Source organism: Chitinibacter sp. FCG-7 (assembly GCF_040047665.1).
Lineage (GTDB): Bacteria > Pseudomonadota > Gammaproteobacteria > Burkholderiales > Chitinibacteraceae > Chitinibacter > Chitinibacter mangrovi.
On sequence record NZ_CP157355.1, the window covers coordinates 980,418 to 1,038,088 of the forward strand.

Below are 57,671 nucleotides of genomic sequence, written 5' to 3' on the forward strand. Positions count from 1 at the left end.
TGGGTGGCGCAACCAGAGAACCCAAACCGATTTGCACGCAAATATTGACCGAGACCAGCAAGTTGGCAAGCACAACCCCTGCCACGCCACAACGATAGGCAATATAAAACAGGGGCAAGGACATATAAATAAAAGGAAATGGCAGCGTCAGCGGCACCAGACTAGCAATTGCCAGAGCAAAGAGCAGCAAGGCGGGCAGATTGGTTTTCGCTAGCTGCCAGCGCAATCCATGCCAGCCGTGCAGATAGAGCCAGTAGGCCGCTGGCAACATGCTGGTGCCACCGATAATACCCCCTTCAATCCAGTGCATGGCCACGCTGATTAAGGGCAATGTTCCCTGCAAACCAAATACTGTCGCCGAAACCAGCGTGCCAAATGCCACCGGCACCATCACCCCCAGCCAGATCAGCAGGAACATGCCTCGCAAATTGTAAAAATAGCCCGCCTCTTGCTGGCGGATGCGCAACAAATACGCCCCCAGTAGCATCTCGGCCATATTGCCCGGGGCATACAGCAGTGTATTGCTCAAGGGTGAACCTCCAGCCCAGTTAGCCAGCATAATCGCCATCAGCAAGGCTGCCAGTAATAACGGCCAGCGCTTGGGCGGATAGCGGCTCAAACCAGCTGTGCCCACCGCGTTGGCAAACCAGATCACGGCAATGCCTCCACCCAGACCAAACAGCCTGATGGACATGTAGGCCAGCACAAAATAAGCCAGACCAAGAATCAGTCCGGCATGCAGGAAGCTTGACACCCGTTTAGCGTCGAGCATGCCGGCTCCTGAAGTAATAGCGCATGGCAATCAGCACACCGACGCCGAGCAAAATCAAGGCAAACCATTGCACTTGGCGATATATCGGGCTGGCTTGCTCGATCTCGTCCGCACTGAGCCAGCGCTGCAGTATCTCCTCCCTTTTCGCCAATGGCAGTTGCTGCAAAGCCTGATTCAGTCGCAGCCCGATCTCTGGCTGGCTTAGTGGAAAAGCAAAACTGAGCTGATAATCAAAACCGATATGCTGCTCGACTCGCCAATTGCGTTGTTGGCGCTGCTTCGCGATAAAAATCACACTGGCAATATCGGCCACCACACCATCGATTTCGCCGCGTGCCAGCATTTGCATCGCCGTTGGATCATCACTGACCGCCAGCCAGTTGATGCGGGGGTATTGCTCGCGTACAAAGGCCTCAACAGCATAGCCGCGCCCGACGGCGATGCTGGCTCCGCTCAATTGCACCAAGGTCTGGCTGGGGCGATCCTGCCTGCGCACCAGTACGGCAGGGACAGCAACATAAGGGCGGGTAAAACCCAGATATTGGGCGCGTTCGGACGTGGCGCGCAGTGATGAAACCAGATCGACCCCACCCGACTTGGCTTGCGCCAGAATCTCGGCCAGCGGCCGGGGCGGAAGGTTGATGAGTTCCAAATTGGCCAGCGGCCGCAAAGCTTGCAGCATATCGTACGATAAACCCTGCAGCTGGCCGCGCTCGTCTTGAAAAATAAAGGGGCCGTAATCTTTTTCAGGAGCAAAACGAAGGCGCAGCGGCGTGTCTTGGGCCGCTGTGGCTTGGGAAATACTAAAAAGGCAGGCTAGTGCGCCATGCGCAAGCCACTGCCAAAGTCGGAGAAATGGAACGGGCATTTCTCAACTATAGGCAGCAGTTTTTGCTTTTCAAACCAGCTATTTAGCTATTTTTGACAAACAAAGACAGCTTACAGCGGAGCCGGACTATTCACTCGCCTGCGCCAGCTTTGCGGCCAGTAAAGCCTGCTGTTTTGCTTTGGCTTCAGCGCGCCGATCGAGCGCGAGCTTACCGGCAATCAGAAAGCCCAGCCCGATAAATGCGCCGGGCGGCAAAATGGCGAGCAGAAACTGGTAATTGTATTCAGCCGGAATGACATGGATGATCCATGACTTGGCGGCAGGGCCGAAAACCAGATCAATGCCCGAGAGTAAAGTGCCTTTGCCAATCAGCTCGCGCATTGCGCCCAGTACCAGCAGCACACCGGTCAGGCCCAGCCCCATGAAAAAACCATCCAGCGCCGATTGCAGCGGGCCATTTTTGGACGCAAACGCCTCGGCGCGGGCGAGCACAATACAATTGGTGGTAATCAGCGGGATAAAAATACCCAGCACAATATACAGATCGTGCACGTAGGAATTGAACAACAAATCAACCATCGTCACTAGCGCGGCAATGATCAGAATAAAAATTGGCGCACGCAGCTCATTCGGAATGAATTCCCTAATCGCCGCTACCGCAGCGCCAGAAATCAGCATCACCAGACTGGTCGCCAGTCCAAGCGAGACGCCGTTGACAATATTGTTCGACATCACCAGCACCGGGCACAAACCCAGTATCTGCACCAGCCCGGCATTCTGTTTCCAGATGCTGTTGTGAATAATCGTGCGGGTTTCTTCTTGGCTAATGATCGCCATCTTAGGCTCCAAACAGCACTGAATGCTGACTTTCAACATAGAGCAGCGTATTTTTCACTGCCTTGACCACGGCGCGCGCACTAATGGTTGCGCCTGCCATCGAATCAAAATCGCCGCCGTCTTTTTTCACTGCCCAGCGCTCTGGCTGGGGATGTGTGAGCGATTGGCCATCAAAAGCCAGAATCCAGGCCGATTTAGCCACGTCGATATAGTCGCCCAGCCCCGGCGTTTCCTTGTGCGCCACAACGCGAACACCCAGCAGCGAGCCATCTTTGGCCACGCCAACCAGCAGCTTGATCTTGCCCGAGTAGCCATCAGGGGCAATCGTCTCGATAACCACAGCATCAGTCTGGGTGCCTTTTTTGGCCGGGTAAATTTGCGCGCCCTGCTCGGCGTTCAGCCGCTGCTTCGTGGCCGCATCCTGCGCAATGGCATCGGCCAGGATGTCATTGTCAAAGCTGCCCTTGGGCAACACTTGCGCAATCAGCGCCACTTTGGCGACCTTTTCGTTATTGGCAACAATATCCTTGGTCAGCGCATACGTGCCCGCCATCAGCGCGGTGAAAACCACCGCAAACACCAGCAAAGTCAGCGCGCCACGAACGCCATTCTGCATCATGGTTTTCATGGTTTACGTCCCTTTTTTGGCGGGTGCAGCCGTTTTACGGCCAAAGACCGCTGGTTGCGTGTACTGATCGATAAACGGCGCGGCAATATTCATGATGATCACGGCGAAGGCCACGCCATCGGGGTAGCCGCCATAAGTCCTAATCAGCCAGGTGAGCAAGCCGATCAGCGCCGCATAGATCAAACGCCCGCGTGGCGTAGTGGGTGCAGTCACCGGGTCGGTCGCAATAAAAAAAGCCCCGAGTATCGCCGCGCCACTAAACAGGTGGAAAACCGGGCTGATGTAATGCGCCGGGTCCAGCAAATAAAACACGCTTGAGAACGCCGCCAATGCAGCCAGAAAAGCCACTGGCAGCTGCCACTGGATCACCCGCTGTTGCAGCAAAAATAGCCCGCCGAGCAAATAGGCGGCGGCAATCCAGCCCATTTCACTGGGGAAAACGCCAGCCTGGAAAATCGCACCACCCAAAATATCGCTCATCGCATGCGATTGCATCAGTGCGGTTTTTACTGCATCCAACGGCGTGGCCGAGGCTAGGGTATCGAACGCCAACCCTTGTGGCAGTTGACCTGTGAGGATATACCCAAACTGCTGCCAGGTATTCAAATCAACATTCGGCAATGACAGCGGTGCATTCCAGCGCCCCATTTGTGCCGGGAACGACACAATCATCACGGCAAAACCGATCATCGCCGGATTAAACGGATTTTGCCCCAACCCGCCATATAAATGCTTGGCCAAGCCAATCGCAATCACAGTGGCCAGCACAATCATCCACCACGCCGATAACGGCGGCAGCGACAAGGCCAGCAGCCAGGCAGTCACAATCGCCGAGCCATCGGTGATAAACGGTTTGATCGGATAATTGCGCAATTTCAGGCAAGCCGCTTCGGTGGCAATCGCGGTGACAGTCGCCAGCAAAAGCTGCAGCAAAATGCCCGCACCAAAGACATAGCAATACACGGCAATGCCGGGCAGCAAGGCGCCGGCGACTTTCAACATCACCACTTGCAGTGGCGTTGGTTTTATAAAATGCGGCGATGTACGAATCATGCCTTACCCTCGTCTTCGGCTGCTTTCTTCGCCGCCTTTTTAGCGGCGGCTGCGGCCATCGCTTCTCGAATTTTTGCAGCTTTTTCTGGATCAATCGCTGGTTTTTCAGGCGCTGCGCCTGATTCAGCCGCCGCAGTCTCAGCAGCAGGCTCAGGTGCTGTAGCTGGTAAGCCAGCTTCTTTGGCTGCCTTTTTGGCTGCAGCCGCCGCCATTGCCGCACGAATTTTCGCCGCTTTTTCCGGATCAATTGCAGGTTTTTCTGCTTCAGCAGCAGACTCTACCGCCGGAACCTCTATAGCGGGCTCGGGTGTAGGCGCTGGTGCGCCACCTTCTTTAGCTGCTTTTTTAGCCGCAGCCGCTGCCATTGCAGCGCGAATTTTCGCCGCTTTTTCCGGATCAATGGCTGGTTTTTCTACTTCAGCAGCAGGCTCTACTGCCGGAGCCTCTACAGCGGCCTCTGTAGGCGCTGGTGCTCCGCCTTCTTTGGCCGCCTTTTTAGCTGCAGCCGCTGCCATTGCGGCACGAATTTTCGCTGTTTTGTCCGGATCAATCGCCGGCTTTTCAGCTACAGGGGTATTGCCTGCTAAATCAGGTGCAGAATCGCCTTCAGCCGCACCCCCCCCCTCGGTATTTGCAGCAGCGGCTTTTTTGGCGGCCGCAGCTTTTTTGGCCGCTTCGATTTTGGCTGCGCGCTCGGCATCACGCGCAGCGCGTTGCTCGGGGCTTAGTGCTTCAAGCTCGGCTTTTTCAGCGGCGCGTTTTTCCATGCTCTCTTTGATTTTGGCGGCCTTTTCCGGGCTAACAAAATTGGGGATTTTCGAGTCCGAATTTGGTGACGCTGGTGGTGCTGCGGCCGCACCCTCTTCGGCTTTTTTCGCGGCAGCACGCGCCATGGCCGCTTTGATTTTGGCGGCTTTGTCGTCTGCTGCGGCCTGATCGGCCGGGTTAGCGGTCGTTGCTGCAGCGGCAGGTTTGGGGGCCGCTTTTGCGGCTAGTCTGGCGGCTTTTTCTTCTTTTTCGCGCTCTTCACGGAATTGCTTGAATTCGTGGCGTTCGCGCGCCAGATCGGCCGATTTTTTGGCGCGTTCGGCATCCCAAATCTCAGACTTGGCAAAGCGATAGTAATCAACCAGCTGAATGCTCGACGGGCAGACATACGCACACGCGCCGCATTCGATGCAATCAAACAGATTCCACTCCTGCGCCTTACCAAAATTCTTGGCGCGGGCAAACCAGTACAAATCCATCGGTTGCAATTCCTGCGGGCAGGCTACGGCGCATTCGCCACAGCGAATACACGGCATTTCACGCGGTTTTTCAGGGAACTGCTGCTCGTCCATGGCGATAATGCAGTTACCCGCCTTGGTCAGCCCGACCTGGGTCGATGGCAGCGTAAAGCCCATCATCGGGCCGCCATAAATGCAATCGGGGAGGCCTGCGCCAGCGTTTGAATCCAGTCCTACACCGGCAAAAGCGAGCAGATCATTGATCGGCGTGCCGATGAGCGCTTCCACATTGCCCGGTTTGGGCACCGCGCCAGTGAGCGTGACCACGCGCGAAATCACGGGCTCGGCCAATTCGAGTGCAGCGTAAATGGTGTAAACGGTGGCGATATTAAAACACTGCACACCCATATCGGTGGAGCGCACGCCGCTGGGGACTTCCTTATTGGTCAGCAGTTTGATCAACTGCTTGGCGCCGCCTGATGGGTACAGCGTGGGTACCACGACCACTTCGGCGGCAAACCCGCAATTGCTCAGCGCGTCGTTCAGCGCGGCAACGGCTTCTGGTTTATTGTCTTCAACACCGATGAGGACTTCTTTGGCATTGAGCAATTTGCGCACAATCGAAATGCCGGCAACGATTTCAATCGCGCGCTCGCGCATCAGCCTGTCGTCACAGGTGATATAGGGCTCGCACTCGGCGCCATTGATAATCAGCGTATCGAGTGCGTCGCGGCCTGCTAGCTTCAGGTGCGATGGAAACACCGCGCCACCCAGACCAACCACGCCCATATCCTGCAAGTAATCCCGGATGGCTTTGCTATCGCCGCGCTCTAAAGCCGCTTTCCAATCAAAACGCTCGCGTGCAATCCATTCGTCGCGGCCATCGCTTTCAATGGTGATGCACCATTCGGCCAAACCTGAAGGATGCGCCACCTGCTGCGCGTCAATCGCCACCACTTTACCTGAGGTCGACGCATGGACGGCAACGGACACATTGCCATCATCAACGGCAATCGTCTGCCCTTTGAGCACCAGATCACCGACGCTAACGACTGCTTTGGCCGGATTACCGATGCTTTGCTGCAGCGGAATCACCAGCCGTTGCGGCAAGGGGCCGCGCGCAATCGGCGTGTGGTTGGATAAATCTTTCATTTCCGGCGGATGTACGCCGCCGTGGAAAGGGAAAATTTCGCGAATGGTTTCCATAGCTTATGCCCCCGCCTTCACTTGTTTGAGCTGGATTACGGGGTAACGCCACTTCCAGGTATTAACGTTCTCGCCAATGGTGACCAGATCAATACAATCGACCGGGCAAGGCGCCAAGCACAGCTCGCAGCCGGTGCATTCGGATTCGATCACGGTATGCAGATGCTTGGCTGCACCCACAATGGCATCAACCGGGCAAGCCTGAATGCACAAGGTACAGCCAATGCAGATGTCTTCCCGGATCACGGCCACGGCGCGCGGTTTTTCGGCCGCGCCTCCGCCATCGTCAAACGGCACAAAATCTTTACCCAGCAGATCAGCCAGCTTGCGGATACCATCCTCGCCGCCGGGTGGGCACTGATTAATTTCGGCTTCGTCGTTGGCAATGGCCGTGGCATACGGTTTACAGCCCGGAAAACCACACTGGCCGCATTGGGTTTGCGGCAGAATCGCGTCGATTTTGTCGACCAGCGGGTCTTCGTCCACTTTGTATTTGATCGCGGCAAAGCCCAGAATTGCGCCCAGTAGCAGCGCCAAACCAGCCATCACGGCCAGTGCAAGCAAGAAACTCATTTCACCAACCCTGCAAAACCCATAAACGCCAGACTCATCAGGCCAGCAGTAATAAATGCAGCGGGCGTGCCTTTAAACGCCTGCGGAATATCGGCGCCTTCCATCCTTTCGCGCATCGCGGCAAACAGGATCAGAATCAGCGAGAAACCCACCGCCGAGCCAAAACCGAACACCAGCGATTCAAGCAGATTGTGCCGTGCGGTGGAATTAATCAGCGGCACACCCAGCACCGCGCAATTGGTCGTAATCAGCGGCAGATAAATCCCCAAGGCCTGATACAGCACCGGGCTGGATTTATGAATAAACATCTCGGTAAATTGCACAATCGCCGCAATCACCACAATAAAAGCCAGCGTGCGTAGGTATTCCAGATGCCAGGCCAGCAGCAGCTGGTCGATCATCCATGAGGTGCCCGAAGCCAGCGTCAGCACAAAAGCGGTGGCCAGCCCCATGCCGATGGAAGCCTCCAGCTTTTTGGACACGCCCATAAAGGGGCATAGCCCCAGAATCCGCACCAGCACGACGTTATTGACCAATACCGCCCCAACAAGCAGCAGCAGGTAATGACTGAAATCCATACTTTACTCACCAAGGAGATTGATTGCATGCGCCGGGCAAGCACCCTACTACCGCGCACGTAATGGCTTGGCATTGTACCAAGAGCCGGGGCAATTGCACCCGAGCTTAATCAAAAAAACAATATAACATTCAAGCTTCTATCCAATAAATGAATAAAGCTTATTTAGAAAGACGCAAAAGGTATAAATTGTTATCCGTTTGCGCCTTGATCAGCGCGGTACTAGCGGCTGGCTTGCAGGCTGGCAATCGCATCGGCGCAATCGCCGACCAGATGCGGGCCTTCATAAATCAGCCCGCTATACACCTGTACCAGATCGGCACCGGCGCGGATTTTTTCCACCGCATCGTCGCCACACATAATGCCGCCCACGCCAATAATCGGCAGCGCGCCATCGAGCACTTGCGCCAGCTCGCGAATGACCGTCGTTGATTTGGCGCGCACCGGCTCGCCCGACAAACCGCCAGCTTCCTGGCCGTGGCGCAGATTTTCCACGCCGGTACGCGACAAGGTGGTGTTGGTGGCGATCACGCCGTCGATACGGTTTTCAATCAGCAAACGGCCAATCTCTTCGATTTGATGACTATCCAGATCAGGCGCAATTTTCACCGCCACTGGTACATAGCGCCCATGCTGATCGGCCAGCTTTTCCTGCTCGGCTTTTAACTGGGACAACAAATCGCCCAGCTCGTCACCTTGCTGCAGCTGGCGCAGATTTTTGGTGTTCGGGCTGGAGATATTTACCGTCACATAGCTGGCCGCCGAGTACACTTTGCGCAGGCCAATCAGATAATCATCCGCAGCCTTTTCAATAGGGGTATCTGCGTTCTTGCCAATGTTGATACCGAGTACACCGCGATACTGGGCCTGGGTAACATTTTCCAGCAGATTATCCACCCCGCCATTATTAAACCCCATGCGGTTGATAATGCCGCGCGCTTCAGGCAGGCGGAACAGGCGCGGTTTTGGGTTGCCCGGCTGAGGGCGCGGTGTCACCGTACCGATTTCGAGAAAACCAAAACCCAGCTCGGCCAGCACATCAATGTAATCACCGTTTTTATCCAGCCCCGCCGCCAGCCCCACCGGGTTGGCAAACTCGATGCCCATCACGGTCACCGGATTATTCGGCACGGTGGGCGTCAATGAGCGCAAAAAGCCCATGCTATTGAGCAAGCCCAGCCCTTTAAACGCCGCATGGTGCGCGCGCTCGGCTTCCATCATGAATAACAGGGGTTTTGCGAGTTGATATGCCATTACTAAAACCTTGTGAGGAGTGAGGGGTAAGGGGTCAGGTGTGAGATTTCAATCGCTCTGAAGCAAGGGGCACACCTCACCCCTTACTCCTCACACCTTACTTGCAGCGATTCACACAAGCGTCATAGGTATTCTGCATCAGCGTCGCCACCGTCATCAGACCCACACCGCCCGGCACCGGCGTAATCCAGCTGGCACGCTCTTTGGCGGTATCAAATTCAACGTCGCCACACAGCTTGCCGCTGTCCAGACGATTGATACCCACGTCGATCACCACCGCGCCCGGCTTGATCCATTCGCCCTTCACAAAATTCGGGATACCCACACCGGCCACCACCACATCCGCGCCAGCCACTTTGGCCGCCAGATCTTTGGTTTTGCTGTGGCAAACCGTCACCGTCGCACGGGCAAGCAGCAATTCGAGCGCTTGTGGGCGGCCCACGATATTGCTGGCACCAATCACCACTGCATCTTTGCCCACCAGATCAATACCAGTTTTTTCCAGCAAAGTCATTACACCGCGTGGCGTACATGGACGCAGCAAAGGCATCTTCAATGTAAGGCGGCCGATATTGTAGGGATGAAAACCGTCAACGTCCTTGATCGGGTCGATCAGTTCGATCACTTTGTCGGCATCGATATGTTTTGGCAGCGGCAGCTGCACCAGAATGCCGTCTATATCATCATTCTGATTGAGCTCGGCCACCAGTTTCAATACTTCTTCTTCGCTGGTTTCAGCAGGCAGATCGTAAGCCAGTGAAGTAATGCCGGCGTTTTCGCACTGGCGTTTTTTATTACCCACATACACCTGCGAGGCCGGATCAGAGCCAACCAGAATCACCGCCAGCGCGGGCGCACGCTTGCCGGAAGCAACCCGTGCATCAACTTTGGTACGCACTTCACGAACAATTTCCTGGGAAATGGCTTTACCATCAAGAATCTGGGCTGTCATCGGGGATACTCCGGCAATATTGGCAAAAACGTGATTTTCGCATTGATCGACGTTTTTTTGGACGTTTTTTAAATTTTTACCTTATTTTTTCAAAATGGGCTTGACGACCTGCGCGGCCATCCGTATAGTTCGGCCTCTCTAGTCGGGGCGTAGCGCAGCCCGGTAGCGCACCTGGTTTGGGACCAGGTGGTCGTGAGTTCGAATCCCACCGCCCCGACCAGAATTAAACGCAGTAAACTTGAAGTGTTTGCAGAGCTCCCGTAGCTCAACCGGATAGAGCAACGACCTTCTAAGTCGTAGGTTACAGGTTCGATTCCTGTCGGGTGCGCCAAGCAACTCGTAAAAATCAAAGAATTTAAAGTTTTGTGGTGGCTGTAGCTCAGTTGGTAGAGTCCAGGATTGTGATTCCTGTTGTCGTGGGTTCGAGCCCCATCAGCCACCCCACAAAAGTAAAGGCCTCAGCACACGCTGAGGCCTTTTTCATTTTCGCTTCCAATCCTCTACTGCTTAATCAATACGCTTGCCGCTCGTCTCGCGGCCTAGATTTCTCCCGAATTGGTTTTTTGCCCGGCAAAATAAAACTGCCCATTGCGGATGGTGGCTTCGAGCAGGCGGCGGCCGTAGCCTAGCTCGAGACCGGCGCGGCGGTCTTGCTCGCCAATGGCCAGCACCCAGTCGGCGCCTTCGGGCATTTGTCCGGCCAGTGCGGTGAGCTCCAGCCAGTCTTCCAGTGAGTTGGTATAGGTCATCATTTGAGCATCTCCCCTTCAGTAAAGTACACGGACGGCGACTTGGATTGATTCGAGGTGCTGATGTTTACAACTTATATCGGTCTGAATGCGGACAATTGCAGCTTAGTTGAGCGCGGCGCTGGCCGCGCTGCAAATGCAGTATATCGAGCCGGATGTGGCACAAAATGAAGAATTGATGACGCCGGATTACTGATTTTGTACCGATTCAACGCCACGATTGGCCAGCTGGTCGGCGCGCTCATTGCCCGGATTGCCCGCGTGGCCTTTTACCCAGCGCCATTGCACAGTGTGGCGTGCTACCTGCTCATCAAGCGCGCGCCAGAGGTCTTCGTTTTTCACAGGCTGCTTGGCGGCGGTTTTCCAGCCATTTTTTTTCCAGCCATGAATCCAGGTTTCGATGCCGTTTTTGACGTATTGCGAATCGGTATGGATGGTGACTTCGCAGGCGCGGGTTAGCGCTTTGAGCGCCGAAATCACGGCGAGCAATTCCATGCGGTTGTTGGTGGTGTGGGCTTCGCCGCCGAACAGGTCTTTTTCATGCGCGCCATAGCGCATAAAAGCGCCCCAGCCGCCGGGGCCAGGATTACCTTTGCAGGCGCCATCGGTGTAGATTTCTACCATGATCGGGGTTCACTCTTTAATATGGAAAATTGCAGTATTGCTGCGCCAGCAGGCTGCGCACACATGGAGCGCGCATCATACAGCATCCAGACCATACGCCCCACAACTCACGGGTATATTCATGCAGGTATTATGCAGATTGATCTGCAGACATATACCCATCATCACCAATCACAGGATCAGCATTCTATTCAAGCTGAATGCCGCCAAAGCTGCCACAGCAGGCCAGCGTGAAAGAGCGCACCGCAATAATACCCGGCCAGAAATACCACCGGGTCGCTCATCAGTCGTTGCAGCAAGAACGGCGCAGCCAGATAGGCCAGCAGCATGCAGGCGGCAAACATCCGCCAGCGCTGCGGCGATTTGACTTTTTGCACCAGCAAGCCAATCACCAGCGCCAGAGACACCAGGCTCGCCAGCGATAGCAGCGGAAATACAATAAAGCCGGGCAAGCCGTTTTCCTGCACGATAACAAACGTCGCCAGCCAGACTTGCCAGCCAGCAAAATCAGCGGCTTGCTCGAATACACGCATTTGCAAAAAAGGCAGCAATGCAGCCAGAACAAAGCACAGCATCAGCCCCATCAGGCTGGCCAAACGGCCGACAGATAAGGAGATTCGATTCATTTACAGCGATCTTTTTTGGCTTGCAGGCGCATTTTTTCCACCACGGCGGCGGTGCTGCGGTTGGGCAAAATCACCATACTCCAGTCCGGTTCGATGACATTCATGCCGTGCACCCGTTTGACCACATCCAGACAGTAAATTCCGCCACCTGCGGGCCAGAATTTGTCTCCCGCCGAATCCAGAAAGCGGCTTTTATCCAGCCAGCCTTTGCGCTGCAGCGGCGGGCGATAGCAAAGAAACTCGCCGCGCACCAGTTGCAGATCAAGCAAGGCCAGCCAGTCCTTCAGGCGGTGCAGAGCCAGAAAGTGCCCCTGCCAAGGCACATCATTAGCCTTGAGGCGGCGCAAGCCCCACAGGCTCCACGGATTAAAGCCGCTAATCAGCACCCGGCCTTCGGGCATCATCACGCGCTCGGCTTCGCGCAGCACGGCGTGCGGGTCGCGGGCAAAATCCAGCGTATGCGGCAACACCAGCAAATCCAGGCTTTGCTCGGCAAATGGCAAGGCCTCGGCCATGCACTTGAGCTGTACTCCGCCCGATTGCCCGGCGATACAACGCCACGGCATGCGGTTGGCGCGCAGGCAATCGAGCTGCGGCAGCTCGAGCTGCACGGCTTTGTAGCCAAAAATATCCACCGTGGTACGATCAAACCAGCCAGCTTCGTTATCACGCAGATATTGCCCTAGCGGCGTGTTCAGCCACGCGGCAAAATGTTCAACTGCAGTTGTCATAAAGCATCCTGCAAAAATTTTTACGCTTGGGTCTGTTGATGCTCGGCACCGCCGGAAACCGCCGATGGCAAGACCACTGCTTCATTCAATGACCGGGATATTCACACCATGCTCACTATCAGCGCCATACCGATTTACGAAGATAATTATATTTGGGTGCTGGCGCAAAACCGCAAGGCCATTGCGGTCGATCCGGGTGATGCAGCGCCGCTACAAGCCTGGCTGGCGGCTCAATCGTGCGAGCTGGCTGGCGTGCTGATTACCCATCATCACTGGGATCATATTACGGGTTTAGCTGCACTGGTGCAGGCTTATCCGCAGCTCCCCATTTACGGGCCTGTCGATGTGCAGGCGGTCACGCAGCCACTGGCGGGCGGCGAGCAGATTAATGTACTGGATACCCCTTTCGCAGTGATCGCCACCCCGGGGCACACGCTGAACCATTTGTGCTACTACGGCAATGGTGCGCTGTTTGCGGGCGACACGCTGTTTTCCGGTGGTTGCGGACGATTATTCGAGGGCAGCCCGGCGCAAATGTACGCCAGCCTGCAAACCCTGGCCGCTCTGCCGCCCGAGACCCTGCTGTGCTGCACGCATGAATACACCCAAAGCAATTTGCGCTTTGCGCTGGCAGTCGAGCCGGATAATCCACAACTACAACAGCGAGCCGCCGAAGTCGCCGCCCTGCGCGCCGCAGGCCGGATGAGCCTGCCGTCGCGGCTAGACATCGAGCTAGCCAGCAACCCCTATTTGCGTTGCGATCAGCCCGCTGTGATCGCCAGCGCACAAAGGCATGCACCGCAAGCACAGCAGCCAGCCGAGGTTTTTGCTGCACTGCGCCAGTGGAAAGATCATTTTCGCGGTTGAAGCCCTTTTTTCAAGGCATGCCAGCAGCCCCTGGCGCTGCAGCAACCGAGCAGAAACAATTTAAAAATCAAAGCACTGCGTCAGCCATCCATTTAATCCTGCAATTATGTTGCAACGCTGATTGACAGCGCCGGAAAGCCGCCATTACTATCGTCCAATTCAGCAATTGATCAGGAAACGGGCCAATGAAACTTCGCCTGTGCGCCGCACTTCTTTCCCTTGGTTTTGCCCTGCCCGCTTTCGCTCTGGAGTCAGGCAAACTCGATTACCAGCTTCGCAGTCTCACCCCCGCACCTGCACCTGCCATTACAGCCAATACCCAGCTGGCCATTGATCAGTTATTTACCGATCCAGCCCCGCAAGCGCTCGCCGACTCGCTGCCGCAATGGCAAAAACACACACCGCAGCCATTGGCGTCACAGCAAAATTTGTGGGAGCGGGTGCGCAATGGCTTTGCGATCCCTGATATCGAAAGCCCGCTGGTCACCAAATGGGAAAACTACTACGCCAGCCGCCCCGATTACCTGAACCGGATTATCGAGCGCAGCAATCGCTATCTATATCATGTGGTGGGCGAAGTTGAAAAACGCGGCATGCCAATGGAGTTTGCGTTGCTGCCGATGATTGAATCGGCCTACAACCCCAAAGCCGAATCGCACGCCAAAGCCGCCGGGATGTGGCAATTTATTCCAGACACCGGCAAACGCTACGGGCTGGAGCGCACCTGGTGGTATGACGGCCGCCGCGATGTGGTCGCCGCCACCGATGCCGCACTGAGCTATCTGCAGGATATTCACGGCATGTTTGACGACTGGCAGCTGGCGCTGGCCTCGTACAACTGGGGCGAAAATGCGGTTAAACGCGCGCGTGACCGCAATCTGGCTGCCGGCCTGCCTGCGAGTTATATCGATTTGCGCATGCCCGATGAAACACGCAATTACGTACCGAAATTACTCGCCATCCGCAATATCATCGCCGATCCGGCGGCCTATGGCGTCAAACTGCGCGACATCCCCAATCAGCCCTACTTTGCCACCTTGCAACCGGGCAAGCATATGGACGTGAGCGTAGCGGCCAAGCTGGCCGGGATTAGCGTCGAAGAGCTGCTGCGCCTGAACCCCGGCTTTATCCGCCCGGTGATTGCCCATAAGGAAGATCGCAAGCTGGTGCTACCGATCGAGAAAAAAGAAATATTCGAGCGCAATCTGGCCAGCTACCAGCAGCCATTGCTGAACTGGCAGCCTTACGTCACCAAGCAGGGTGAAAGCTTTGAGCAGCTTGCCAGCACGTTTGGCATCGACTCGGCCGAGCTGCGTGACATTAATGATATTGCCGCCAATGATCGCAGCGCGCGCGGTCAAACGATCTTGGTGCCGAAAGTGGCCGGGCTGGATATTTCCGAGCGTCAGACCTTAGCAGCACTGCATAAAAACCGCGAAGCCGAAGCCATTGATACCGGGGAAAAAGATACTCCCAAACCGGTACTGGCCGCAGCCCGATCAGGCGAGAAGCTCGCCGGTCGCGAGCATAAAGTGGCCAGAGGCGACACGCTATTTAATATCGCCAAACGCTACAACCTGAGCGTAGCCGAGCTCAAAGCAATGAATGGCCTGAAAGGCACACAAGTGGCGCTGGGCGATAGCCTGCGCGTTGGCAACGCCAGCGCAACGCCGCGGTCCTACGTGGTCAAACGCGGTGACACCCTCGCCTCGATTGCCAGAAAGCTCAATGTGGATCTGATGGATTTGAAAAAAATGAACCGCAAGCCCATTACCCCGGGCATGACGCTGGTGATGAATTAAACCGGCAAAAGCTCAACAGCGCCGCTAATAGCCAATATTAGCGGCGTTTTTATTTGTCAGGGTATTGCCATGCAGCCCATATAGGGCAATACGTTCAAAGCAATACCCCAAGTTATTCAAAACTAAACAACACGTCGGCGCGGGAGGCAAAGCTATGTTTCGCTGGATATTCATGCTGGTGGGTCTGGCATTTGGCTGGGATGAATGGGATTTGGTCGGCGGGCTCATCCTGGCTGTGCTCGGCTTTGTCTTTGGCCAATGGCTGGACAAACGCAATGTCAGCACAAACACCGCAAACCACAGGCCGGTCAATAGCATTGCCAGCGAGTTGCAACAACTCAAGCGCCGGGTCTCGCAGCTGGAAGCCGAAATGGCGCAGCTCAAAGGCATGCCCAGCCCGGCGGAGCACACAACGAGCGCCACCGCTAGCGAACCCGCACCGATCTCAACCCCGATCGTCGCCGCAGCAGAGACCGCCCCACCACCTCTACCGCACGGTGCGGATATTATCGCGACAAGTGCACCTGCACCTGCGGCTGCGGCGGCTGCTCTCTATCCCGATGCCGATCCTGCAATCAGTACACCGCTGCCTGCAGCTGCTCAAGCAAGGCCAGCTCACCCGCGCCCGCCCCTCATCAATCCAATATCCAATCCCATCTCCGGGCCGGGCGCGCTGGAGCAAGGGCTAGCAGCGCTGAAAAATTGGTTTCTGGGCGGCAATACCGTCGTCAGGCTGGGGATGCTGATTCTGTTTTTTGGCGTGAGCTTTCTGCTTAAATTTGCCGCCGATAACCAGATGCTGCCGATTGAAGTGCGGCTGGCTGGTTTGTCGCTGGGCGCTGCGCTGATATTTACCATCGGCTGGCGCTTGCGCGAATCGCGCCGCAGCTATGCGCTGATTATGCAAGGCGGTGCGCTCGGCCTGCTGTATTTCACCGTTTACGGCGCGATGAAACTCTACCAGTTGCTGCCGACCACGCCAGCTTTTGTGCTGCTGGCCTTGCTGGGGCTGGCCTCGGCCATCCTGGCGATCCGGCAGGATGCCAGCGCGCTGGCGTTGATGGGAATTAGCGGCGGCTTTCTGGCGCCGATACTGACCAGCGACGGCAGCGGCAATCATGTGCTGCTGTTTGCCTATTTTGCGCTGCTAAATGCTGGGATTTTTGCGATTGCCTGGTTCAAGGCTTGGCGCTCGCTCAATCTACTGGGCTTTGTTTTCACCTACGTGATTGCGCTGCTGTGGGGCGTATTCGACTATCGCAGCGAGCACTACGCCAGCACACAGCCTTTTGTGGTAATTTTCTGGCTGTTTTTTGCCGGAATCAGCACGCTGTACGCGATCCGGCGCAGCCATGCTCTGGCTAGCGTCGTCGATGGCACGCTGGTCTTTGGCACGCCCATCGCCACGCTGGCGCTGCAAGCGCAAATTCTGGATGGTGTTGAGTACGGCATGTGTTACAGCGCGCTGGTCGGCGCGGCTTTTTATCTGGGGCTGGCGGCGTGGCTGCACGCCCGGCGCGATGAGAGCCTGCGTTTGTTCACCGAAGCCCAGCTGGCCATCGGCGTACTGCTGGCCACGCTGGCGATTCCGCTGGCTTTTGATGGCAATGTTACCGCTGCGATGTGGGCACTGGAAGGCGCTTGCGTGGTCTGGGTCAGCCTTCGTCAATCGTCACAACAGCGCAAACTGGCGCTGGTATTTGGCCTGCTGCTGCAATTTGGCGCGGGTCTGGCCGTCGTCATGTCCAGCCCGTATTACACGCCGCTGGCTTTCCTCAATGGCGTGTATCTGGCCGATCTGTTGCTGGCGCTGTCGGGGCTGTTCTGCGCCTGGCAATTGCACGAAAAGCAGCCCGACTGGGCCAGCAAACCCATTCTGCAGACAGCGGGCTGGTTGCTGGGTGGCTGGGGGCTGCTGTGGTGGGGCAAGGCCAATCTGGATGAAATCGCACGCTTTCTAAACGGTGACGCCATTCCGAATGCACATTTATTGCTGCTGGTATTCACATCGGCAGTATTCCAGCAATTCTTCCTGCAAGGCTGGTGGCGCAATGCCAAAGTGGTGGCAATTGCGCTCGGGCCGGTACTGCTGCTGATTGCGCTGGAACAGTTTGGCCAGCTGACGCACTACTTTGCCCTGTGGGCCTGGCTGATTGCGCTAGCGGCACTGTTTGCGCTGCTGTACCAGCAAGACGATGCCCCAAGCGGCAGCGAAAGCTGGCAGCACACCATAGCGGCCTGGTTAACCTGGGGTATATTCAGCAAAGAGATTATCTACCTGGCTCAGCAGCATATACATAGCGAGGTATTCGAGCTGGCGGCGTTCGCGCTGCTGCTGAGCGCAGCGGTAATCGCAGTGAAATATCTGCCGTGGCCGATCAAGGCGCACTGGCGCGCTTACTGGGTGTACGGTACGGCACCGATGGCGCTGGTCTTGCTGCTATGGGGATTTTATAGCGCGCTGTCGGGCGGCGCATCCGGCCTGCCCTTGCTCAATGCACTCGATCTGGCGCAACTGGCCGCTTTGGCCGCGCTGGTGTACTGGCTTAAACCTGCGCTGGCCGAGCTGGATATCCGCAGTACGCCGCGCGTGATCTATGCCGTCCTGGGGCTGGCCGTGTTTGTCTGGCTCAACGCCATGCTGCTGCGCACGCTGCACCACCAGGCCGAGGTGGCCTATACGCTGGACGCATTACGCCATTCAACGCTGGTGCAAATGAGCTTGTCGATCTTCTGGACGATTATCGCGCTGGCGCTGATGCTGGCGGCAACGCGATCACGCTTGCGGGTGCTCTGGCTGATTGGTGCGGGCTTGCTGGGGATTGTGATCGGCAAACTGTTTTTGCTGGATTTGTCGAATATCAGCGGCATCGAGCGCATCGGCTCGTTTATGGGCGTAGGCGTTCTGCTGCTACTGATCGGCTACTTTGCCCCGCTACCACCCAATGACGACGCTGAAGCGGCAGGGGATTAAATCCGGCCAGAATGCAGACAAATTCACTCGCGGGCCATGTCAGGATAAAAGCCCATTGATACAAGCAACAAAGCCACCTTGCGGTGGCTTTGTCAGGCTGCTGACAAAGTGGAAAGTCACCATTTTTTAAGTCTCGGCAAAGCCGAGCCTAAAAATAAGGCCGTAAATCTGCAGCCTTGATGTTTTATTCCCACCCCTCCCGTCCCCTCCTTGAGGGGAGCCTCGCTTCGCGAGCGGGGTTTGTCATTACCAACAGCATTGATTGACGTGGGAAAAATCAGCGCGGTGGCGAGGTACGTTTCGGGTTGAGCTGACGATCGACTTCTTTCCAGCGCGCATGATGCTCGCGGATCAGGTGGATGGCGTCTTCAATCGTATCGACGACAATCGGAATCTGCATATCCACCGGGCTGGCCAGCCCCGCCTCGTTACTCACCATATAGTGCTGCGCCCAATCCACCAGCTCGTGCCACATTTCGCCAACCAGAATTAGCGGCGTGTCGTATAGCTTGCGTACTTGCAAGAGCTGCCAGACCATTGATAACTCGAGCAGCGTACCAATCCCGCCCGAAGTCACAATAAACGCGTTCGAGCGCAGGATAAAATGGTGCAGACGCGAGAAAAAGGTCTTGTGCTCGAACACGCGGCCAACAAAATCATTCACATTCTGCTCGAAATCCAGATCAATCCTGATCCCGACCGACGCTTCGGGTTTATTGGGTGCGCCTTGGCTCGCGCCTTCGTTAGCGGCCTGCATCAGACCGGGGCCGCCGCCAGTGACAATATGGCAACCCATGGCAGCCAGCTGCGCAGCCAGTTGCTTGACCGCTTCATAGCGCGGGGTGTTTTCCTCAATCCGGGCCGAGCCGAAAATGGTGACATGATAATCCGGCGTATGCGCCGGGCGCAGGCGGGAAAGATCGTCAACGGCATCCCACAATTTGAGGACCGCCTCGCCAACAATATCGAGCGCCTCTTCGTCGTCAATCACACCGATTGGTTTGTTATAAGCGTTGATCATATAAGCCCCTGTTCTTGTATTGTCGAACTACGACACTATCAGCTTAGGCGCAAATGCGCCTACTTGTAAGTCTCTGTAGCAAAGTTTTGGTTCAACACCACTCCCTCACTCCAACGCAGATGCCGCCTTGCCGCAAAGCCTGCCCGGCTTTGGTTTACAATCGCTTCATCCTTTTGCCGCCGGATCATCATGCCCAAGACCGCCACACCCCTGCCCTTGCAATGCCCCGAGCTGCTGCGCCACAGCGGCCTGATCAATGGGCAATGGCTGCACACGCAGGCCACAATGAGCGTGAATAACCCCGCCAATGGCCAGCTTATCGCCGAAGTGCCACGTATGGATGCCGCGCTATGCCAGCAGGCGATTGCCGCAGCAGAAGCGGCGCTACCGGACTGGCAGGCACGTAGCGGCAAGGCGCGCAGCCAGCTATTGCGGCGCTGGTTCGAGCTGATCATGCAGCATCAGGACGATCTGGCGCTGATCATGAGCAGCGAGCAGGGCAAGCCGCTTGGCGAGGCACGCGGCGAAATCGCCTACGCGGCCAGCTTTATCGAATGGTTTGCCGAAGAAGCCAAGCGCATCTACGGCGATGTCATGCCCCATCCGAATGCAGGCCAGCGCATTCTGACGCTGAAACAGCCTGTGGGCGTTTGCGCAGCGATTACCCCGTGGAATTTCCCCGCTGCCATGATCACCCGCAAAGTGGGCCCGGCGCTGGCCGCGGGCTGCACCATGATTGTGAAACCGGCTTCGCAAACGCCGCTGACCGCGCTGGCGCTGGGCGAGCTGGCCCAGCAGGCCGGCATCCCGGCTGGGGTGATCAATATCATTACCGGCAGCGGGCGCGAGCTGGGTGCGGTGCTGGCACAAAGCCCGCAGGTGCGCAAACTCTCCTTCACCGGCTCCAGCGAAACAGGCCGCGCACTGATGGCCGCTTGCGCGCCGTCGATCAAAAAGCTGTCGCTGGAGTTGGGCGGCAACGCGCCGTTTATGGTGTTTGAAGACGCCGATCTGGACGCGGCGGTGGCAGGCGCGATCGCTAGCAAATTTCGCAACGCCGGGCAAACCTGCGTTTGCGCCAACCGTTTTCTAGTTGCCGATGCAGTGTATGACGATTTCGCCGCACGGCTGGCCACGGCGATCAGCCAGCTTCATGTAGGGTATGGTCTTGAAAGGCAAAGCCAGATTGGCCCACTGATCGATACCCCCGCAGTCGAAAAAGTTGAAGCGCATATTGCCGACGCCTTGCGGCAAGGCGCCAAGCTGCGCTACGGCGGCACGCGGCATGCGCTGGGTGGCACGTTCTTCACGCCGACCCTGCTGACAGAAGTGCCCGCCAGCGCGCTAATCAACCACGAAGAAACCTTTGGCCCGGTGGCCGCGCTAGTGCGCTTTCACAGCGAAGCCGAGGCGCTTGCGCTGGCCAATCACACCGAGTTCGGGCTGGCCGCGTATGTGTATACGCAGGATCTGGCCCGCACTTTCCGCGTCGCCGAAGCCATCGAAGCGGGCATGGTCGGCATCAATACCGGGCTGATCAGCAATGAAGTCGCGCCATTTGGCGGCATCAAACAATCGGGGCTGGGGCGGGAAGGATCAAAATACGGGATAGACGAATATCTGGAAATCAAATATCTCTGCCTGGGCTAAGGGCATCCGGCAGGCAAAAAAAACCGCACCAGAATAGTCCGGTGCGGCAAGAGGATGGAGACGGTAGGCCGGAAGTGATACGCACTCCCCGCCGAAGATCAGTGCGGTGCAGGTGTTGCACTGCGAAAATCGCACTGTAATCGGCGTCCTCCTCTCTGACCATAAGCAATTGTCGCATCAGTAAAATACCTGAAACCACCAGCCCGGTTTATTTAATACCTTTACTCAATATCCTTACTTCTGCTGCTGTACCTGTTGCTGTCTTTGCACGGCCATTTTCAGCGCGTTCAGCTCGGCAGCGGGCAGATCGGGGCTAAACGTTGCGCCACCCATGCCGTCGGCCTTGAAGGCAATCGGCAGGCTCATGGTTTTGCCGCAGGCTTTGCCCACCCAGATTTCCTGCCACTGGCCACGTACCATCATCTGGCGCGTGGGTTTGGGCAGATTGAGCGTCAAATATTCGCCACCCGCTACTGGCTTGCCGATTTTGAAATCAACCGGCGTGATGTCTTCGTTAGTGCATTTGGCCTTGGTCGCCAGCTGCTGAAAGGCTTCGGTGACCACCGGGTCGCGCATCACTTCGCGGCGCAAATTCAGCGGGGCAATGCTGTTGCCAATCTCGCTGGCACGCGCCCAGGCTTCCTTGTTCGCACATTTGCGATACCAATTGGCGCGCTCCTTGCTGCCAAACGCGGTCACCGAGCTGGCAATATCGTTGCACACCGATTCAATCGCCAGATGAAAACCCTGCTGCGCTGATTTATACATCAGCTCGGCAGCGTAACGCTCGTTTTCACGCTCCTTGAGCGAGCGCTTGGCCAGCGCCTGATAACGCGCCTCATCAATCCGGCCGTTGGCCTTGGTCAGCCCCTGCATGGCTTCCTGCTTGAGCAGATTGGACAGCAGTAACTGGGCTTCGGGCTTATTTTGCGCAACCAGCGGATCGATCAGACTGCGGGCAGCGGGGATATTTTTGCTGGTTCCCTTACCTTGCATATACATCTGCGCCAGCAAAATCTGGGTTGAGAGGCTGGCGCTGCCTTTTTTATGCTCGGCGCTGGCGATATTAAAAGCTTGCTGGTAATCGCCTTTTTCGATTGCGGCGTTCAGCTGCACTTCATTGGCCTGTGCGCTTTCCATCGTCACGCTGCCGATGGTTAGCACGGCGGCCAGAATGGTGAGCACTGAAGTCGCTTTGTGCGTTGCGGTAGCAGAAATAGTCATTGGGGTCTCCATCCTCGGGTTACGGTTTTATTGTGCGGCTATCTTACTGTAGTCAGCGCACTTCGCCTACAAAGCCACAACAAAGCCGACTCAGGACAGTCTCCAAACCGTTTGAAAACCGATGCTGCCGCACACTGTTAGCATCGGCCCTCTGCTTTGGGCTGAAACTGGTAAAAATGCGGCTAATGGCCGATGATGGCTATCCAGCAGAATGCAGACTGCCTATCATGCTGACATTGTTGATCGAGACCCCCGTATGAGCGCCACACCTGCCCTATTTCGCAATCGCAACTTTATCCTGCTCTGGCTGGCGTCGATCGTGGGCAATTTTGCGCTCGCCGTGGCCATGCTGGCAGAAACCTGGTTTGTCGTAAAAACGCTGGGCGCCAAGGAGCAGCTGGGGATCGTCATGATTGCCGGATCGGTGCCGCGCATTGCCTTGATGGCTATTGGCGGCGTATTGGCCGACCGGATGCGGCGCAGCCGGATTATTCTGGTTTCGCTGGGCTCGCGGGTACTGATGCTGTTTGCGCTGGTGGGTTTGTTGGCGATTGGCCGGCTTGATATCTGGGCGCTGACCGTATTTGCGTTTCTCTACGGCGCACTGGATGCCTTTTTCTGGCCCGCGCGCGATGCGCTGATTCCGGCTATCGTGCCCGAGCGCGATTTAACGCGCGCCAATTCTGTCATGCTGACTACCAATCAGGTGGGTCTGGTCTTTGGCCCGGTGCTGGGCGGGATTTTACTCGCCACCCTGAGCTACGAAGTGATATTTGGTCTGACCGGCGTGATGCTGGCTTTGGCAACAGCCTGCATCGGTTTTATCAATGAGCCTTTTGTCGCCAAAATCCGCCAGCATGGCAGCACCATGCTCAGCGAGCTGAAAGAAGGCGTGCAATACGCAATCAAAACGCCGGTGCTGCGCGCATTGATGCTGGTCTATGCGGCAGCCAATCTGCTCTTTATGGGCCCGCTGGCGCTGGGCATCCCGATTATTGTGACTGAAAACCTCAACGGCGAACCGGCCACGCTGTCTTATCTGCAAAGCGCCTTTGCCGCGGGCATGGTGATTGGCGGCATCTTGCTGACCATGTATCCGCCAAGCAAAAAACGGCTGCTGATGATTACCGTGATTATTGCGCTGGAAGGCGTCTTGCTGGCCATGCTGGCACACACGCACTGGGTCTGGATTGCCGTCGCCATTCAGGCGCTGATCGGTCTGGGCGTGGCGGGCAATAATGTCCCGATGATGTCGCTGATCCAGCAGTATTCGGACAAAGATAAAATCGGCCGCGTGATGAGCCTGAACAGCATGGCCTCGATGGGGCTGACGCCGCTCTCATATGCGATGGTGACGGGGCTATTATCGCTGCACCTGTCGATGGCCTGGATCATGCCCATTTTCGGCCTGACCATGGCCGCGCTGATGGTGGTGATGACACTGCAAATGGCGGTGATTCGCGAGGTGGATTGATGGGGCTGGATGCGGTCGAGCTGATCGTCATGGTCGAACAGGAATTTGCCATTCGTATTGCCGACCGGGATGCAGCCCGCATTTTGACGGTTGGCGAGCTGTGCGATCACGTCGTACTGTGCTGCATGCAGTCACACGGCCTGGCCGCCCCGAGTGCGACGAATATCGAGCAGCGTATCAGCCGGATACTGGTGCAGCAATTACACATCCACCCAGAACAAATCCACCGTGCAGCGCGCTTTGTCGACGATCTGGGGCTCGATTAACGTCGTTATTCATGAAAAACGCCACAAAACACACCGCAGCAAAATATTGATTTTAAAGACAAATATTTAGAATCATCGTCACCGGTGAATTCCACTGGCATGACAATTCCCAAATCAGCAGCGTGCGCGCATAGTGGCATCCATCAACAAGGATGCCCATGATGAAAGCCCACGATTTCGTACTTGCGCTGCTGGCCTTTGCGCTATTTGCCATGCTGGCTTTTCTGCCAATGTTCTCGCACGCAGGCAGCTTGCAGGTCCACACCTGGCAAGGTGGGGCCAAAGCCGCGCACACCATTGCGCACGACGATTATTGCAGCGCCAGCACCACCGGGATAGAACAGTACGCGCTGCCTATTCTGAATGCGCGCGGACTCAAGGCCAGCCTGGGGCTGATTGCCGGCAGCTGCACCGATGCACAATGGCAAACGCTCAAGGAACGCGTGGCGCAGGGGCACGAATTATTCAACCACACGCTCACCCACCTAGGCATGCTCGAGCCCGGCTCGCTGGCACCGATCAGCGGCTGGGATAACGTCAGGGAAATCGTCAGCGCCCAGCAACTGGTGCACAGCAAGCTGGGCTACACCATGCACTTTGTCGCCTTCCCCAGCGATCTGGCCACCCCGCAAGCCAAGGCCTTTGTCGAAGCCCAAGCCGAGATTCTGGGCGCGCGCGCGGCCAAGCATATTTACGATGGCAAAGCCGCCGGGCTGAATGACGCCAACCAGCTGCAGCCGTATTTTGTGAAATGGGATGGCTACTGGCGCGATGGCAAATGGTCGCTCTACAAACCGGCGCGCGGCAATATGCTAATCCAGCACGTTGACGCCGCGCTGGCCGATGGCAGCTGGAGCTATCGCACCCTGCACGGCGTAGCCGATAGCTCTTGGGAAGCCGCGCCAGTGGATCAATACACCGCCTACGCCGATTACCTAGCCGCCAAAGTCAAAACCGGCGAGCTGTGGGTGGCTGGCCCCAGCGATATTATCCGCTATCAGGTAACCCGCACGCAGTGCCCGCTAAAACTGGATGGCAACACCATCAAGGCCAGCACCAGCAATCCGCTGTGCAGCCGTTATGGCACGGCACTCACGGTGGATGTCCGGCTCGACGCCGGGCAAGAAGGCACATTTATCCAGCAAGGCAAAGCCCTGCCCACCCAGATGCTTGACGCATCCACCGCCCGGCTGGCGATTAACCCTTTGCTGGGTGATGTAAAAATTCAATAAGGGTATATGCCGACAGAGCATAGCCCAAAAAGATTACCGGCCAATACCCCTTTGATTCGGCCTGTGGCCGGTACAGCCGAATCAAATCAATAAAAAGGATGGAGAAGATGCAATCAAAGCAATTTGGTCGTGCCTTAATGTTTGCGCTGCTCACCAGCACAGGTTTGCTGGTGGGCACCGCACAGGCGCTGAGCCCAACGCCCAACCCGACCGCCGTTCCCGGCTATCCAAACTGGGAAAGCGCCAGCGTCTACAACGGCGGCCAGCGCGTTAGCTACAACGGCACAGTGTTTGAGGCCAAATGGTGGACGCAGGGTGACAATCCGGCGCAATCGGGCGAATGGGGCGTGTGGAAACGGATCGGCGACGTACAAATCACGCCAACGCCGGTGCCAACCGCCACTTCAGGACCGACGCAAACGCCATCACCGACCCCCACGGTGTTTATGACGTCCAAACCAACGCTGGCACCGACACCGACGGCAACACCCACCGTCAACACAGGCAACTGGAACGCCGCCACAGCCTACACGGCCGGGATTGAAATCATTTACAACGGCCGCCGCTATCGCGCCAAATGGTGGGTACAAGGCCAGGCGCCAAACCCCGCCGATCCTTGGGGCCCGTGGGAAGATCTGGGGCCTGTGAGCGTACAAACCGCAACACCATCGCCAACTGCGACGGTATCACCTTCGCCAACACCATCATTCTGCCCGCCTATTTCACCACCAGCGCCACCACCGGGCTTTTACTACGAAGTGGATAACAGCGTTTGCCCGGCACGCTACACGCTGGTAGGCCCGAAAGAAGTGCTGCAAGCGATTGAGCCCAGCACATGGAAAAACGGTGCCAAAGGCGCGTACTCGCTAGTACACGATGATTATTGTTCAATGCCGGACAATAAAGACCCCTACATCCAGATCATGAATCCCGAGCTGAAAAAACGCGGTCTGGTTGCGGGCTTTGGCATGATTACCGGCAGCTGCTCGCCGCAACACTGGGCTGCCGCCAAGGAGATGATTGCCAACGGCCATGAAATCATCAGCCACAGCCGCTCGCATCCGAACCCGTATATTGCAGACGCCGAGGTGGACGTTCAGCTCAACGGCGCTGCAGCCGACATCGCCGCCAATCTGGATGGCTACCAAGCCAGCTATTTTGTCTGGCCGGGTGATGCTGCATCGACGGTCAGCACGGATTTCCTGAAAAACAGCACGCAATACATCGGCGGCCGCGCATCGCATCTGGTGGCCAATGGCAATGTAGATTACACCACGATGCCCGCTGGCGTGAATGCGGCCAACTTTGACAACCCTTACCGCATCAAGTGGGATTTGTTCACCGTTGACGGCAAGTGGTCGCTCTACCCGATGGGCAGCGAAATTCTCAATCTGCACATCGATGCCGCCATCAGCCAGGGCGCATGGACCACGCGCACCGCGCACGGCGTTGATACCGGCTACTGGGAAACGATTCCACTCGATCGCTATCTGGCTCACTTGGACTACGCGCAAGCCAAAGTCAATAGCGGCGATCTGTGGATGGATACCCCATCGAACGTGATCAAATACCGCTACGCGCGCGAACATTGCAAGCCCACCCTGCTCAAGGCGGAAAACATCATCCGCTTTGACAGCAGCTCGGCGCAATGCCAGAAATACGCCACGCCGCTGACGCTGAAACTGAGCACCCTGCTCAATGCGGGCTCGGTTGCTGCCCAGCAAAACGGCAAAGCACTGTACGCCAGAAGAACGGCAAACGGTGTCTTCCTGACGGTTGACCCGCTGGGTGGCGATGTCAAACTCAGCGCCGTGCCAAGCTATTACTAATCGCTATTACTAAGCGGTGTACTGACGCCAGCACAGACTGGCGCAGCGCATAAAACCCCATCCATCCCCACCGCCCGGCTCACCACTGGGCGCGTGGGGATTTTTTCATCGCCCGGCTCATGCTAAGCTGCGCGGCTTGCTAGTCAGGGTTTGCTGCGTTGTGGTTACACTGAAAAAACGAAACGTAATTACCGTTACCGATCTGGGGCGGACTGAAACCTGGGTCAAGTTTTACAACGGCCTGTGCGACGATTGTGTCGGCAGCTGCTGTACGATGCCGGTGGAAGTGAAGATTGTCGATCTGATCCGCATGGGCGTGGTCGATGAATTTGACGCGGTTGAGCCCGCCAAAAACATTGCCAAACGGCTGATGAAGGCGCGCATTATCGAGCATTTCAATTTCAAAAATGAAATCTACACGCTGGCACGGCGCAGCAATAACGACTGCATTTATCTGCACGAAGAAACGCGCCGCTGCACCATTTACGAAAACCGCCCCAATACCTGCCGCAAACATCCACAGGTAGGCCCACGCCCCGGCTTTTGCGCCTACAATCAGAAAAGATAGGTATATCGCTACAAGCCAATTTCAGATTGGCCTACAGAGCAATACCCTATCATTTCCATTGCAAGCTTTCTTTATCCCAATCGTCGAGTAATTCGGTCTCGGCCTCTTCGCGTGCTTTGGCTGCTTGCTGCCTTTGCTGGCTGGCGCTGGCCAGCGCCGCTTCATATTCGGCGCGCTGCGGATCGCTCATTTCCGGTTTGAGTTTTTCTAGCGTGGCCGCTGCGCGATAGGACGGCAACGGTGCCGGGTCGTGCAAGGCTTGCAATAGTGTATTGAGCTGGCTGGGGCTAACGGGCATGAGTGGCTCCTGAAAACGGCAAGGAGCAGCCAAAGCTGCTCCGTGGATTGATGGTTGGGATTGGAACTGGATTGGTAATGTTGAGAATTTAAAATTGAAAGCTGAAAACGATCCGCACTCGCGCCGTTAAAACAGCTCCTCGCCGCCGCTCTCAATATTGACTTGCGGCAGTGTATCGTAAAACACCATCTGGTTTCTGCCGCCTTCTTTGGCGGCGTACAGCGCCTGATCGGCGCGCCCCAGCGTAATGCTCAACACTTCATACGGCCGGATATCGGTAATGCCGCCACTGATCGTAACCTGATCAATTTGCGGAAAACGATGTTGCTCGACCTTCTGGCGAAAGCGCTCCAGCGCCAGCAAAGCACCTTCACGCGTTTGCGGGCCCAGAATAATGACAAATTCCTCGCCACCAAAGCGGAACAGCCTATCATTGGCGCGAAAGCAGGTGCGCATCAATTGCGCCATAATCAGCAGCACCTCGTCGCCGTATAGATGCCCCAGACGATCATTGATCCGCTTGAAATGGTCGATGTCGAGCACCACCAGAAAGTAATACGCCAGACCGCTTTCCTGCCGCCGCCCGGCTTGCAGTGGCTGAACCCCGGGTAGATTTTGCAAGGCGGTGACGATCTTGAAAAATTGCCGCTCCAGCGTTTTGCGGTTGAGCAGGCCGGTGAGCGTGTCGGTTTCACCGTAATCGAGCAAGGCAATGTGATTTTCGTAAATCCGCGCCATGCCTTGCAGCATACGGAAATCCGAAGGCACCAGCCCTTTGTCCAGCCGCAAATCCAGCAAGGCATACACCTCGCTCTGCCGATGCAGCCCCAGAATCACGCGGCTGCCGTTGGCATCCATTTGCAATGAGCTTTCCGACACCAACGCACCATGCAGCAGCGGGTCCACCTCTGCCGCCTGCCCCTGCCCGGCATGATGAAAACTCTCGGCGGCATGCTGGCGTATGCCATTTTCATCAAACTCGACCAGTAGCGCCAGACGGCGCTGCTTGGGGCCGGCCAGCGTGCGATAAAACCGCAGAGAGGCGCAGGGCAGCATTTCGTACAAAGTCAGGCACATACTGACCGCCAGATCATCCCGGTCGGTCAGGCCGGTAAATTCGGCCAGAGACTGCACCAGATCCTGCGGGGATTTACTATTGAGTGGCATAAACCGCTCGCTTGCGGGTGGGCATGGGTTTTAACCATAGTCAGACGCCGCCAGCGCCGCAATCTCAGCGCCCAAGTTTATGGATGTCTGGCTTAAAAAGCCAAGACGCGCTAAACACGCTGCGGCTCGGCAGCATCGCACGGGGCAAACCAGGCTGGAAAATCGAGGCGCAGGCGCGGCAAATACTGACGCGAGACGGGGATCAGCTCGTCACCAATCAGCAGGCACCAGCCCTCACGTCCGCGTTTTTGCGCGGCGCGCACTTTTTTGGGGTTGACCAGATAGGAGCGGTGCACCTGAATCAGCACACTATCGTCAAAATACAGCCGGATCGCGCGCAGGCGCAGCGTGATATACGCCGGGGCGCGCAAATCTTGCGCCACAATCGCGCTATAGCCTTTTTCGGCGCGGATAAACTGCAGCTTGTCACGGCGCGAAGCAATTTCGTACAGCTCGGCGAGTAATTGCGGCTGTCGCCCCAGATCGTACAAAGAGCGGCGCACCGCGCCCAGCTGATCGAGCACGCTGCGGTAATAGTGCTGCTCCGCTTCACTCAGCGGCGCTTTAAATTGCACATTGAGCTGATAATCATCCAGCTGTACGCTGAGTGACTGATCACCAAGACTCGCCATCGCCACTGGCTCGTCGTCCAGCTGCTGCACCGCCGTGGCCTCGATCAGCGGATCATCAGCCAGAAACTGCATCGTCAGCTCCAGCATTTTTTCCAGGCTGCGCTGCTCGGACAAACGCTGGGCAAACTGGCCAAATGCCACCACGCGGCTGGCATCCGGTGCTGGTGTGGGCCTGCCTTGTCCGTCTTGTTGAATGCTCAGAGCGGCCGCCGGATCAGCCTCTGCCCTTTCTACCGCTACAACCTCGGTATGGGCAGTGGCGTTGGCGCCCGTATCTGGTCGCAGAGCCGCCAGCTGCCAGGCGATACGCTCGCTCGATTCGCGCCAGAGCTGCAGTTGTTGCTCGTAGGCACGGGATTGCGGCGCATCTGCCAAGGCCGCAGGCGCGGCCAGACTGAGCTGGTGCAGCTCGCTCAACTGCATGGGCAGCACATCGACCACATTTTTGATTTGCCGGATATGCAGCCATTGCAGCTCATCCTGCCGCGCGCGGCGATGACGGACAAATAGTGCAATCGCCCCACCCAGCAACAGTAAGCTAAGAACCGCACCGGCCAGCAAATCCACCCAGGCCGGGTGATGACGCCACCAGTAGCTCAGATCATTGCGCACCGAACGCGGCCAATCAACCGCCTGTTCGATCTGGCGCAGCAAGCGATAATCACCGGCATCGCTAGTGATTTCCCATAGACCCAAACCCAGCAAACCGTGCTGACGGGCATAAGCCAGCTTGGCAGCCAGTGCGCGTGGCGTTTCAATACTGATCAGCTGCTGCTGCGAGGCACTGTAATAATAGCTGACTTGCGCTTGCTCATCCCAATATTCAGCAAAGCCCTGCCCCAGCTGCAACGCGGCCATTTCATCCTGGGAAAAAATGCCGGTTGGCCCGGTTTGCGCATTATCCCACGAGCCCATACTGACGCCGCCATGCGGTTGAGCCAGACCCGCATTGTGGGCGGCGACGCCATTAAAGCGGATACCCTGGCTGGGAATCATCAGCGCCAGCTTGCCTGGCGGCAAGCCATACTGCTTCAGGGTATTGACTGCAACATCAATGCTTAATTGGCCCGCAGGCATATACAGTGGGGATTTATGCGAAGTTTTATTGCTCCATGCCCCGACAAAATCAGTCGCGATCAGCATCACATAATCGGTCTGCCCGGCCAGCGCAGCCCAAGGCAGGCGGCCGATCTGAGCGGGCTGCACACCGCTAGTGAGTCCGATAATCAAATTGCCCTGCGCGGCGCGCAGCTCAGTGATAAAGCGCAATAAATTGGCACCATCCTGCGGGCTGACGCTATTGCCATCGCGCCCCAATCCGGCGGGAAAACGCCAGTCAATTTCCACCCCGTCAAAACCATGCGTGCGCAGGAAAAGCAGCGTCGATTGCACCGCACGCTGGCGCAAAGCCGGGTCGGCCAGCACGCTGGAAAAATGCGCCGAGTAATTCCAGCCGCCCACCGCCAGCACGGTTTTTAACCGCGGATAGCGCGGCTTGTAGGATTTAAGCAGGGCATAATTGCCGCGCAGCAAGGTGCCATCGGGCTGGGTATAGGGTTTGTTCAGATCGGCAAATGCATCGCCAGCCTGCAATTGCCCTTGCGGGTCAAAGTAGGCAAAGGCATAGGTCAGCTGATCGAGCCGCTCCAGCGGCAAATCGGCCAACGCCTTGGTCTGGCTATAGCTAACCCAGAAAGGGTAATAAGCGAAAACACGCTCAATCGCCTGCACCGGCGCAGCCAGCACGGCATAAAAAGCGCACACAATCAATAAGTTGCGCACCCGCATCTCCATCCATCTGTAGATAGGCAAAAGTTGGCATCCGAGGCATAACAAGATGCGAATTTCTGCTTCTTCGATTCACGATCTGGCGTCGTGATTGGAGGCGCTAGCTTACAAGCTTATCGCTGGATTGACCATGAAATACCCGGCAAACTGGCCGAGCGCGAGCCAGACTGTGGCGAATTGTCACTGGCGTGATAGCTGAACACCAGGGAGTACTTGGTTTGCGTCGTGCTATTACGGCTGGCGGCGTGAAAAGTGCGCGCGTCAAACAGCACGACATCGCCCGCAGAGAGCGTAGGAAACTGGGCTTGTGCCACCCAGCTGGCCGCATCGGGATGGGTGGGCAGCAAAAATTCGCGCTTGTCAAAAGCGTCTTCGGGAAAAGCGGCCAGATGCGAGCCTGGAATAAAACCCAGCCCGCCATTGGCCGGTGATTCATCACCCAGCGCCAGCCAGCTCGACACCAGCTCGGGGCGCGCAAAACGCCAGTAGCGCACATCGCGGTGCCACAAGGTATCGCTGCTAAAGCTCGGCTGCTTGGTCATCAGGCTATTGTGGTGCGCCTGCGTCAGCGTAATTTCATCACTAGAGAGCAAATGGCCAATCAGTTGCAACACGGATGGCTGCCCTGCCCAATCCATAAACACCGGATCACGCGTCGCCATACCACGCAAACGCCGGATGGTTGAGCCGCCCTGCTCATCACCCGACTTGGGCGCGCCCGGGTAGCCCAGCTCGGCCTCCAGCTCCAGCGGCGGTAGACGCAGCTCAAGCTGGCGCATCGCCTCAGACCGAATCGCTGCCACCTGATCGGCTGGAGCAAAACCGCGCAAAATCACCACACCATCGTGCGCAAACGCCGCAGCAATCGCATTCACATCGCTAAAATCGGAAAAAGAAATAATCGCCACAGTCATCATCCACAAAGCAGGGCTCGATTGTACTGCAATGCCAGACACAAGCCCATGCGCAAATCCCCATCATTGCTAGCCATACAGCGTAGACGGCGATGAATCCCAATGCAGGTTAACCCAAGATTTCAGCGACAAGCTGGGCGGTTTTTTCATGCGACGCCTTGCCTGCTGCCGCATGCGATAAACCGGCCGTTTCGCCGGCCTAACGAGCAAGGGCCGGGTCTTGCTCCGTCCCTTACAACCCCCGCGCGGCTCCACGGGCAATCTGTGTTAATAAATTCAGGGGTATATCAACCAAGCCAATGACAGGGTTGATCATCAGAGCAACACAATGGCATGTATATATACAATCATCGTCGAGCGCATGGTCTACCCTGCAGCAGCGCCGAGCGAGGAATAAGCGGCAAGGGAATTCGGCGGGCTCTGTTTTGTTAAAGCCCGCCGCCTTGCCGATTGTCCGCAGCGAGGGCATCGGCGTAGCCGACGCAGATGCCGGGGGCTGCTTTGGGGTGCAGGGGTATTTGCAGAAGCAAATACCCCTGCACGTCTGCGCGGCGGAACGCGCACCAAAAACATCGTGCCGTAGGCACTGAAAATCATTACAATCATTGAAATTAAATTAACTGCAATCGGCCAATAAGTAGTGTTGCGTAACCGATTGGAGAATTTCCGGTTTGCCCTTCATAAGATGATTGTGTTCATTGACATCACCGCAACACAAGGGCAAAGATTTTCCATTCAGTTGCAACAGACTACTTAGTTACGCATAGTTTTAATGAATTGATTGGAGCTGATGAGTAAGCAATAATTATTCCAATCTAATTATGCAGCCTTACTTATTTATTTTTGTATCGATGTGCACTGCGGGCAACTTTATTTATATTAAATGCGATGTAAAAAATAATGGTCACCTGAATGATGGAATTGTGTACAAGTTCAATGGCATCACTTGCGTAGAATAATTCCTCTGCATACTTGGATTGCAAAGCAACAATAATGATTTTGGACGGTATCAGTAAAAGCGCAATAATACGGATGTAGACAACTAGGCTGATTGCTATATATCGGTTAAGGAATTTTTGCCCCTGATCTCCACCATTGCATGTGTAGATAAAATAAATGCCAAGTAAAGAGATCATTCCACTAATAAGCTCGCCCCAAATATTAATGCTGTTCGTTACTGAAATTTGAATGATGCTTAAAGCATGGAGGGTGGAAGATGCAAGCAAGTATTTGAATGCATCCCTTTCGGGAAGATCTCCTGCAATAAGTTGCTCATTTAAATTTTCAATTTTCCAAATGTACATATTTTTGCCTTATGTGTGACAGGTCGTAGGGTGCGAAATGCACAGCGTTGCGCACCATTTCACAGTCCCGCCGAGTGCGCACGGCGCACCCACATCGCTCAAACCGCGCATGAATTTACAGGCGTAGCTAAAGTAAACGGTGTATTTTCTAACTTATCAAGTCCTTCAAACTCAAGCACGTAGCTAGTGACCGCCAAAATTAAACCCCACCTTCGCGTATATGGGCTGCCTGACAGAGCTGAAACGCGATGCAGGTGGGCGATTTGAAATCACCGAAAGTACTTTTGCCCGCAATAACCAAGCATTGAAGGCAAAAGTACTAACGAACTAATCGGTGATCGTATTCAATTACTGGGTTTGCTCAGACCCGCAAGACCTGTAGAGAACAACACAAAGACAACTTTGAGGAGATGGTGCAGAAGGTATGTGTGTCCGCTTAGAAATAAGATGACAGGATGCCATCAAACAGGGCACTTCCATCCCCATTCGAGATTTCCCCCGCCATCCCGACGGTGGATTGCACAATAATTTGTGCCAAAGTCTGATCATCATAAATCGGTGGGCTGGCTGGATCTTCAAATACCGACTGCAACAAGGCAAAGTATTCGCTCACATACTGTGGGTACAAATCAGGGCGTGCTTCAATGGCTGTAATATCGTGCTTTGTAATAAAAGCATTGATAGCTTGAATCTCACTGTAATCAATTGCCTGGATGGTTTTAATGACGGTACCGTAATACACGGATTCCAGATTTGCTGTGGTCGCTGCGAAACCGGCGTGCCCGGCAATACCCAATTCAGTACCGGAAAAATACTGATCTGCTGCCCCCTGATAGCTTGCAGGGTTAAATAAGGCGTAATAATTAGCATCGTTGGAAAGATTATCCAGCGCAGCTTTACGCAAAGACTCTGTAGAGAGCACGCCAGAATGGGTATTCATGGTCACTAGCGAGGACAGTGCCGCCATATCCTCAGGCAGAAACTCGCGAGAATCCGCTGGGGGGGTCGTATCCACAATGCTGCCGCGCAATTGAAAACCAGCTAAACCTTGGGCGGTGAAAAAATCTTCAACCTGCTGCGCCGTTACACCGGGGACGACTGGCGCTACAATCTCAGCCAGCATATTGCTATTGAGCCCAATGCTGCGGGCTGTATTAAAAACTAAAGCCGGATCAGAGAGGTGAGACATAATCCAGTCTTTCGCCTGATCCATCGTGACCTGATACTGATTCAATAACTGTGCTGCGCTCATAAGTGAAAATTATTCCAAATGTGTGAACTGAATATACGCCGGGCTCACCAACTTGGATGACCGCGGCAACGGCCTGCAAATTACTTTCACAAAGAGTAACCAAACACACCAATTCGGGTCAAATTTTCTTCGGATTAATTGAAAATAGCCCTTGCAGTGTGCGCCACGCGCACGCGATGCTACGTCATGGCGCGCAACACTGCGTGTTTCACACCCTAAGAGCACTTTCTACTTGGGGTCGAGAGCTGCCACCAAATTTACCGGCCTGCCTGTTTCTTTGATTCACGACACTGCCGCATCATCATCGCTTGCCTACAACCTTCTGAGTGATTAACGACACCAAGATGATCAAACAAAGCACTTTCTGGCCGCGCCTACGCTGCCAGTTGGCACATCGTGCATTATGGCTGGCCTTACTGGGGCTGCTGCTGACAAGCTTAGCAGGGCTGACTTGGTGGCTAGAGTTATTTAGCCATTTTCCGCCGATTCATCTGCTCCTTGCCATCGCTGGCTTGCTGCTCGCCAGCAGCCTGCGGGAGCGGATTTTTGGCTTTGTTTTAGTGACTCTAGTCGGTGCAGTATATGGCTGGGCACTATATACACCAAGCCCTACAGGGGCATACCACCCCAGCACAGCGATTGCCTTTAATCTGCTCATTTCCAACACACAATACCGCAACGTCGAGCAATGGTTAAACGCGCAAGGCGCGGACGTCATTTTGCTAACCGAGGCCACAACTGAGTGGCAAAGCCAGTTGAGCATCTTACGCCAAACGCTACCGCATGGCTGTGCGGCATGGGAAGACAACCCGTTTGGCATTGCGCTCTTGCTCAAGCACGCGCCGCGCCATTGTGAAGTGCGCTTCTCCCCCGCCATACCTCAACAATATCCACACCTGCGGGTCGAGCTGGCTGATGGTTTAGTCGTGTACGGTATCCATCCCCCGCCACCACTGGGCGCCGAATTAGCCGCGGCGCGAGATCAGCAATTGCGCTATTTGGCGCAACAAATCGCGCAGGAATCGGCGCCAGTGTTGGTGTTGGGCGACTTCAATATCACGCCCTTTTCGCCGATTTATCGAGCGTTTCGATCTCAAGCAGGTTTGGCTGAATTGGGCTTCCAGCTCGCGCCAAGCTGGTCACCCATCATTGGCTGGCCGCTACTGCCGCTGGATCGCGCCTTGGCACGCGGCATCAGCGCACGATTAACAATCGGTCCTGCCCTGGGGTCGGATCACCGGCCGATTATGGTGCAAATACCAGCCTTGTAGGTACGCCGTGCGCACGTTGGGTAGATGCGCGAAATGGTGCTCAACGCTTCACGTTTCACACCCTAGCTGGAAGCTAGGGGTATATTCACCCAAGCCAATTCAAGACTGGCCTAGAGCACTACACATAGGCGGGTATATGCCGCACTGGTGAAGCTGGGGTTTGAATTCCCGTGTAGCGAAAACCGCAGCAAGGAGAGAGACAAACGGCTGTTTCGTTTGGAGCTGGTCACGAAGGACGAAGCAAGGGCAGCGCGGAGCGCTTTGAGCCCGGGTCGCTTTTGGGGTGCAGGGGAAATTGGCGAAGTGCGGGGTCCCCGCAAAGTCGCAGACTTTGTGGGGTGCAAGTAAAGCCCCCTGCCTGTCTGCGCGGCGGAACACGCACCAAAAACATCGTGCCGTAGGCACTGAAAATGATTACAATCGTTGAAATAAAAATGGCTGCAATCGGCCAATAGCGGAAGTGAAATTTCTCAAGAGTACACGGATGGAATCAAGTGTGAGTGAATTAAAAAATATTGAAAAACTAGTCTTTTCTTTTTTCTGTGATTCCTCAGATTACAATGGAATTCCGTTACGAAAGGTCTCGCAAGACTTGGGTTTGGATTATGAGGAGTCAATTGACCTCATAAAAGAGCTTGTGAAAGCTGAGTTTGTATCAATTCAATCAAGCACAAACCCGCACATTATTGGCTTTAAGCACCATCCAGTTAAGTATCAATTAGAGATACTTGAACACGCAAAATCAATCAAAGTGGAAAAGCAGTTATTTGGTAACTTCGAACTAGCAGTAGAGCAAACCGAATACCCTATATGCCTATACCCAACTCCAAAATATGCCAAAGAAAATCGATATACTGATAAGTATGGCTACGCAAAATATAGCGTTGAATTAGCGTTATCAGAACCTCAAATGAGTTTCAGATTTTTTGAAACAGATATTCTAGAGCGCTACTCGAATGAACCTCGATTTGATTTCGAATTTAATGATTTTAGTGGACAAATATCATGTAAATATGATGATAAAGGCAATCCAATACTTCGAGAAGAAGATCAAATATTTTTAAAATCATTTGGTTTGGGGTTTGATTCATCCGGCGCTAGGGTTATAGCGGTTTTGCTTTGTGATTTAGGCAGGCTTTCTTCTGAACATCAAGTTGCTTGGAGCGCTAAAGAAATTCCATGTACAGAATGTAAAGTACTTGAGGATTATTCTAATAACCTAATTTTCGGGCAATGGATAACATCAAAATCTGTTTTCACCGCATTGATAGATGAAATAAATGCCATCTACAAACTGACAGAGTCAATTTTTGGTGTGCCACTTTTTCGTAAAGAGCTTGATGGTGAGCATCGCCCTAAAAACTTCACTTTTTTCTTTTCACCTACATCCAAAAATTACTACGACTTCATTAATATTCTTGATAAATATCTTTCAGAGAATATTAACAAGTCATTTTTTGAAGGCACGCTAGAGTTAGAAGAATTGAAGCCCATTGGCAATAACATTGTTGAGCGAGTCCAAAAGGGAACTTTGAGGCTCTTAGAGGAATGGGTGGCTAAGTCATTTCGGTTTCCAGATGACTCTTTCCCCAAAAAAACGTTGAAGCCTTTGAAGGATGTAAGAAATGAGAGGCAAAAACCAGCTCATACAGTAATTGAAAATAATTATGATTCTAATTTTATTGATAAACAAAAGAAAATAGTTGAAGCATGTTACATTTCAGTAAGTAGTTTAAGAAGAAATATTCAAACTCACCCTAAGGCAGAAAGCGTTGAGTTAGGCGCTCTCATAGACGATGAAAGAGTTAAGTATTTTTAGTACAGAGTAATAAAATTTTAACATTTGCTTAAACAGACAAAACAGCTAGCTTTTGCTCGTTCCTCGCTAATTTTATTGCCCGTTAGCAAAGCGTAAGGGTGCTTGGTTCGTTCTTTTCTGGTGTATGGGTACCTAGTTAAGTAGTGTTGCGTAACCAAATGGAAAAGATTTAACTCCCCCGGCATGGATGCCGCTTGTTCATTGGCTTTGCCACGGCATGGGTTCGGAGTCTTTCCATTTGGTTGCAACAGACTACTTAAAAGCGTTGTTTATAAGTGCGTCGTTTTTATTGCTGTTTTGGGTTACTGGTGGTTTCGTGCTCAGCGCGCTGGTGGCTTTTTAGTTTTGGGTCGCGTTGCCTGCTTCGCTCTTCTCACCAACCCCTAACAAGGCATTTAGCCGGACTGGCCGGGACGCGGCATCTTCATATCCATTACCAGCCACTCATGGCACCGAATACTGAGTGTCGGCAATGGGTCGATACCCGCCAAAATGGCTTTACTTGCCAAAAGGTTAGTAACAGTCTTACCTTTTCATCACACTCAATCCGCTGGCAGCATAATCATCGCCTGCAATCCGCCTTCGTGGTGATTGCTCAGCACCAGCTCGCCGCCGTGCGCCTGGATGATGTTGCGGGCGATGCCCAAGCCCAGCCCGTGGCCGTGGCTATTGCTGTGGCGGCCGTGCTCTAGCCGCACATAGGGGTCGAACAGCGTATGCAGGGCTTCTTCAGGTACGCCGGGGCCGTGGTCGCGGATGATGATCACGCATTTGCCCACGCCTTCAAACACGCTGATTTCGGCGCTTTGGCCATAAAACAGCGCATTGTCGAGCAGATTGCCGATGGCGCGTTTCAGCGCCAGCGGTTTGCCTTTGACACGCAGGCCGCAGCGGGTGAACGCCACTTCGTGGCCAGCCAAGCGCGCGTCGCGCACCATGCGCCCGAGCATGGCATCCAGACTAATCGCCGTGTGGTTTTCGTGAATATCGGAATCGCGCACGCTTTGCAACGCGCCCTTGACCATCATGTCCAGCTCATCCAGATCTTCGTGAAACTCGGCGCGCGTGGCGTCGTCATCCAGCATTTCGGTGCGCAATTTCAGCCGGGTAATCGGCGTGCGCAAATCGTGGCTAATCGCAGTAAACAGTTTTTCGCGGTCTTCCAGATAGCGCACAATGCGCTCGCGCATGGCGGCAAAGGCTTGCGCGGTGCGGACAAACTCGACGCTGCCGGTTTCTGGCAACACCGGAGATTCGCCCTTGCCAAAGGCTTCGGCAGCATTCGATAGCGCGGCCAGCGGGCCGGTAATCCAGCGCGCCACCACCCAGCTGAGCAGCAAGACGGTGAGCAAGGTGACAAATTGCAGCAGCCAGCGCTCGGGCGGCAAGGGATTGCTGTTTTCCAGAAAAAACGGGTCGGGCATCAGCGTGGCCAGATACAGCCATTGCCCTGGCTCGAGTTGCGCCTGAATCACCAATACGGGCGCGGGGCGCGGCTTGATCAGCAGCGTGTTTTTGATCCAGTGATCGGGCAGCTCGGCAATCAGGGTGCCATCATTATTGACCGCCAGCTTGTCAGGCCAAGCAAAGCTGACGCGTACAGCATGCAGCTGCGGCAGTTTACTGGAAATATCCTGATGTATTGCCTCCAAAACCACATTGGACAAGGGCTCTGGCTCTATACCCTCCAGCTCAACCAGATCACTATTGGCGCTGATGAAAAAACGTGTCCCGCCGATTTCGCGGATCTGCTCGATCACCAGCTGGCGGTAATTGAGCGGCAGGCTGTGAAAATAGCGGATCGCGCTCACCGCGCCCGACGACAGATGCAATGAAGCCTGCCGCACTTCCTGCTCGGATTTACCCTTGAGATAAGTAGCCCAGATCAGATTACCCAGCAGCTGCGACGCCAATACCCCCAGCGCCATCACCAGCAGAAAGCGGGCCAGCAGGCTGGCTGGCAACAAGCGCTCCACCCAGTTGGGCGCGCGGCGGCCAACCCAGCGGCCTATCCAGCGACCGATCTTGCGATCAGACAAAAGGGCGGGCTGCTCATTGCCCTCAGTGCGCCAGCGCGCCGTGCTGGGGCTGGCCAGCTCCTGCCCGGCTTCGATCATCGCCGCCGTAATGCGCGGTTCAGACATTGCTCAGGCTCACCTCGGCCGACAGCACATAGCCTGCGCCACGCACCGTTTTAATCAGGCTGGGCTGCTTGCCGTCATCCGACAGGCGCTGGCGCAAACGGCTGACCTGCACATCGAGCGAGCGATCCAGCGGGCCAATGTCGCGGCCGCGCGTTTCTTCGGCCAGCTGGCTGCGATCCAGAATCTGCCCGGGATGCTCGAGAAAGAATTTCAGCAGCTGGAAATCCAGCCCGGTCAGCTTGACCGAATCGCCGCTGGGCGAATGCAAAGTGCGTTCAACCGTATCGAGCGTAAAGCCGACAAAGCGGTAATAGCGCCCGCCCGTGTGGGCATTATCCAGCCCGGCGCGGCGGTGGATGGCCTTGATGCGGGCGAGCAATTCGCGCGGGTTGTAGGGTTTGGCGATGTAGTCATCGGCGCCCAGCTCCAGCCCGACAATACGGTCGGTGTCATCCGAGCTGGCTGTGAGCATAATAATCGGTACATTGCATTGCTTGCGCACGGCCTGACACAGTACAAAGCCGTCGGTATCGGGCAGCATCACGTCCAGAATCACCAGGCTGAGCTCGTCGCGGCAGCGCTCGAATTCTTGATGAAAGCTCTCGCCATCGTGCGCGAGGCGCACTTCGTACTGATTGCGCTCCAGATACGCCTTGAGCAGCATGCGCGTTTTTTGGTCATCATCGACGATCAGGATTTTTCGCGTCATTCCATATTTCCTTCTTGTATATTCAGAGCCCGCACCATGGCCGACATGCGCTGCTGGTAATCGGCCACGCTGATCCTGTCGTCCAGGTAGAACTTCTGGATTTGCGCCACGATGGCGTCTTTGAATTTTTCGTCGGTGGCCATGCGGTGTACCAGGCTGGGCGCCTGCACCACTTTGCCACGGTTAAATGTCTGCCAGGAGCTGGCGGCACAACGATCGAGCGCGGCAATGGCTTTGGGGTCCAGATCACGGCGCACCGGCACCGAGCCTTTAATGCGGTTATAGCCCTGCTGCACCGGCATGGACACCATCAGTTGCGCCACCTTTTCCTGCACGGTTTGCTGCGAATAATCGCCGCTGAACATCACAAAGCTATCAATGCTGTACAGATGATATTGCTGGGTATTGGGCACGGTGGTGCAAGCAAAATCGGTGTCGAGCTTTTGGCCCATACTCAGCAATTCACCTTTGAACCAGTCACCCATAATCACCATGCCAATTTGTCCGGCGGCAAACTGCTGGGCCACGTCGGTCCACGATTGCTCGCGTGGCAATTTGCCAGCACCCACATGCGTATAGGTGCGCATCTGGCGCAAGCGATTCAGAGCGCGGGCAAAGCGCGCATCCAGATAGGCGGTGGCGCTGCGCTCGACAAAGACATCGCGGTAAAAAGTGGGCCCGCCTTCCATCAGCACCAGCGTTTCAAACAGTGTGGCCACCTGCCAGGCCTCGCTGCTTTGCCCCAGCGGAATAATATTGGCCGCGGCCAGCCGCAGCGCTGCGCGTTTGAAATCATCCATGCTGCGCGGCTCGGGCAAACCGAGCTGGCGAAACAGGCGAACGTTGTAATACAGATTATTGATCCGGTGCAGCCCCAGCGGTGCCGCCACCGTGTGTTCGCGGTGCATCAGCAAATTGCTGACCGTGGGCGAGAGCGATTTGTGCCAGCCATGGGTTTTGGCCACCTGATCAAGCTCCAGAATCAGCCCCAGATCGGCCCATTCGGCAATCGCCGGGCCAATCAATTGCGCTACCGCAGGCTGCTTGCCGGCCAGCACACGGCTTTTGAGTACACGCATTGCGCCAATACCGCCACCACCGGGAATCGCAGCATCGCGCCACTCGATTTTTTCTTCGAGTAATTTACTTTGCAAAAACCGGGTCGCGCCGCGCTCGCTGGCGGAAGTCCACCAATGCAGCACATCGACCGATTCGCTGGCGCAGGCGTTGGCACAGAACAGCAAGCCCAGCACACTGATTTTTGCTTTGTATTCAAACACCTGTTGTGTACTCCACCAAGATGCGGTCACTATATCGTAAGCAAGGACAGTAAATTGTAATAAAACATCACATATTCTTGCCGAACCCTAACACGATTCACACTGCCGATACGCCCGCTTGGGCTTATTTTTGCTCAGTTTGCCACCCGTGGCGATGGGGGCTTTCGTTAATATTTGTAAAGCCTGCCGGGCAGAAAATCAGGCAGAAAAACCACAATAAATGATATAAATCAGTAAGTTAGCAAAACAAGCAGCTCAGCATAGCGGCAAAATCGTGTCACATGAATCAACGTGATAATTTCCTTGCACCGTGGCAGTAGATCACGGCAACACGAGGATATTCGATCATGCATAACACGCTTTACAAAGCATCAGTTCGCGCCGCAATCACCGCTGCATTGCTGGCTGGCAGCGCCGCACAAGCTGGCACCATCACCATTGAATCATGGCGCGTTGACGACAAAACGCTGTGGGAAGACGTACTGATCCCAGCGTTCCAGAAGAAAAACCCCGGCATTCAGGTCAAATTCACACCAACCGCACCCACTGAATACGACTCATCGCTGACTGCGCGTTTGGCAGGCGGCACAGCGGGCGATCTGATCACCTGCCGCCCGTTTGATAAATCCCTCGACTTGTTCAAAAAAGGCCAGCTGGAAAAACTCGATGGCAAGCCCGGCATGGAATATTTCCCGCCCTCCGCCAAAGTGGCTTGGCAAAGCGATGATGGCAAAAACACCTACTGCATGCCGATGGCGTCGGTGATGCATGGTTTTTTCTACAACAAGAAAATCTTCAAAGACCTGAATCTGAAAGAGCCAAAAACGCAGGCTGAATTCTTCGCCACGCTCGAAGCCCTGAAAAAAGCGGGCAAAACGCCGATCGCACTGGGCACTGCCGATCAGTGGGAATCGAACCAGATCGTGTTCACCAGCATCGGTGCGAACGCGTGGAAAGGTGAAGAAGGCCGTAAAGCGCTGATCGCTGGTAAAGCCAAATTTACCGATCCGCAATTTGTGGCGGCGTGGGAACAAATGGCCAAGTGGGGCCCGTATATGGGCAAAGGCGCGTCAGCACAAACCTACGCCGACAGCCAGAATCTGTTCGCAATGGGCAAGGCCGGGATCTACCCAGCTGGCTCATGGGATATTGCTTACTTTAACCAGCAAGGCCTCGATTTTGGCGCCTTCCCGCCGCCAGTCGCCAAAGCGGGCGACAAGTGCTACATCTCGGATCACACCGACATTGGCATGGGTATCAATCCAAAAGCCAAAAACAAGGCCGAGGCTTACAAATTCCTCGCTTGGCTGGGCTCGCAAGAATTTGCCGACCTGTACACCAATAAAGTCACCGGCTTTTTCTCGCTCTCTAACCACCTGATTTCGGTCAAAGACCCAGTGGCCAAACAAATGCTCGACTGGCGCAAATCCTGCGGTTCAACGATCCGCCTGAACGCGCAGATCATGAACCGTGGCGAGCCAGCAATGGAAAACGAGCTGTGGAATGTCAGCTCGCAAGTGCTGAACGGCAAAATGGCCCCGAAAGACGCCGCCGCCAAAATCCAGACCGGTTTTGCCAAATGGCATAAGCCACAGCAGAAATAAACCACCCGGTTTCTCACTGGGCCAACACGACCATCAAGTGGGTATATCAATGTAGATCATATTAAATATGAGCTATGGCGCTATACCCTCCTCTCCTCCTCTCACAGTGATGGATGTGGGTTTCAGCCGGCGGTGCGTTCCATCCACCACCGCCGGTTCTTTTTATTTCCGCCACATTGCGCTGGCACTGCCAGCCATGGACTTTGTTTGGGAGCTTGCGATGAAACGCATGCCTTGGCATATCGCCGTCTTTTTAGCCCCCGCCGTGCTGCTGTACTCGGTCTTTAGCGCGCTGCCGCTGCTCGATACGCTGCGTCTGGGTTTTTTCACCAGCAATGACGCTGGCCAAACCAGCTTTGTTGGCCTGGCCAACTACATCACGATTCTGACCGACCCGGCCTGGTCGGAGTCGTTCTGGAATGCGATGTGGAATAACTGCAAGTTCTTCCTGATCCACCTACTGATCCAGAACCCGATTGGCCTGATTCTGGCCACCTTGCTCTCGCTCAAAGGGCTCAAGGGCGCGCGCCACTATCGCACGCTGATTTTCCTGCCAACGCTACTGTCGGTCGTGATTATCGGCTTTATCTGGCAGCTGATTCTGTCGCCTTTGTGGGGTGTTTCCGAAGGCTTGATGGATAAAGTCGGTCTCGTTGATTACTTCGCGCCATGGCTCGGTGAAGAAGGCTCGGCGCTGATTACGCTGGCGCTGATTTCGGTCTGGCAATTTGTCGGCATCCCGATGATGCTGATTTATGCCGCGCTGCTCGCAGTTCCCGAAGACATCGTTGAAGCCGCGCACGTCGAAGGCGCTTCAGCGTGGCGCATTTTCTGGGAAATCAAACTGCCGCTGATTTTGCCCACGCTGGGCTTGGTGACGATTCTGACTTACGTTGGCAATTTTAATGCCTTTGATCTGATTTACTCGGTCAAAGGCGCAATCGCCGGGCCGAACTACAGCACCGATATTCTGGGCACGCTGTTCTACCGCACCTTCTTTGGCTACCAGAGCCAGATCGGCAGCCCAACGATGGGCGCGGCCGTGGCCACGCTGATGTTCCTCGTCATTCTTGCCGGGGTCGGCGCGTATTTCTATTTTGTTCAGCGCAAGCTGACGCGTTACGAGCTGTAGGCCGGCTTGTAATCCGGCAAATATTGTCGGCTTACGCTGCGCGACCCCGACCTACATCCTCAATCGCTTAAGGATTGTTTTATGAAGAAAAATCTACGCAAACCGCTCTCAGCAGCCGGCGTGCATCTGGCGCTGGGCGGCTACACGCTGCTGGCGCTGTTCCCGATCATCCTGATTCTGATTAACGCGTTTAAAAGCCGCACCGGGATTTTTGACGACCCGCTCGCACTGCCGAATGCCGAGACCTTTTTTATCGGCGGTTTCGAAAAGGTCATCGCCAAGTCGCATTTCATGCTGTATTTCGGCAATAGCCTAACGGTGACGCTGGTGTCGTTGGCGCTGATTTTGTTGTTTGGCGCAATGGCGGCGTGGGCGCTGTCGGAATATAAATTCCGTGGTAATCGCTTGCTCGCGCTATATATGGCGATCGGCATTATGGTGCCGATTCGGCTTGGCACCGTGTCGATTCTGGAGCTGATCGTCAAACTTGATCTGATCAATACGCTGACCGCGCTGATTCTGGTGTACACCGCGCAAGGCCTGCCGCTGGCGATCATGATTTTGAGCGAATTTATTTCGCAGATCCCGAAAGAGCTGAAAGAAGCGGCACGCTGCGATGGCGTAGGCGAGTTCAAAATTTTCTTCCAGATCATCCTGCCGCTGATTCGCCCTGCCGTTGCCACCGTGGCCGTGTTTACGATGATTCCGGTTTGGAACGATCTGTGGTTCCCGCTGATTTTAGCGCCCGGTGAAGAAACACAAACCGTGACGCTCGGCGTGCAGCAGTTTATCGGTCAATACGTCACCGACTGGAATTCCGTTCTCGCCGCACTGAGCCTGGCGGTGATTCCGGTGCTGATTATGTACACGATTTTCTCGCGTCAACTGATCCGCGGCCTGACTTCGGGGGCGGTGAAATAAGGCGTGTTGTTTGTACATATGGCTGATTGTGCAGAGCCGCGCTCGTTGGTCTGGGGCTTAAGTCCCGTCCAAGCAGGCCGAGTGAGGCGCGAGACAAACAGTTTTATCGTTTGGCTCGCAACGAGAGAGGGCACGGCGGAGCCGACTGCGCCACGGGTCGCCTTTCTTTGCTTCCTTTCTTTGGCGAAGCAAAGAAAGGAAGTGCCGCGCGGCATTAGCGCCAATCCCTGCCGAGAACATAGTGCGGCTTTAATTATCGTTGCATTTGATCTGCACACCACCTGAGCATCGCAAGAAAAAATAGGTATTGCCTTCAAAGCTAAATGAATATTGATCTTCCTTGGTATACCCCAAGGAGGAATAAAGGAAACTATCATGGCAACAGTCAAACTCAATAACCTTTCCAAATCCTACGACGGCAAAGCCAAGGTTTTGGACGGCATTAATCTCGATATCAAACATGGCGAATTCGTTGTGCTGGTTGGCCCGTCGGGCTGCGGTAAATCAACGCTACTGCGCATGTTGTGCGGGCTTGAATCGATCACGGGCGGCGAGCTGTCGATTGGCGATGCGGTAGTGAATGATTTATCGCCTGCTGAGCGTGGCATTGCGATGGTGTTCCAGAGCTACGCACTTTACCCGCATATGAGCGTGTATAAAAACATGGCTTTTGGCCTCAAAATCGCTGGTGAAGACAAAGCGCAAATCGATGTTCGCATCAAAAATGCCGCCAAAATTTTGAAAATCGACCATTTGCTCGAACGCCTACCGCGTGAATTGTCGGGCGGTCAGCGTCAACGTGTCGCGATTGGTCGCGCGATTGTTCGCGAGCCGAAACTCTTCCTGTTTGACGAGCCACTGTCGAATCTGGACGCGGCCCTGCGCGTGCAGACGCGGCTGGAAATTGCCAAACTGCACCGCGATCTGAACGCAACGATGGTGTATGTGACGCATGATCAGGTTGAAGCGATGACGCTGGGTGACAAAATCGTCGTGATGGAAGGCGGCCATATCCAGCAAGCGGGAACGCCGCTGGAACTGTACCAGCAACCGGCGAATCTATTCGTTGCGACTTTTATCGGCTCGCCCAAAATGAATCTGCTCAAAGGCCGGGTGACGTCGATTGACGCGGGCGGCGTGTATATCACGCTGGCAGGCGGGCAGGAAATTCGTGCGATGGTTGACGCGGCAAATCTGCAAGTCAACGACGAGGTCACCGTTGGCATTCGCGCCGAACATCTGCAGGAAGAGCGGCTCGAAGGCATCACCGACTGCGAAAAATTTAGCGGCAAGGTCAATCTGGTCGAGCATCTGGGCGAAGCCAATTATCTGTATATCACGCTAGCTAATGGCAGCGACATCGTCGTACGCGGCGATGGCGAGCGCGATGTGGCGCTGGGCTGCAGCATCGAAATCAGCGCCGCGTGCCAGTCTTTCCACGTCTTTAACGCGGCTGGCCAGGCTTTGCGCCGCCTGAAACCGGGCAATATGCGCTCGTCACGACACAGCCCGTCACTGGCTGCGGCGTAAGGGTAAAGACAAGGGCGACTGATCGTGGCACTTTGATCAGGGTTTTCGCAGTGGCGACATAGCTTCACTCGGGCAAGTAAGCTATGCTGCCACAGCGACCTGCTGGCCGTTTTAGGGGACACCGTCTTGACCTGAGTCGAGATACTGTGGCCCCTCCCGCTTAGCCGATTCTGTTCAAGCCCCTATGCCTAATTCAACCACGATGACCGATGAGCTTGCCGCGCAGCTGGCGCACATCCAGGGCATTTATCATCAGCAGCCCGATCTGGCTCGCCAGCACTGCGAGCAGTTGATCGGGCAGGCGCGCGAGCAGCATGCCACCTTGCTGCAAATCCATGCTGCCGAGCTGTACGGCAAAATCATGGATCATATGGGCGAGCCAATCAGCTCGCGCAATTTGCTCTACGAGGCGCTGCAACAGGCGCAGGCGATTCATAATTTCAAGCTCGAAGCCAGGGTATGCGAGCAGATAGCCCGTTCCTACTACACTGCAGGCGATTACCCCACCGCATTACAAAACTGGCTACGCTGTATCGAGCTATCCGAATTCAAGGAAGGTGAAGCCAGCGTCTGGATGCTGGCCAAGGTGGGCGTCGGCCAGGTTTATGATGCGCTGGGCGAATGCCAGACCGCGCTGCTGTTTCACAACAAGGCGCTCAGCCGCATTGGTGAAGTGGACGATCCCTATCTGCACGCCAAAATCCTGATCAATATCGGCGTCGTCCAGCTTAAGCTCGATTCACTCAAAGCCGCTGAAGAGGCGCTTACTCAATCGCTGGATTTATGCCTCAAGCATGATTTTCCCGACTATGCCGCCACGTCGTTTTCCCGGCTGGCCGAAATCTCGCTCAAGGAAAATGCGCTCGATCAGGCCATGGAGCTGCTGGGCAATGCGCTGCACTATGCGCGCAAGGTCAATTACCGCTGGGGCGAGGCCAATATTCTGCACAATATGGCGCTGATTCATTCGCGCCAGCACGATGATCAGGCGGCGCTGGAGCGGGTGTTTATTGCGCAGGGCATTGCCCGCACCGCACAGTTCTCCCCGGTGCTGATGCGCCTGCATCAATCGGCGGCCCGCTTTGCCGAACAGACCGGCCAGATTTCATTGGCGATTAGCGAATTGAAAGCCGGTATTGCGCTGCAAACGCATTTGCAGCACAGCAATCAGAGCGCAGAAAACGATGCTCTGGTGCGCAAAACCAATTTACGCGCCAGCACCAGCAGCAAGCTGGTTGATCTGGCCAATCACCACCTGATCGAACACGGCGACAGCAGCGACTTCTGGCCGCTGATTGCGCAGGCAGGCTGCGATATTTTGCAGCTTGATCGCGTCAGCATCTGGCAGCTCAGCGCCAATGAGGTACAGCTGGATAATCTGTACTGCAGCGAACAACGCCTCTATCCTGCCCGGCTAACGCTGTATCGCGAGCAGATTCCGGTGTTTTTCTCCAGCCTGGCCCGCAAGCAGGCGACGATTGCGCACGATGCCGAGCACCATCATTACGTCTGGGATCTGGCACAGCACTATCTGCTACCACGGCAGGTGCACTCAGTGATGATTTTCCAGCTCCAGTACAACGAGCGACAGATTTTGCTGATGTTTGAACATCAGGGCACCCAGCGCAACTGGCTGCCCGATGAGGTGCAATATGGCCATCAGTTGAGCAATATCGCCGCACGTGCGCTCAGCAACGAAGACCGCCGCCATTTCCAGGATGAGATCCATATTCTGAATGCACGCCTGAGCGAAGCGCACACCGAGCTGGAACAACGCGTAGAAGAGCGCACGCAAGTGCTGGCACAAAGTAACCACGAGCTGGAGCAAGCCATGCACCAGCTGGTGCAAACCGAAAAAATGGCCGCACTGGGGCGGCTGGTATCGGGCATTGCCAGCGAGCTGGTGACGCCGCTGGAAGAAGCGCTGCTGTATAGCCAGTCGCTCAATCAGAGCAGCACGCAAATTGCGCGGCAGCTGGCCGACAATGCGCTGAAAAAATCCGACCTGCTCGGCATGGTGGCCACCATCCACATGCAAAGCAGCAGCATCGAGCAGAAAATCGCCAAAGCCAGCGAGCTGGTCAGCCAGTTCAAGCTGGTGGCCGTCGATACCAGCAGCGAGCGCCGCCGCGCCTTTAATCTGTATCAGACCGTGCAGGATCTGGTCAGAATCCTGTCGCGCTCGCTGGCCGGGCCATCGCAGCAGATTTTGCTGGCGATTGATCCGGCCATTGAACTCGACAGCTACCCCGGCGCGCTCGAGCAGATTCTGACGCATCTGATCCAGAACTCGCTGCAGCATGGTCTGGCTGGCAGAGACAACGGCATGATCGAATTGAACGCCCAGCAAATCGGCCAGCAGCTGGTGCTCAGTTGTTGCGACAACGGCAGCGGCATTGCGCCCGGTATGCTCGCGCATGTGATGGAGCCTTTTGTGCATGGCGATCAGGCGCACAGCGGGCTGGGCTTGTATATCAGCAGCAATCTGGCCAGGGAGGTATTGGGCGGCAGGCTATATGTAGAAAGCTCTACAAGGCAATACACCCTGATAAAACTGGAAATCCCCTTGCGCGCGCCCTAGACACAGGGTGGCCAGAAACGGCAGAAAAAACCCAAAACTATGCCACACTGGATTTATTCATTGCGGGTTTAGTGAAACAGACCCAAGCGTTTATTACTACAGGAAAGCACCGTGCAATCCGATCTGGCCGCCCAGCTCATCCAAATCGAACACATCTGGCATAGTCAGCCCGAAGCGGCACGGCTAGCCTGCCTTGAGTTGATTACCGAGGCGCGCGAGCTGCGCCAGCCCTATTACCAGATTTGCGCCGCCGAGCTGTACGGCAAAATCATGGATCACGAAGGCCGCGCTTTTGAAGCGCGCAATGTGCTGTACGAAGCAGTCCAGCAGGCGCAGGCACTGCATGATTTTATTCTGGAAGCACGGATTTACGAGCAGATTGCCCGCCTGCATTACACCAAGGGCGAATACCGTACCGCCTTGCAAAACTGGCTCACCTGCATCGAGCTGGCCGAGAGCGACGCCAAAACCTGGATGCAGGCCAAAGTGGGCGTTGGGCAGATTTACGACGCGCTGGACGATCCTCAAGCGGCCATCCAGTTTCATCAGGCCGCCGCAGCGCGCATTGATGAAGTCAACGATCCGTATCTGGAAGCCAAAATCTACATCAATCTGGGCGTCAATCTGCTGCGCTGCCACCGCAATACCGAAGCCAGACAAATTCTGGAGCGCGCACGCGATTTGTGTCTGATCCACCATTTCCCCGATTACGCCGCCGAATCCTACTACCGGCTGGGCGAAATCGCGCTGGACGAAGGCGATCTGGATCTGGCCATGCACTTGCTCGACAATGCGCTCAAGCTGGCGCAACAGGTCGCCTATCAGTGGGGGCTAGCCAATATCTACAGCGCAATAGCCAAAATCCACGCCCGGCGCGAACACTGGCAGCAAGCGCTCGATGTCATTCACGAAGGCCAGCGCATTGCGCTGGAAAATGACTTCTCACACATCCTGATGCGCCTGCATCTGGCAGCCGCCAGCTATGCCGAAGCCTTATTTAATATGCCGCTGGCGCTAGCCGAACTGAAAGCCGGTTTTGAATTTCAGCAGCAGCTCAATAACAGCAGCCAGCCTGAACAGCGCGCAGAGCTGGAGCAAAAAACCGGCCTGCGCCTGAGCGTGGGCAGCATGCTGATCAATCTGGCCAATCACCCGGCCATCGAGCACGGCAGACCCGACGAGTTCTGCCCCGAAATTACCCAGGCGGCAACCCGGATTCTGAATCTGGATCGGGTGGGATTGTGGCTGTACGAGGCCGATCAGCTCAGCTGCCTGAGTATGTACTGTCGCCAAAGCGGGCAATTTATTCACGAAGCACCGATTCTGGCCTCGGCAGCGCCGGTATTTATGCGCCTGATGTCGCGCCACAAATCGCTGATTGCCCACGACGCGCTGCACCACCCCGACGGCTGGGATCTGGCCGAATATTATCTGCAACCACGCCAGATTCCATCCATCCTGGCTTTTCCGGTTCACAGCAGCAATCAGCATTATGTGCTGATGTTCGAGCACCGTGGCGAACAGCGAAACTGGATTCCGGACGATATCCAGCACGCCAGCCAGATCGCCGATATTGCGGTGCGCGCGATGACCAATCAGGAGCGCAGGCTGTTCCAGCATGAGATTCACGAGCTCAATGTGCGGCTGATCGAGTCGAACGAAGCATTGGAAAGCCGGGTGCAGGAGCGCACCAAGGCATTGGCGCAAAGCAATCAGGAGCTGCATCTGGCGATGGACAAGCTGGTGCAGTCGGAAAAACTCGCCGCACTGGGCAGCCTGGTCGCCGGGATAGCGCACGAGCTCAATACCCCGCTGGGCGCAGCGCTGACCTGCAGCAGCGCCCTGAGCGCCAGCAGCCAGGAGCTTGATCAGCAGCTGCAAAGCAATGCGCTGAAAAAATCGACGCTGGAAAGCTATATCAGCAACAATCTGGACGCCAGCCAGCTAATCGAGCGCAATATCCGTCGTGCCAGCGATCTGGTCTCGCATTTCAAGCAGGTTGCCGTCGATACCGACAGCACCAGGCGTCGCGAATTCGATCTGGCCGAGCTGATCGACGAAGTGCTGCTGATGCTGCACCCGCAGCTCAAACACACACAGCATCGCGTGCAAAACCAGATTCCGGCTGGCGTATTATTCAACAGCTATCCGGGGCCGCTGGAGCAGATTTTCAGCAATTTCATCCTGAATAGCGTTCTGCACGGTTTTGAAAGCCTGCCCTCAGGTCAAATCACCATTTCGCTGGCCGAGCTCGCGCCTGACTATTGCCGCATCGTGTATCAGGACAATGGTTGCGGTATCAGCAGCGAGCTGCAAAAACGCGTCTTCGATCCGTTTTTCACTACCAAGCTGGGCAAGGGCGGCAGTGGGCTGGGGCTGTATATTGCCTACAATCTGGCCACCGGCGTATTGGGCGGCGAGCTGTATCTCGATAGCGAGCCGGGGCAATTTACCCGCTTTACGCTGCATCTGCCGCTATTGGCGCCCAATGTACAGCAGCCCGATTTAAGCGAGCCGAGTATCTAGCAAGCACTGTCAGGGCGTCGCTTCATCGATCACTTGCATACGCAGCGGCAGAATCAGCTCGCTCTCAACCGCCACGCCACCGCGCCTCGCCGCTCTGAATGTCCATTCATTCAAAACCTGCTTTCTGGCCACTTGATCAAAAGCGTCATAGCCGCTGCTTTGCATAATCTCGACCTCGCGCACCTCTCCGCTGGCCGCCAGCACAATGCGCAGCCTGACCGTGCCACTGGCTTTTTGCTGGCGCAATTTGCGCGGAATATCCGGTGCCGGATGGCGTAGCAAAGCAGCGCCGGCGCTATCTACAGCAGATACTTTGCTGGCTGTGGCTGAATGCGGGCCTGCTGAAGCGGCTGGATTGCGCTCTGCGGCAAGGCGCTCTGTCGCCGCTTCAGTAGCGACTTTCTCTCCTGACGCGGCGACAGCTGGGCTTTGCTGCGCAGCCGGGGCGGGCTGCTCTAGCTGCTGTCGCTTCGGTAGCAGCTGGCCAGGCTGGGCACGCGATAGCGGCGCTTTGCCCGACTGCTTTACGGCTTGCGGTACAGGTTGCGGTACGGGCTGGGCGGCGGGTTTTTGCGCTGCAATCTGATCCGATGAAGCAGGTGGAACAGATGACGAAGGCAGCAGATCAAGCACCATCATCACCGCGCTGGCGCGCTCAGGCGGCGTGTACGGCAGCCAGACGATCAGGCAGGCGTGGATCAGCAGCGACAACAGGGCAATCCATTTCCAACTCAATTGCATACCTTACTTCCCGAGTGCCAGACAAAGCGCCCCATATGGGCGTTCGCCTAGCCATGCATTTGCAGCCGGAAGTGAATCTACTGACACCAGGCCAGCCCGGCTGCGCTTCAAATAAAAACTGCTAAAGTGGATTATTCCACCACAGGCAGCCTACGATGACCTTCACCATGCTTATTGTTGACGACAGCCGAGTTTCACGCCTGATGCTACGCTCGCAGCTGGCCGATCTGCGCCCCGACTGGCATTTTCTGGAGGCCGCCAACGGTCAGGAAGCCATTGACCATGCCATCCGCGAAACCGTCCAGCTGGTCAGCATGGATCTGAACATGCCGGGCATGGATGGCATTGAAGCCGCCCGCCAGCTGCATGCGCTGCAAAGCGAAGCCAAAATCATTCTGCTCACGGCCAATGTGCAGCAAAGCACGCGCGATCGCGCTGCCGGTGCCAGTCTCTATTTCATTCCCAAACCGATCAACGAGCAGACGCTGCTGCAGATTATTGCTTTTGCCGAGGGCCAATAATGCGCGAGTTTACGCCTTTGCAGCAGGATGCCATCTGCGAGATTTTCAATATCAGCGTCGGGCAGGCTGCCGCCACAATGAGCCAGATGGTCGGTGAAGAAGTCCTGCTTTCGGTCCCCAATATCCAGTTCTACACGCTGGAAAACGCCTGCGAGCTGCTCTCAAAAAGCAATTTGCGCATTTGCGGTGTCCAGCAGGATTTTGACGGCTGCTTTAATGGCCACGCTTTTCTGATTTTTCCCGAAAACCGCTCGCTAGAGCTGGTACGGCTGATGATAGGCAAAAACATGCCGATCGAGTACCTGTCCGAGCTTGAGCAAGACGCGCTGGCCGAGGTGGGCAATATCATCCTCAATGCCTGCCTGGCCTCGCTATCCGAAGTATTTCAGCAGCAATTTCATTGCGGCCTGCCCATCTTGCACATCGGCAGCAGTCAGGAAGTGCTGCAGCGCTGTCAGCCCGAACAGCTGGTCATGCTGCTGCATATCCAGTTCACGCTGGCTGATCGCAAAATCGAAGGTTATGTCATTTTCATCATGAATTCGGATTCACTGGATTTACTGGTGTATGAAATCGAGAAATTTCTATCAGGTATAGGGCCGCAGGCCAGTTACTGATTAGCTCAGGGCCATATACATCATGAATAATCGTTATCCTTTATTGCTCTATAGCGCGTTTGATACCCTGGAGTTGGGCATTATCCTGCTCAATCAGCGCGGCGAAATCGTGCTGTGGAATCACTGGCTTGAGCGCGCCTCCGGGCTTAGTGCCGATCAGGTCGCCGGCCTACGGCTGGTTGAAGCCTGCCCCGAGCTGCAGCACAGCCGTCTGCTTCAGGCGCTGGAGCAGGCACTGCATAAAAACCTGTCGGCCACGCTGTCGCAATCGCTGAATAAAGCGCCGTTCAATCTGTTTCGCGCCCCGCAGCAGCAAGGCGATATGCCCACGCGCATGCAACAGGCCATCCATATCACGCCTTTGCCGCAGTATAACGACGAGCAATTTGCGCTGATCCAGATTCACGACGTCACCAACTCGGTAATGCGCGAAGAAATCCTGCAAGAGCGCGCCGAATCGCTGCGTCGCTATGCCTATCAGGACGAGCTGACCGGCGTACCCAACCGCACATTTTTCAATGAAACGCTGCAAAACCTCTGGCGGCTGGCCGGGCGGCAAGGCAGCGAAATCTCCATTCTGATCATCGATCTGGATCATTTCACCCGCTTTAACGAGCAGGAAGGCCATCTGGCTGGCGATCAATGCCTGCAGAAAATTGCCAAAGCCCTGCAAAGCACTTTGCGCCGCCCGGAAGACCTGATCGCCCGCTTTGGCGGCGACAAGCTGGTGGTACTGCTGCCGTATACGCCACTGATCGGCGCGAAGAACATCGGTTTGCGCCTGCTCGATGTGATTCACCAGCTACAGATCCCCTACCCGCAATCGCCCACCGGCCATATCTGTGCCAGCATCGGTTGCGCCAGCTTTATCGCCAGCCACGAACTTGACCCCGGCTATCTGGTACAGGAAGCCGAGCTGGCGGTCTTTTTTGCCAAACAGAACGGGCGCAATCAGGTGCGCGATAGTCAGGTTCCGCTTAAAAATACCGCCGAATCATCCTCTCCCGATTCAGCGGCTAGCTCGACCTCCAGCTCTACCGCCAGCCCGACCCTTGGCCCGCCGCAATAAACACAGCCCCATCACCGCCAGCAGCACATTGACAGCGGCAAAACCGGCCAGAATTACATCGCGGCTGGTTTTGCCCAAACCATCGAGCCAGTGCCATTTGTGCAGATTGGCAAACAGATAGCCTTCAAAACGATCGGCATTGTCAACGCGGGTAGAAAACGTCCCCGTCGCTGGCTCAACATACCAGCTGGGCTGATCGGGCAGCGCCAGATCGACGCGGTAGACCGGCAGCCGTTTCTGGAAAAAACCGTACTCGCCGCCAAATTGGCTGATCAGGCTAACCTTGCTCACCGAAGCGTTTTGCACTGTGGCATCGTGCGGAGCCAGCTGGCGCACCAGTTGCATGGCATGAATCTGCGCCAAACCCGGCTGTGGCTGGCCGTGCGCGTCCAGATAGTCCGGCAGCTGCGATGGCGCGATGCTGGCGTGATGCTGATGAGCTGACACAGGGGTATTGCCCTGTAGCTCTTTCTTAGCATGTTCTACTAGCCAATACCCCTTGCCAGCGACATTCACCGCAGTCAGCACCGCCACGCCGGGTGGGATATGGTGCAAGTCGGGCAATTGCGCCAAGGGCTGCGCTTTGGCTGCCTGAAACGGCGCAGCTTGCAGCCATAAATGCGTCAAACCGGAGACGGTAATCACCAGACCGGCGACGCCAGCGCCCAGACCCAGCGCCCGATGCAGACGGCGCAAACGCGGCTGCTCGCTTCTGAGCGTGCCCATCCGGTAACGTAGCCAGTACATCCACAAGCCGCCGAGCATACTGAGCAGCGCAATGCCCAGCACCAGCGTGATACCGACTTTTTTCACCGGCTCGCTCGCCCAGCTCCAGGTGTGCAGCAGCGAAAACACCGGCATCAGGCTGCGTTTGGTCTGGTCGGACAAGCTGGCCAGACGCCGCCCTTCGGTATCGACAAAAGCCACCATGCCATCGTCGCGGGCAAACTCGACCCGCCAGACCGGTAGCATTTTATTGATGGCCGGATAGCTGCGGCTAAACTCGGTAATCGGCGTGATGCGCGCAATGGGCGACTGCATATCGCCCACCAGCGCACGCGCCAGACGCTCGGCCTCGGCCGCGTCGGCATTCACCAGCAGCTTGCCATTTTGCGCGTCATACCAAAGGCCGCTCGCCTGCCCCTGCAAACCAATCCGCCACGCCGGTTGCTCGCCGAGCATACGCAAACGGGCCGACTGGATCTGCCCGGCGGGCAGCTGCAGGCTGTGCAGCGTCACCGGATGCAGATCGGCAGGCAGCGCCGCTGGCGCGGGCAAGGGCTGCACCTTGGGCGAGAGCGCCGACATAATCGGGTGCAATACGCCGGTTAAGCCCCAGAAAATCACCGCAATCCCGGCCACCCACGCCAGCTTTTTATGCCAGCGATTCAGCCAGCCCAGCCTGCTGCCCTTGCTGCGCTGCGTGCTCTGGGCAGCCAGATCAACTTCTTCGCGTTTCATGGCTACTCCCCCTTGGCCCCAAAGGCGTAGCTCACGCCCACAAAGAAACTGCGTGGCGCGCCGGGACTATAGGTGTCCTGCGTATTAGGGCTATGTGCACCGCTGCCCTTATAGCTGGACGCGGCCATTTCGGCGTAATGCGCATTGCTTAAATTGAGCGCATGCGCCCAGAAAGTCCAGTTCTGCTGGCGATACTCCGCCCGCAAATTAAAGAGGGTATGTCCCTTGTACTCAACGGTGTTGGCGCTATCCATCCAATACGGCCCCAGGTATACCGTTTCCAAGGCCAGTCTGGCCTGGCTGAACGGCTTGTAGGCCAGCTCCAGCGTGCCTTGCCAATTGGGGGCTGCCGGAATGTCCTTGCCCGCGTAGTTTTCGCTCGGTGACGGGCTGTACTGGCGGTAGCGATGCTGTGCGTACTGGCCAGCCAGACGGGCACTCCACTGCGGATTCACAGCCCAGTCCAGCCCCAGCTCGACCCCCTGATGCCGCGTTTTACCCGCATTTCGCGGCTCGGATTTACCCGGGATAATGCTGTAGCTCACCAGCTCGTCCTGACCGTCGAGGAGGTACACCGCTGCATCGACCTTCACGCCAGCCAGCGGCGAAAAACGCGCGCCCAGCTCGAACTGATCAAAACTGGCTGATTTCAGATCGGGCACAGTGGCGCTACTAAATAGCGAGCCGACTTCGGGCGGCGTAAAGCCCTGGCTGTAGCCACCGTAAACAAAGACCTGGCTGGCCGCATCCCAGGTAAAGCCGACTTTGGGTGAAGTCGCGGCAAACGATTGCGTTTGCGAAGCCGCGCCGGTGGTGGCCGACGGCGTGAGATGATTGGTGAAATCG

The 57,671-nt window shown here is 55.7% G+C and carries 48 protein-coding genes and 3 tRNA genes (2 of these 51 cut by a window edge); 23 read left to right on the forward strand and 28 right to left on the reverse strand.

Annotation, left to right across the window (positions count from 1 at the left end; all coding sequences use genetic code 11):
* From ABHF33_RS04575 to folD, 10 genes are all read right to left on the reverse strand, one after another.
* A protein-coding gene (locus tag ABHF33_RS04575) for a diguanylate cyclase domain-containing protein (RefSeq protein WP_348945841.1) crosses the window boundary here: on the reverse strand, positions 1-772 show its 5' end (the start). Its footprint begins 989 nt before the window's first position; 772 of the gene's 1,761 nt are visible here — the first part of the coding sequence; the start codon lies at positions 770-772; its stop codon lies off the left edge, out of view.
* Positions 759-1,640, reverse strand: coding sequence for a transporter substrate-binding domain-containing protein (locus tag ABHF33_RS04580; protein WP_348945842.1), 882 nt, complete (start codon positions 1,638-1,640; stop codon positions 759-761). The genes ABHF33_RS04575 and ABHF33_RS04580 overlap by 14 nt, the downstream gene beginning before the upstream one ends.
* 87 nt (positions 1,641-1,727) lie before the next feature.
* A complete protein-coding gene (locus ABHF33_RS04585; protein ID WP_348945843.1) occupies positions 1,728-2,438 on the reverse strand; it encodes an electron transport complex subunit E in 711 nt (236 codons plus the stop codon).
* 1 nt (position 2,439) lies between these two features.
* Positions 2,440-3,066 (reverse strand): electron transport complex subunit RsxG, encoded by a 627-nt coding sequence (gene rsxG / locus ABHF33_RS04590; RefSeq protein WP_348945844.1) that lies wholly within the window; start codon positions 3,064-3,066, stop codon positions 2,440-2,442.
* Between the two features lie 3 nt (positions 3,067-3,069).
* Positions 3,070-4,119 (reverse strand): RnfABCDGE type electron transport complex subunit D, encoded by a 1,050-nt coding sequence (locus ABHF33_RS04595; protein WP_348945845.1) that lies wholly within the window; start codon positions 4,117-4,119, stop codon positions 3,070-3,072.
* On the reverse strand, positions 4,116-6,551 hold the full coding sequence (rsxC, locus tag ABHF33_RS04600) for an electron transport complex subunit RsxC (protein WP_348945846.1): 2,436 nt from the start codon (positions 6,549-6,551) through the stop codon (positions 4,116-4,118). The genes ABHF33_RS04595 and rsxC overlap by 4 nt, the downstream gene beginning before the upstream one ends.
* Before the next feature lie 3 nt (positions 6,552-6,554).
* Positions 6,555-7,124 carry an electron transport complex subunit RsxB gene (gene rsxB / locus ABHF33_RS04605; RefSeq protein ID WP_348945847.1) on the reverse strand — a complete coding sequence of 190 codons (570 nt, stop codon included), beginning with the start codon at positions 7,122-7,124 and terminating at the stop codon, positions 6,555-6,557.
* The gene (gene rsxA, locus ABHF33_RS04610; RefSeq protein ID WP_157670323.1) at positions 7,121-7,702 is read right to left on the reverse strand and encodes an electron transport complex subunit RsxA; all 582 of its coding nucleotides are present in this window, start codon (positions 7,700-7,702) and stop codon (positions 7,121-7,123) included. Before rsxA ends, rsxB begins: the two co-directional genes overlap by 4 nt.
* Positions 7,703-7,923: 221 nt before the next feature.
* Positions 7,924-8,955 carry a quinone-dependent dihydroorotate dehydrogenase gene (locus tag ABHF33_RS04615; protein WP_348945848.1) on the reverse strand — a complete coding sequence of 344 codons (1,032 nt, stop codon included), beginning with the start codon at positions 8,953-8,955 and terminating at the stop codon, positions 7,924-7,926.
* A gap of 97 nt (positions 8,956-9,052) precedes the next feature.
* Positions 9,053-9,907 carry a bifunctional methylenetetrahydrofolate dehydrogenase/methenyltetrahydrofolate cyclohydrolase FolD gene (gene folD / locus ABHF33_RS04620; protein ID WP_348945849.1) on the reverse strand — a complete coding sequence of 285 codons (855 nt, stop codon included), beginning with the start codon at positions 9,905-9,907 and terminating at the stop codon, positions 9,053-9,055.
* 143 nt (positions 9,908-10,050) lie between these two features.
* Between folD and ABHF33_RS04625 the strand changes: the two genes are divergently transcribed.
* The 3 genes from ABHF33_RS04625 to ABHF33_RS04635 all read left to right on the forward strand — a co-directional run bounded on the left by ABHF33_RS04625 (position 10,051) and on the right by ABHF33_RS04635 (position 10,351).
* Positions 10,051-10,127 (forward strand) — tRNA-Pro (locus ABHF33_RS04625).
* A gap of 34 nt (positions 10,128-10,161) precedes the next feature.
* Positions 10,162-10,238 (forward strand) — tRNA-Arg (locus tag ABHF33_RS04630).
* A 37-nt stretch (positions 10,239-10,275) separates the two neighbouring features.
* Positions 10,276-10,351 (forward strand) — tRNA-His (locus tag ABHF33_RS04635).
* A gap of 95 nt (positions 10,352-10,446) precedes the next feature.
* Here the strand turns inward: ABHF33_RS04635 and ABHF33_RS04640 are convergent.
* From ABHF33_RS04640 to ABHF33_RS04655, 4 genes are all read right to left on the reverse strand, one after another.
* Positions 10,447-10,659, reverse strand: a complete 213-nt coding sequence (locus ABHF33_RS04640) for a hypothetical protein (RefSeq protein ID WP_157670330.1) — start codon at positions 10,657-10,659, stop codon at positions 10,447-10,449.
* A 186-nt stretch (positions 10,660-10,845) separates the two neighbouring features.
* A complete protein-coding gene (rnhA, locus tag ABHF33_RS04645) occupies positions 10,846-11,280 on the reverse strand; it encodes a ribonuclease HI (RefSeq protein WP_348945850.1) in 435 nt (144 codons plus the stop codon).
* Positions 11,281-11,471: 191 nt separating this feature from the next.
* The gene (locus ABHF33_RS04650; RefSeq protein ID WP_348945851.1) at positions 11,472-11,906 is read right to left on the reverse strand and encodes a hypothetical protein; all 435 of its coding nucleotides are present in this window, start codon (positions 11,904-11,906) and stop codon (positions 11,472-11,474) included.
* Positions 11,903-12,637 carry a class I SAM-dependent methyltransferase gene (locus ABHF33_RS04655; protein WP_348945852.1) on the reverse strand — a complete coding sequence of 245 codons (735 nt, stop codon included), beginning with the start codon at positions 12,635-12,637 and terminating at the stop codon, positions 11,903-11,905. The genes ABHF33_RS04650 and ABHF33_RS04655 overlap by 4 nt, the downstream gene beginning before the upstream one ends.
* 108 nt (positions 12,638-12,745) lie before the next feature.
* On the opposite strand from ABHF33_RS04655, the gene gloB reads away from it, so the two are divergent.
* From gloB to ABHF33_RS04670, 3 genes are all read left to right on the forward strand, one after another.
* Positions 12,746-13,504, forward strand: a complete 759-nt coding sequence (gene gloB, locus ABHF33_RS04660; RefSeq protein WP_348945853.1) for a hydroxyacylglutathione hydrolase — start codon at positions 12,746-12,748, stop codon at positions 13,502-13,504.
* A 185-nt stretch (positions 13,505-13,689) separates the two neighbouring features.
* Entirely contained in the window at positions 13,690-15,306 is a 1,617-nt protein-coding gene (locus ABHF33_RS04665) for a lytic transglycosylase (protein WP_348945854.1), read from the forward strand.
* Between the two features lie 154 nt (positions 15,307-15,460).
* On the forward strand, positions 15,461-18,280 hold the full coding sequence (locus ABHF33_RS04670; RefSeq protein ID WP_348945855.1) for a DUF2339 domain-containing protein: 2,820 nt from the start codon (positions 15,461-15,463) through the stop codon (positions 18,278-18,280).
* Between the two features lie 277 nt (positions 18,281-18,557).
* Here ABHF33_RS04670 and ABHF33_RS04675 read toward each other — a convergent pair whose 3' ends face one another.
* Positions 18,558-19,301: an LOG family protein gene (locus ABHF33_RS04675; RefSeq protein WP_348945856.1), complete on the reverse strand. Its 744-nt coding sequence runs from the start codon at positions 19,299-19,301 to the stop codon at positions 18,558-18,560.
* Between the two features lie 189 nt (positions 19,302-19,490).
* On the opposite strand from ABHF33_RS04675, the gene ABHF33_RS04680 reads away from it, so the two are divergent.
* Entirely contained in the window at positions 19,491-20,951 is a 1,461-nt protein-coding gene (locus ABHF33_RS04680) for an NAD-dependent succinate-semialdehyde dehydrogenase (RefSeq protein ID WP_348945857.1), read from the forward strand.
* 234 nt (positions 20,952-21,185) lie between these two features.
* Here the strand turns inward: ABHF33_RS04680 and ABHF33_RS04685 are convergent, their stop codons facing one another.
* Complete coding sequence (locus ABHF33_RS04685) at positions 21,186-22,175, reverse strand: hypothetical protein (protein ID WP_348945858.1); 990 nt, start codon at positions 22,173-22,175, stop codon at positions 21,186-21,188.
* Positions 22,176-22,431: 256 nt separating this feature from the next.
* Between ABHF33_RS04685 and ABHF33_RS04690 the strand changes: the two genes are divergently transcribed.
* The 5 genes from ABHF33_RS04690 (at position 22,432) to ABHF33_RS04710 (ending at position 27,544) form a co-directional block, all read left to right on the forward strand.
* The gene (locus ABHF33_RS04690) at positions 22,432-23,649 is read left to right on the forward strand and encodes an MFS transporter (protein ID WP_348945859.1); all 1,218 of its coding nucleotides are present in this window, start codon (positions 22,432-22,434) and stop codon (positions 23,647-23,649) included.
* A complete protein-coding gene (locus ABHF33_RS04695; protein WP_348945860.1) occupies positions 23,649-23,915 on the forward strand; it encodes a phosphopantetheine-binding protein in 267 nt (88 codons plus the stop codon). The genes ABHF33_RS04690 and ABHF33_RS04695 overlap by 1 nt, the downstream gene beginning before the upstream one ends.
* A 158-nt stretch (positions 23,916-24,073) precedes the next feature.
* Entirely contained in the window at positions 24,074-25,147 is a 1,074-nt protein-coding gene (locus ABHF33_RS04700; protein ID WP_348945861.1) for a polysaccharide deacetylase family protein, read from the forward strand.
* Between the two features lie 107 nt (positions 25,148-25,254).
* Positions 25,255-26,976 carry a carbohydrate-binding protein gene (locus tag ABHF33_RS04705; RefSeq protein ID WP_348945862.1) on the forward strand — a complete coding sequence of 574 codons (1,722 nt, stop codon included), beginning with the start codon at positions 25,255-25,257 and terminating at the stop codon, positions 26,974-26,976.
* 160 nt (positions 26,977-27,136) lie between these two features.
* Positions 27,137-27,544, forward strand: coding sequence for a YkgJ family cysteine cluster protein (locus ABHF33_RS04710; RefSeq protein ID WP_348945863.1), 408 nt, complete (start codon positions 27,137-27,139; stop codon positions 27,542-27,544).
* Between the two features lie 49 nt (positions 27,545-27,593).
* Here ABHF33_RS04710 and ABHF33_RS04715 read toward each other — a convergent pair whose 3' ends face one another.
* The 6 genes from ABHF33_RS04715 to ABHF33_RS04740 form a co-directional block, all read right to left on the reverse strand.
* On the reverse strand, positions 27,594-27,842 hold the full coding sequence (locus ABHF33_RS04715) for a hypothetical protein (RefSeq protein ID WP_348945864.1): 249 nt from the start codon (positions 27,840-27,842) through the stop codon (positions 27,594-27,596).
* Between the two features lie 126 nt (positions 27,843-27,968).
* Positions 27,969-29,009: a GGDEF domain-containing protein gene (locus tag ABHF33_RS04720; protein WP_348945865.1), complete on the reverse strand. Its 1,041-nt coding sequence runs from the start codon at positions 29,007-29,009 to the stop codon at positions 27,969-27,971.
* Between the two features lie 110 nt (positions 29,010-29,119).
* Positions 29,120-31,423 carry a glycosyl hydrolase family 18 protein gene (locus ABHF33_RS04725; RefSeq protein ID WP_348945866.1) on the reverse strand — a complete coding sequence of 768 codons (2,304 nt, stop codon included), beginning with the start codon at positions 31,421-31,423 and terminating at the stop codon, positions 29,120-29,122.
* A gap of 119 nt (positions 31,424-31,542) precedes the next feature.
* Positions 31,543-32,337, reverse strand: coding sequence for a phytanoyl-CoA dioxygenase family protein (locus ABHF33_RS04730; protein WP_348945867.1), 795 nt, complete (start codon positions 32,335-32,337; stop codon positions 31,543-31,545).
* An 839-nt stretch (positions 32,338-33,176) separates the two neighbouring features.
* The gene (locus tag ABHF33_RS04735; RefSeq protein WP_348945868.1) at positions 33,177-33,647 is read right to left on the reverse strand and encodes a hypothetical protein; all 471 of its coding nucleotides are present in this window, start codon (positions 33,645-33,647) and stop codon (positions 33,177-33,179) included.
* Positions 33,648-34,083: 436 nt separating this feature from the next.
* Positions 34,084-34,860 (reverse strand): hypothetical protein, encoded by a 777-nt coding sequence (locus ABHF33_RS04740; RefSeq protein WP_348945869.1) that lies wholly within the window; start codon positions 34,858-34,860, stop codon positions 34,084-34,086.
* Positions 34,861-35,243: 383 nt separating this feature from the next.
* Between ABHF33_RS04740 and ABHF33_RS04745 the strand changes: the two genes are divergently transcribed.
* Both ABHF33_RS04745 and ABHF33_RS04750 read left to right on the forward strand, forming a co-directional pair.
* Positions 35,244-36,170, forward strand: coding sequence for an endonuclease/exonuclease/phosphatase family protein (locus ABHF33_RS04745; RefSeq protein WP_348945870.1), 927 nt, complete (start codon positions 35,244-35,246; stop codon positions 36,168-36,170).
* Between the two features lie 496 nt (positions 36,171-36,666).
* The gene (locus ABHF33_RS04750; protein ID WP_348945871.1) at positions 36,667-37,989 is read left to right on the forward strand and encodes a hypothetical protein; all 1,323 of its coding nucleotides are present in this window, start codon (positions 36,667-36,669) and stop codon (positions 37,987-37,989) included.
* A 542-nt stretch (positions 37,990-38,531) separates the two neighbouring features.
* Here the strand turns inward: ABHF33_RS04750 and ABHF33_RS04755 are convergent.
* From ABHF33_RS04755 to ABHF33_RS04765, 3 genes are read right to left on the reverse strand one after another with little or no spacing between them, the layout of a single operon-like run.
* Entirely contained in the window at positions 38,532-40,133 is a 1,602-nt protein-coding gene (locus ABHF33_RS04755) for an ATP-binding protein (RefSeq protein ID WP_348945872.1), read from the reverse strand.
* Complete coding sequence (locus ABHF33_RS04760) at positions 40,126-40,842, reverse strand: response regulator (RefSeq protein WP_157669378.1); 717 nt, start codon at positions 40,840-40,842, stop codon at positions 40,126-40,128. Before ABHF33_RS04760 ends, ABHF33_RS04755 begins: the two co-directional genes overlap by 8 nt.
* A complete protein-coding gene (locus ABHF33_RS04765) occupies positions 40,839-42,122 on the reverse strand; it encodes an ABC transporter substrate-binding protein (RefSeq protein ID WP_348945873.1) in 1,284 nt (427 codons plus the stop codon). Before ABHF33_RS04765 ends, ABHF33_RS04760 begins: the two co-directional genes overlap by 4 nt.
* A gap of 347 nt (positions 42,123-42,469) precedes the next feature.
* On the opposite strand from ABHF33_RS04765, the gene ABHF33_RS04770 reads away from it, so the two are divergent.
* The 6 genes from ABHF33_RS04770 (at position 42,470) to ABHF33_RS04795 (ending at position 52,416) form a co-directional block, all read left to right on the forward strand.
* Positions 42,470-43,726, forward strand: a complete 1,257-nt coding sequence (locus ABHF33_RS04770; RefSeq protein WP_348945874.1) for an ABC transporter substrate-binding protein — start codon at positions 42,470-42,472, stop codon at positions 43,724-43,726.
* A gap of 220 nt (positions 43,727-43,946) precedes the next feature.
* A complete protein-coding gene (locus ABHF33_RS04775) occupies positions 43,947-44,858 on the forward strand; it encodes a carbohydrate ABC transporter permease (RefSeq protein ID WP_348945875.1) in 912 nt (303 codons plus the stop codon).
* Between the two features lie 81 nt (positions 44,859-44,939).
* Positions 44,940-45,779 carry a carbohydrate ABC transporter permease gene (locus ABHF33_RS04780; RefSeq protein ID WP_348945876.1) on the forward strand — a complete coding sequence of 280 codons (840 nt, stop codon included), beginning with the start codon at positions 44,940-44,942 and terminating at the stop codon, positions 45,777-45,779.
* 375 nt (positions 45,780-46,154) lie between these two features.
* Positions 46,155-47,309, forward strand: a complete 1,155-nt coding sequence (locus ABHF33_RS04785) for an ABC transporter ATP-binding protein (protein WP_348945877.1) — start codon at positions 46,155-46,157, stop codon at positions 47,307-47,309.
* A 184-nt stretch (positions 47,310-47,493) separates the two neighbouring features.
* Positions 47,494-49,890: an ATP-binding protein gene (locus tag ABHF33_RS04790; RefSeq protein WP_348945878.1), complete on the forward strand. Its 2,397-nt coding sequence runs from the start codon at positions 47,494-47,496 to the stop codon at positions 49,888-49,890.
* A 111-nt stretch (positions 49,891-50,001) separates the two neighbouring features.
* Positions 50,002-52,416, forward strand: a complete 2,415-nt coding sequence (locus tag ABHF33_RS04795; RefSeq protein WP_348945879.1) for an ATP-binding protein — start codon at positions 50,002-50,004, stop codon at positions 52,414-52,416.
* 9 nt (positions 52,417-52,425) lie between these two features.
* On the opposite strand, the gene ABHF33_RS04800 is transcribed toward ABHF33_RS04795, so the two are convergent.
* Positions 52,426-53,157: an energy transducer TonB gene (locus ABHF33_RS04800; RefSeq protein WP_348945880.1), complete on the reverse strand. Its 732-nt coding sequence runs from the start codon at positions 53,155-53,157 to the stop codon at positions 52,426-52,428.
* A 155-nt stretch (positions 53,158-53,312) separates the two neighbouring features.
* On the opposite strand from ABHF33_RS04800, the gene ABHF33_RS04805 reads away from it, so the two are divergent.
* From ABHF33_RS04805 to ABHF33_RS04815, 3 genes are read left to right on the forward strand one after another with little or no spacing between them, the layout of a single operon-like run.
* Positions 53,313-53,678, forward strand: a complete 366-nt coding sequence (locus tag ABHF33_RS04805) for a response regulator (RefSeq protein WP_348945881.1) — start codon at positions 53,313-53,315, stop codon at positions 53,676-53,678.
* Positions 53,678-54,295, forward strand: coding sequence for a chemotaxis protein CheC (locus ABHF33_RS04810; protein WP_348945882.1), 618 nt, complete (start codon positions 53,678-53,680; stop codon positions 54,293-54,295). Before ABHF33_RS04805 ends, ABHF33_RS04810 begins: the two co-directional genes overlap by 1 nt.
* Positions 54,296-54,317: 22 nt before the next feature.
* Positions 54,318-55,364 carry a diguanylate cyclase gene (locus ABHF33_RS04815; RefSeq protein ID WP_348945883.1) on the forward strand — a complete coding sequence of 349 codons (1,047 nt, stop codon included), beginning with the start codon at positions 54,318-54,320 and terminating at the stop codon, positions 55,362-55,364.
* On the opposite strand, the gene ABHF33_RS04820 is transcribed toward ABHF33_RS04815, so the two are convergent.
* Together ABHF33_RS04820 and ABHF33_RS04825 are read right to left on the reverse strand one after the other, a co-directional pair.
* The gene (locus tag ABHF33_RS04820; protein WP_348945884.1) at positions 55,305-56,825 is read right to left on the reverse strand and encodes a PepSY-associated TM helix domain-containing protein; all 1,521 of its coding nucleotides are present in this window, start codon (positions 56,823-56,825) and stop codon (positions 55,305-55,307) included. The genes ABHF33_RS04815 and ABHF33_RS04820 overlap by 60 nt on opposite strands.
* A gap of 2 nt (positions 56,826-56,827) precedes the next feature.
* Positions 56,828-57,671, reverse strand: the 3' portion of a protein-coding gene (locus tag ABHF33_RS04825) for a TonB-dependent receptor family protein (RefSeq protein ID WP_348945885.1). Its footprint extends 1,250 nt past the window's final position; only the last 844 of its 2,094 coding nucleotides appear in the window; the start codon falls outside the window, past its right edge — the gene reads right to left on this strand; its stop codon occupies positions 56,828-56,830.

Bases quoted from the DNA above. Each gene is read 5' to 3' on its own strand.
- ABHF33_RS04715 (WP_348945864.1), bottom strand. From the start codon at position 27,842: ATGCCCGTTAGCCCCAGCCAGCTCAATACACTATTGCAAGCCTTGCAC.
- ABHF33_RS04735 (WP_348945868.1), bottom strand. From the start codon at position 33,647: ATGTACATTTGGAAAATTGAAAATTTAAATGAGCAACTTATTGCAGGA.
- ABHF33_RS04815 (WP_348945883.1), top strand. From the start codon at position 54,318: ATGAATAATCGTTATCCTTTATTGCTCTATAGCGCGTTTGATACCCTG.
- ABHF33_RS04685 (WP_348945858.1), bottom strand. From the start codon at position 22,175: ATGACTATTTCTGCTACCGCAACGCACAAAGCGACTTCAGTGCTCACC.
- ABHF33_RS04780 (WP_348945876.1), top strand. From the start codon at position 44,940: ATGAAGAAAAATCTACGCAAACCGCTCTCAGCAGCCGGCGTGCATCTG.
- ABHF33_RS04585 (WP_348945843.1), bottom strand. From the start codon at position 2,438: ATGGCGATCATTAGCCAAGAAGAAACCCGCACGATTATTCACAACAGC.
- ABHF33_RS04655 (WP_348945852.1), bottom strand. From the start codon at position 12,637: ATGACAACTGCAGTTGAACATTTTGCCGCGTGGCTGAACACGCCGCTA.
- ABHF33_RS04640 (WP_157670330.1), bottom strand. From the start codon at position 10,659: ATGATGACCTATACCAACTCACTGGAAGACTGGCTGGAGCTCACCGCA.
- ABHF33_RS04800 (WP_348945880.1), bottom strand. From the start codon at position 53,157: ATGCAATTGAGTTGGAAATGGATTGCCCTGTTGTCGCTGCTGATCCAC.
- folD (WP_348945849.1), bottom strand. From the start codon at position 9,907: ATGACAGCCCAGATTCTTGATGGTAAAGCCATTTCCCAGGAAATTGTT.
- ABHF33_RS04805 (WP_348945881.1), top strand. From the start codon at position 53,313: ATGACCTTCACCATGCTTATTGTTGACGACAGCCGAGTTTCACGCCTG.
- ABHF33_RS04615 (WP_348945848.1), bottom strand. From the start codon at position 8,955: ATGGCATATCAACTCGCAAAACCCCTGTTATTCATGATGGAAGCCGAG.
- rsxC (WP_348945846.1), bottom strand. From the start codon at position 6,551: ATGGAAACCATTCGCGAAATTTTCCCTTTCCACGGCGGCGTACATCCG.
- ABHF33_RS04810 (WP_348945882.1), top strand. From the start codon at position 53,678: ATGCGCGAGTTTACGCCTTTGCAGCAGGATGCCATCTGCGAGATTTTC.
- ABHF33_RS04670 (WP_348945855.1), top strand. From the start codon at position 15,461: ATGTTTCGCTGGATATTCATGCTGGTGGGTCTGGCATTTGGCTGGGAT.
- ABHF33_RS04775 (WP_348945875.1), top strand. From the start codon at position 43,947: ATGAAACGCATGCCTTGGCATATCGCCGTCTTTTTAGCCCCCGCCGTG.
- ABHF33_RS04790 (WP_348945878.1), top strand. From the start codon at position 47,494: ATGCCTAATTCAACCACGATGACCGATGAGCTTGCCGCGCAGCTGGCG.
- ABHF33_RS04650 (WP_348945851.1), bottom strand. From the start codon at position 11,906: ATGAATCGAATCTCCTTATCTGTCGGCCGTTTGGCCAGCCTGATGGGG.
- ABHF33_RS04580 (WP_348945842.1), bottom strand. From the start codon at position 1,640: ATGCCCGTTCCATTTCTCCGACTTTGGCAGTGGCTTGCGCATGGCGCA.
- ABHF33_RS04690 (WP_348945859.1), top strand. From the start codon at position 22,432: ATGAGCGCCACACCTGCCCTATTTCGCAATCGCAACTTTATCCTGCTC.
- rsxB (WP_348945847.1), bottom strand. From the start codon at position 7,124: ATGAGTTTCTTGCTTGCACTGGCCGTGATGGCTGGTTTGGCGCTGCTA.
- ABHF33_RS04595 (WP_348945845.1), bottom strand. From the start codon at position 4,119: ATGATTCGTACATCGCCGCATTTTATAAAACCAACGCCACTGCAAGTG.
- ABHF33_RS04785 (WP_348945877.1), top strand. From the start codon at position 46,155: ATGGCAACAGTCAAACTCAATAACCTTTCCAAATCCTACGACGGCAAA.
- ABHF33_RS04770 (WP_348945874.1), top strand. From the start codon at position 42,470: ATGCATAACACGCTTTACAAAGCATCAGTTCGCGCCGCAATCACCGCT.
- rsxG (WP_348945844.1), bottom strand. From the start codon at position 3,066: ATGAAAACCATGATGCAGAATGGCGTTCGTGGCGCGCTGACTTTGCTG.
- ABHF33_RS04755 (WP_348945872.1), bottom strand. From the start codon at position 40,133: ATGTCTGAACCGCGCATTACGGCGGCGATGATCGAAGCCGGGCAGGAG.
- ABHF33_RS04740 (WP_348945869.1), bottom strand. From the start codon at position 34,860: ATGGATCAGGCGAAAGACTGGATTATGTCTCACCTCTCTGATCCGGCT.
- ABHF33_RS04720 (WP_348945865.1), bottom strand. From the start codon at position 29,009: ATGCCACTCAATAGTAAATCCCCGCAGGATCTGGTGCAGTCTCTGGCC.
- ABHF33_RS04665 (WP_348945854.1), top strand. From the start codon at position 13,690: ATGAAACTTCGCCTGTGCGCCGCACTTCTTTCCCTTGGTTTTGCCCTG.
- rsxA (WP_157670323.1), bottom strand. From the start codon at position 7,702: ATGGATTTCAGTCATTACCTGCTGCTGCTTGTTGGGGCGGTATTGGTC.
- ABHF33_RS04695 (WP_348945860.1), top strand. From the start codon at position 23,649: ATGGGGCTGGATGCGGTCGAGCTGATCGTCATGGTCGAACAGGAATTT.
- gloB (WP_348945853.1), top strand. From the start codon at position 12,746: ATGCTCACTATCAGCGCCATACCGATTTACGAAGATAATTATATTTGG.
- ABHF33_RS04820 (WP_348945884.1), bottom strand. From the start codon at position 56,825: ATGAAACGCGAAGAAGTTGATCTGGCTGCCCAGAGCACGCAGCGCAGC.
- ABHF33_RS04700 (WP_348945861.1), top strand. From the start codon at position 24,074: ATGATGAAAGCCCACGATTTCGTACTTGCGCTGCTGGCCTTTGCGCTA.
- rnhA (WP_348945850.1), bottom strand. From the start codon at position 11,280: ATGGTAGAAATCTACACCGATGGCGCCTGCAAAGGTAATCCTGGCCCC.
- ABHF33_RS04705 (WP_348945862.1), top strand. From the start codon at position 25,255: ATGCAATCAAAGCAATTTGGTCGTGCCTTAATGTTTGCGCTGCTCACC.
- ABHF33_RS04675 (WP_348945856.1), bottom strand. From the start codon at position 19,301: ATGATCAACGCTTATAACAAACCAATCGGTGTGATTGACGACGAAGAG.
- ABHF33_RS04745 (WP_348945870.1), top strand. From the start codon at position 35,244: ATGATCAAACAAAGCACTTTCTGGCCGCGCCTACGCTGCCAGTTGGCA.
- ABHF33_RS04680 (WP_348945857.1), top strand. From the start codon at position 19,491: ATGCCCAAGACCGCCACACCCCTGCCCTTGCAATGCCCCGAGCTGCTG.
- ABHF33_RS04760 (WP_157669378.1), bottom strand. From the start codon at position 40,842: ATGACGCGAAAAATCCTGATCGTCGATGATGACCAAAAAACGCGCATG.